The organism is Pseudomonas sp. B414 (assembly GCF_055408445.1).
The window spans coordinates 1-57,061 of record NZ_JBUZTQ010000014.1; the positions used below are offsets into that span (position 1 = coordinate 1).

The 57,061-nt window shown below is 57.7% G+C and carries 53 protein-coding genes (1 of these 53 cut by a window edge); 27 read left to right on the forward strand and 26 right to left on the reverse strand.

Features of this window, described 5'->3' with window-relative positions:
- Nucleotides 1-214 precede the first annotated feature (214 nt).
- Together ACZRMH_RS13595 and ACZRMH_RS13600 are read right to left on the reverse strand one after the other, a co-directional pair.
- Complete coding sequence (locus ACZRMH_RS13595; protein WP_464013816.1) at nt 215-1,435, reverse strand: CaiB/BaiF CoA transferase family protein; 1,221 nt, start codon at nt 1,433-1,435, stop codon at nt 215-217.
- A gap of 14 nt (nt 1,436-1,449) precedes the next feature.
- A complete protein-coding gene (locus tag ACZRMH_RS13600; protein WP_016782959.1) occupies nt 1,450-2,631 on the reverse strand; it encodes an acyl-CoA dehydrogenase in 1,182 nt (393 codons plus the stop codon).
- 158 nt (nt 2,632-2,789) lie between these two features.
- Here ACZRMH_RS13600 and ACZRMH_RS13605 point away from each other — a divergent pair, with 158 nt between their 5' ends.
- The 10 genes from ACZRMH_RS13605 to ACZRMH_RS13650 all read left to right on the forward strand — a co-directional run bounded on the left by ACZRMH_RS13605 (nt 2,790) and on the right by ACZRMH_RS13650 (nt 12,678).
- Nucleotides 2,790-3,686, forward strand: coding sequence for a LysR family transcriptional regulator (locus ACZRMH_RS13605; protein ID WP_464013817.1), 897 nt, complete (start codon nt 2,790-2,792; stop codon nt 3,684-3,686).
- A 436-nt stretch (nt 3,687-4,122) separates the two neighbouring features.
- On the forward strand, nt 4,123-5,244 hold the full coding sequence (locus tag ACZRMH_RS13610) for a Re/Si-specific NAD(P)(+) transhydrogenase subunit alpha (RefSeq protein ID WP_464013818.1): 1,122 nt from the start codon (nt 4,123-4,125) through the stop codon (nt 5,242-5,244).
- A gap of 11 nt (nt 5,245-5,255) precedes the next feature.
- Nucleotides 5,256-5,579 (forward strand): NAD(P) transhydrogenase subunit alpha part 2, encoded by a 324-nt coding sequence (locus ACZRMH_RS13615; protein ID WP_261740265.1) that lies wholly within the window; start codon nt 5,256-5,258, stop codon nt 5,577-5,579.
- Complete coding sequence (locus tag ACZRMH_RS13620; RefSeq protein WP_464013819.1) at nt 5,576-7,012, forward strand: NAD(P)(+) transhydrogenase (Re/Si-specific) subunit beta; 1,437 nt, start codon at nt 5,576-5,578, stop codon at nt 7,010-7,012. The genes ACZRMH_RS13615 and ACZRMH_RS13620 overlap by 4 nt, the downstream gene beginning before the upstream one ends.
- Before the next feature lie 181 nt (nt 7,013-7,193).
- A complete protein-coding gene (locus ACZRMH_RS13625) occupies nt 7,194-8,684 on the forward strand; it encodes an acetyl-CoA hydrolase/transferase family protein (RefSeq protein WP_464013820.1) in 1,491 nt (496 codons plus the stop codon).
- A gap of 318 nt (nt 8,685-9,002) precedes the next feature.
- Nucleotides 9,003-9,218 carry a DUF1127 domain-containing protein gene (locus tag ACZRMH_RS13630; RefSeq protein WP_095031303.1) on the forward strand — a complete coding sequence of 72 codons (216 nt, stop codon included), beginning with the start codon at nt 9,003-9,005 and terminating at the stop codon, nt 9,216-9,218.
- A 300-nt stretch (nt 9,219-9,518) separates the two neighbouring features.
- Nucleotides 9,519-9,836, forward strand: coding sequence for a DUF2388 domain-containing protein (locus ACZRMH_RS13635; RefSeq protein ID WP_464013821.1), 318 nt, complete (start codon nt 9,519-9,521; stop codon nt 9,834-9,836).
- A gap of 243 nt (nt 9,837-10,079) precedes the next feature.
- Nucleotides 10,080-10,373, forward strand: coding sequence for a DUF2388 domain-containing protein (locus tag ACZRMH_RS13640; protein ID WP_464013822.1), 294 nt, complete (start codon nt 10,080-10,082; stop codon nt 10,371-10,373).
- Between the two features lie 26 nt (nt 10,374-10,399).
- On the forward strand, nt 10,400-10,720 hold the full coding sequence (locus ACZRMH_RS13645) for a DUF2388 domain-containing protein (protein WP_019826982.1): 321 nt from the start codon (nt 10,400-10,402) through the stop codon (nt 10,718-10,720).
- Nucleotides 10,717-12,678, forward strand: a complete 1,962-nt coding sequence (locus tag ACZRMH_RS13650) for a DUF7844 domain-containing protein (RefSeq protein ID WP_464013823.1) — start codon at nt 10,717-10,719, stop codon at nt 12,676-12,678. Before ACZRMH_RS13645 ends, ACZRMH_RS13650 begins: the two co-directional genes overlap by 4 nt.
- A 117-nt stretch (nt 12,679-12,795) precedes the next feature.
- Here ACZRMH_RS13650 and ACZRMH_RS13655 read toward each other — a convergent pair whose 3' ends face one another.
- The 7 genes from ACZRMH_RS13655 to ACZRMH_RS13685 all read right to left on the reverse strand — a co-directional run bounded on the left by ACZRMH_RS13655 (nt 12,796) and on the right by ACZRMH_RS13685 (nt 22,159).
- Complete coding sequence (locus ACZRMH_RS13655; RefSeq protein WP_464013824.1) at nt 12,796-13,686, reverse strand: response regulator; 891 nt, start codon at nt 13,684-13,686, stop codon at nt 12,796-12,798.
- A gap of 77 nt (nt 13,687-13,763) precedes the next feature.
- The gene (phoU, locus tag ACZRMH_RS13660) at nt 13,764-14,525 is read right to left on the reverse strand and encodes a phosphate signaling complex protein PhoU (RefSeq protein ID WP_464013825.1); all 762 of its coding nucleotides are present in this window, start codon (nt 14,523-14,525) and stop codon (nt 13,764-13,766) included.
- Nucleotides 14,526-14,610: 85 nt separating this feature from the next.
- Nucleotides 14,611-15,444: a phosphate ABC transporter ATP-binding protein PstB gene (gene pstB / locus ACZRMH_RS13665; RefSeq protein ID WP_464013826.1), complete on the reverse strand. Its 834-nt coding sequence runs from the start codon at nt 15,442-15,444 to the stop codon at nt 14,611-14,613.
- 119 nt (nt 15,445-15,563) lie between these two features.
- On the reverse strand, nt 15,564-17,234 hold the full coding sequence (gene pstA / locus ACZRMH_RS13670) for a phosphate ABC transporter permease PstA (protein WP_464013827.1): 1,671 nt from the start codon (nt 17,232-17,234) through the stop codon (nt 15,564-15,566).
- A 15-nt stretch (nt 17,235-17,249) separates the two neighbouring features.
- Nucleotides 17,250-19,535 carry an ABC transporter permease subunit gene (locus ACZRMH_RS13675; RefSeq protein WP_464013828.1) on the reverse strand — a complete coding sequence of 762 codons (2,286 nt, stop codon included), beginning with the start codon at nt 19,533-19,535 and terminating at the stop codon, nt 17,250-17,252.
- 162 nt (nt 19,536-19,697) lie between these two features.
- Complete coding sequence (locus ACZRMH_RS13680; RefSeq protein ID WP_464013829.1) at nt 19,698-20,702, reverse strand: phosphate ABC transporter substrate-binding protein PstS; 1,005 nt, start codon at nt 20,700-20,702, stop codon at nt 19,698-19,700.
- Between the two features lie 167 nt (nt 20,703-20,869).
- Nucleotides 20,870-22,159 (reverse strand): MFS transporter, encoded by a 1,290-nt coding sequence (locus ACZRMH_RS13685; RefSeq protein ID WP_464013830.1) that lies wholly within the window; start codon nt 22,157-22,159, stop codon nt 20,870-20,872.
- Nucleotides 22,160-22,533: 374 nt separating this feature from the next.
- On the opposite strand from ACZRMH_RS13685, the gene ACZRMH_RS13690 reads away from it, so the two are divergent.
- Both ACZRMH_RS13690 and ACZRMH_RS13695 read left to right on the forward strand, forming a co-directional pair.
- On the forward strand, nt 22,534-22,935 hold the full coding sequence (locus ACZRMH_RS13690; RefSeq protein WP_003438129.1) for an acyl-CoA thioesterase: 402 nt from the start codon (nt 22,534-22,536) through the stop codon (nt 22,933-22,935).
- 22 nt (nt 22,936-22,957) lie between these two features.
- Nucleotides 22,958-23,857, forward strand: coding sequence for a D-hexose-6-phosphate mutarotase (locus tag ACZRMH_RS13695; RefSeq protein WP_464013831.1), 900 nt, complete (start codon nt 22,958-22,960; stop codon nt 23,855-23,857).
- Between the two features lie 96 nt (nt 23,858-23,953).
- On the opposite strand, the gene ACZRMH_RS13700 is transcribed toward ACZRMH_RS13695, so the two are convergent.
- The 4 genes from ACZRMH_RS13700 to purE form a co-directional block, all read right to left on the reverse strand.
- The gene (locus tag ACZRMH_RS13700) at nt 23,954-24,490 is read right to left on the reverse strand and encodes a DUF3299 domain-containing protein (protein WP_464013832.1); all 537 of its coding nucleotides are present in this window, start codon (nt 24,488-24,490) and stop codon (nt 23,954-23,956) included.
- Between the two features lie 80 nt (nt 24,491-24,570).
- Nucleotides 24,571-24,819, reverse strand: a complete 249-nt coding sequence (locus tag ACZRMH_RS13705; protein ID WP_047279090.1) for a GlsB/YeaQ/YmgE family stress response membrane protein — start codon at nt 24,817-24,819, stop codon at nt 24,571-24,573.
- A gap of 105 nt (nt 24,820-24,924) precedes the next feature.
- Nucleotides 24,925-26,010, reverse strand: a complete 1,086-nt coding sequence (locus tag ACZRMH_RS13710) for a 5-(carboxyamino)imidazole ribonucleotide synthase (RefSeq protein ID WP_464013833.1) — start codon at nt 26,008-26,010, stop codon at nt 24,925-24,927.
- An 11-nt stretch (nt 26,011-26,021) separates the two neighbouring features.
- Nucleotides 26,022-26,513, reverse strand: a complete 492-nt coding sequence (gene purE / locus ACZRMH_RS13715; RefSeq protein WP_016782937.1) for a 5-(carboxyamino)imidazole ribonucleotide mutase — start codon at nt 26,511-26,513, stop codon at nt 26,022-26,024.
- Nucleotides 26,514-26,891: 378 nt separating this feature from the next.
- On the opposite strand from purE, the gene ACZRMH_RS13720 reads away from it, so the two are divergent.
- Nucleotides 26,892-27,461, forward strand: coding sequence for a M12 family metallo-peptidase (locus ACZRMH_RS13720; protein ID WP_464013834.1), 570 nt, complete (start codon nt 26,892-26,894; stop codon nt 27,459-27,461).
- 21 nt (nt 27,462-27,482) lie between these two features.
- On the opposite strand, the gene ACZRMH_RS13725 is transcribed toward ACZRMH_RS13720, so the two are convergent.
- Nucleotides 27,483-28,388, reverse strand: a complete 906-nt coding sequence (locus tag ACZRMH_RS13725) for a LysR substrate-binding domain-containing protein (protein WP_464013835.1) — start codon at nt 28,386-28,388, stop codon at nt 27,483-27,485.
- Nucleotides 28,389-28,568: 180 nt separating this feature from the next.
- Between ACZRMH_RS13725 and aspA the strand changes: the two genes are divergently transcribed.
- From aspA to ACZRMH_RS13750, 5 genes are all read left to right on the forward strand, one after another.
- Nucleotides 28,569-29,993 carry an aspartate ammonia-lyase gene (gene aspA / locus ACZRMH_RS13730; protein WP_016782935.1) on the forward strand — a complete coding sequence of 475 codons (1,425 nt, stop codon included), beginning with the start codon at nt 28,569-28,571 and terminating at the stop codon, nt 29,991-29,993.
- Nucleotides 29,994-30,404: 411 nt separating this feature from the next.
- Entirely contained in the window at nt 30,405-31,826 is a 1,422-nt protein-coding gene (locus tag ACZRMH_RS13735; RefSeq protein WP_464013836.1) for an alanine/glycine:cation symporter family protein, read from the forward strand.
- Between the two features lie 56 nt (nt 31,827-31,882).
- Nucleotides 31,883-32,887, forward strand: a complete 1,005-nt coding sequence (locus tag ACZRMH_RS13740) for an asparaginase (RefSeq protein WP_464013837.1) — start codon at nt 31,883-31,885, stop codon at nt 32,885-32,887.
- Nucleotides 32,888-32,938: 51 nt separating this feature from the next.
- Nucleotides 32,939-33,931 (forward strand): AraC family transcriptional regulator, encoded by a 993-nt coding sequence (locus tag ACZRMH_RS13745; protein ID WP_464013838.1) that lies wholly within the window; start codon nt 32,939-32,941, stop codon nt 33,929-33,931.
- A gap of 140 nt (nt 33,932-34,071) precedes the next feature.
- A complete protein-coding gene (locus tag ACZRMH_RS13750) occupies nt 34,072-35,109 on the forward strand; it encodes a histone deacetylase family protein (RefSeq protein WP_464013839.1) in 1,038 nt (345 codons plus the stop codon).
- A 58-nt stretch (nt 35,110-35,167) separates the two neighbouring features.
- Here the strand turns inward: ACZRMH_RS13750 and pdxR are convergent, their stop codons facing one another.
- On the reverse strand, nt 35,168-36,715 hold the full coding sequence (gene pdxR, locus ACZRMH_RS13755; protein WP_464013840.1) for a MocR-like pyridoxine biosynthesis transcription factor PdxR: 1,548 nt from the start codon (nt 36,713-36,715) through the stop codon (nt 35,168-35,170).
- Between the two features lie 89 nt (nt 36,716-36,804).
- Between pdxR and ACZRMH_RS13760 the strand changes: the two genes are divergently transcribed.
- The 3 genes from ACZRMH_RS13760 to ACZRMH_RS13770 are packed head-to-tail and all read left to right on the forward strand — an operon-like array spanning nt 36,805 to nt 38,585.
- Entirely contained in the window at nt 36,805-37,434 is a 630-nt protein-coding gene (locus ACZRMH_RS13760) for an FMN-binding negative transcriptional regulator (protein ID WP_464013841.1), read from the forward strand.
- A gap of 6 nt (nt 37,435-37,440) precedes the next feature.
- A complete protein-coding gene (locus ACZRMH_RS13765; protein ID WP_464013842.1) occupies nt 37,441-37,890 on the forward strand; it encodes an N-acetyltransferase family protein in 450 nt (149 codons plus the stop codon).
- Nucleotides 37,891-37,904: 14 nt separating this feature from the next.
- The gene (locus ACZRMH_RS13770) at nt 37,905-38,585 is read left to right on the forward strand and encodes a GNAT family N-acetyltransferase (protein ID WP_464013843.1); all 681 of its coding nucleotides are present in this window, start codon (nt 37,905-37,907) and stop codon (nt 38,583-38,585) included.
- Between the two features lie 55 nt (nt 38,586-38,640).
- Here ACZRMH_RS13770 and ACZRMH_RS13775 read toward each other — a convergent pair whose 3' ends face one another.
- The 4 genes from ACZRMH_RS13775 to ACZRMH_RS13790 all read right to left on the reverse strand — a co-directional run bounded on the left by ACZRMH_RS13775 (nt 38,641) and on the right by ACZRMH_RS13790 (nt 43,698).
- On the reverse strand, nt 38,641-38,916 hold the full coding sequence (locus tag ACZRMH_RS13775; RefSeq protein WP_464013844.1) for a helix-turn-helix domain-containing protein: 276 nt from the start codon (nt 38,914-38,916) through the stop codon (nt 38,641-38,643).
- Entirely contained in the window at nt 38,913-40,238 is a 1,326-nt protein-coding gene (locus ACZRMH_RS13780; RefSeq protein ID WP_464013845.1) for a HipA domain-containing protein, read from the reverse strand. The genes ACZRMH_RS13775 and ACZRMH_RS13780 overlap by 4 nt, the downstream gene beginning before the upstream one ends.
- 224 nt (nt 40,239-40,462) lie before the next feature.
- A complete protein-coding gene (oadA, locus tag ACZRMH_RS13785) occupies nt 40,463-42,271 on the reverse strand; it encodes a sodium-extruding oxaloacetate decarboxylase subunit alpha (protein ID WP_464013846.1) in 1,809 nt (602 codons plus the stop codon).
- A gap of 11 nt (nt 42,272-42,282) precedes the next feature.
- A complete protein-coding gene (locus tag ACZRMH_RS13790; RefSeq protein ID WP_122783536.1) occupies nt 42,283-43,698 on the reverse strand; it encodes an acetyl-CoA carboxylase biotin carboxylase subunit in 1,416 nt (471 codons plus the stop codon).
- 190 nt (nt 43,699-43,888) lie between these two features.
- Between ACZRMH_RS13790 and ACZRMH_RS13795 the strand changes: the two genes are divergently transcribed.
- Nucleotides 43,889-44,851 (forward strand): LysR family transcriptional regulator, encoded by a 963-nt coding sequence (locus tag ACZRMH_RS13795; protein ID WP_464013847.1) that lies wholly within the window; start codon nt 43,889-43,891, stop codon nt 44,849-44,851.
- Here ACZRMH_RS13795 and ACZRMH_RS13800 read toward each other — a convergent pair.
- Nucleotides 44,793-45,005, reverse strand: coding sequence for a PA3496 family putative envelope integrity protein (locus ACZRMH_RS13800; protein ID WP_464013848.1), 213 nt, complete (start codon nt 45,003-45,005; stop codon nt 44,793-44,795). The two genes, ACZRMH_RS13795 and ACZRMH_RS13800, sit on opposite strands and share 59 nt — an antisense overlap.
- Nucleotides 45,006-45,215: 210 nt before the next feature.
- Entirely contained in the window at nt 45,216-46,082 is an 867-nt protein-coding gene (gene hexR / locus ACZRMH_RS13805; RefSeq protein ID WP_153377631.1) for a transcriptional regulator HexR, read from the reverse strand.
- A 506-nt stretch (nt 46,083-46,588) separates the two neighbouring features.
- Here hexR and uvrD point away from each other — a divergent pair.
- The 3 genes from uvrD (at nt 46,589) to ACZRMH_RS13820 (ending at nt 50,433) form a co-directional block, all read left to right on the forward strand.
- Nucleotides 46,589-48,772, forward strand: coding sequence for a DNA helicase II (gene uvrD, locus ACZRMH_RS13810; protein WP_464013849.1), 2,184 nt, complete (start codon nt 46,589-46,591; stop codon nt 48,770-48,772).
- A 274-nt stretch (nt 48,773-49,046) separates the two neighbouring features.
- Nucleotides 49,047-49,892 carry a Tim44 domain-containing protein gene (locus tag ACZRMH_RS13815; protein ID WP_094999548.1) on the forward strand — a complete coding sequence of 282 codons (846 nt, stop codon included), beginning with the start codon at nt 49,047-49,049 and terminating at the stop codon, nt 49,890-49,892.
- A 133-nt stretch (nt 49,893-50,025) separates the two neighbouring features.
- Nucleotides 50,026-50,433 (forward strand): SMI1/KNR4 family protein, encoded by a 408-nt coding sequence (locus tag ACZRMH_RS13820; protein ID WP_016782918.1) that lies wholly within the window; start codon nt 50,026-50,028, stop codon nt 50,431-50,433.
- Nucleotides 50,434-50,506: 73 nt separating this feature from the next.
- Here ACZRMH_RS13820 and ACZRMH_RS13825 read toward each other — a convergent pair whose 3' ends face one another.
- Nucleotides 50,507-52,267 carry a cation:proton antiporter gene (locus ACZRMH_RS13825; RefSeq protein WP_464013850.1) on the reverse strand — a complete coding sequence of 587 codons (1,761 nt, stop codon included), beginning with the start codon at nt 52,265-52,267 and terminating at the stop codon, nt 50,507-50,509.
- 287 nt (nt 52,268-52,554) lie between these two features.
- Between ACZRMH_RS13825 and ACZRMH_RS13830 the strand changes: the two genes are divergently transcribed.
- On the forward strand, nt 52,555-53,040 hold the full coding sequence (locus ACZRMH_RS13830; RefSeq protein WP_019826917.1) for an acyl-CoA thioesterase: 486 nt from the start codon (nt 52,555-52,557) through the stop codon (nt 53,038-53,040).
- Nucleotides 53,041-53,163: 123 nt separating this feature from the next.
- Here the strand turns inward: ACZRMH_RS13830 and pdxY are convergent, their stop codons facing one another.
- Nucleotides 53,164-54,036 carry a pyridoxal kinase PdxY gene (gene pdxY, locus ACZRMH_RS13835; RefSeq protein WP_464013851.1) on the reverse strand — a complete coding sequence of 291 codons (873 nt, stop codon included), beginning with the start codon at nt 54,034-54,036 and terminating at the stop codon, nt 53,164-53,166.
- A gap of 113 nt (nt 54,037-54,149) precedes the next feature.
- On the opposite strand from pdxY, the gene ACZRMH_RS13840 reads away from it, so the two are divergent.
- Nucleotides 54,150-54,551: a DUF3301 domain-containing protein gene (locus ACZRMH_RS13840; RefSeq protein WP_464013852.1), complete on the forward strand. Its 402-nt coding sequence runs from the start codon at nt 54,150-54,152 to the stop codon at nt 54,549-54,551.
- 194 nt (nt 54,552-54,745) lie between these two features.
- On the opposite strand, the gene ACZRMH_RS13845 is transcribed toward ACZRMH_RS13840, so the two are convergent.
- The 3 genes in view from ACZRMH_RS13845 to zigA are tightly spaced (at most 40 nt apart) and all read right to left on the reverse strand, a layout consistent with a single transcriptional unit that may run on beyond the window.
- A complete protein-coding gene (locus ACZRMH_RS13845; protein WP_464013853.1) occupies nt 54,746-55,720 on the reverse strand; it encodes a CobW family GTP-binding protein in 975 nt (324 codons plus the stop codon).
- Between the two features lie 40 nt (nt 55,721-55,760).
- Nucleotides 55,761-56,414 carry a DUF1826 domain-containing protein gene (locus tag ACZRMH_RS13850; RefSeq protein ID WP_464013854.1) on the reverse strand — a complete coding sequence of 218 codons (654 nt, stop codon included), beginning with the start codon at nt 56,412-56,414 and terminating at the stop codon, nt 55,761-55,763.
- Nucleotides 56,411-57,061, reverse strand: the 3' portion of a protein-coding gene (gene zigA, locus ACZRMH_RS13855) for a zinc metallochaperone GTPase ZigA (protein ID WP_464013855.1). It continues 558 nt past the right edge of the window; the window shows 651 of its 1,209 coding nt (coding positions 559-1,209); its start codon lies beyond the right edge, outside the window; it ends in the stop codon at nt 56,411-56,413. Before zigA ends, ACZRMH_RS13850 begins: the two co-directional genes overlap by 4 nt.

Here is a 57,061-nt window from a genome sequence, read left to right on the forward strand (position 1 = left end):
TCATTTCCTGCTTCGATGACTTGAAGCTGACACTGCCGAAAACCAATCCAACTCATTGAAACTCAAGGAGTTTTCCGTTTCGACTGCGCCGGAAGTGGGCGAATTATAGGCCAATGAAAACCTGAGTCAAGGGTTAATTGAGCCACTCTATCAGTTAACGTAAATTCTCCCCATATACAGCTATATAGAGGGGGCTGACGCCCCCTCTATATAGCTACAGCACGCCCGATCGCCGTAGAGCCTCCACTGCATCCGCTTTCAACCCCAACACCTGCTCCAACACCTGCTGAGTATGCTCACCCAGCAAAGGCGGGGCGTTACGGTACTCCACTGGTGTTTCTGATAAGCGGATAGGACTGGCCACCTGCGGCACCAGCCCCGCCAACGCATGGGGCAGCTGCATCGCCAACCCACGCGCCTTGACCTGAGGATCAGCAAACACCTGCGCCAGATCATTGATCGGTCCACAGGGAACACCAACAGCTTCCAACTGCGCCACCCACTCAGCAGTAGTCTTGAATACCGTCACCTGCCTGATAAGGGGTACCAGCACCCCGCGATTAGCAACACGCAGCTTATTGGTAGCAAAGCGCGGATCCTCCACCCACTCAGAGCGACCTGCCACCTCAGCAAATTTGCGGAACTGGCTGTCATTCCCCACAGTCAGGATGAAGTCACCATCTGCCGTCGGGAAATCCTGATAAGGCACGATATTCGGATGAGCATTGCCCAGGCGTTGCGGAGCCACACCCGTAGTCAGATAGTTCATCGCCTGATTCGCCAGGCATGCGACCTGCACATCCAACAGCGCCATGTCGATATGCTGACCACCGCCGGCTTGCTCGCGATGAGCAAGGGCCGCAAGGATTGCGACCGTTGAGTAAAGCCCGGTCAGGATATCAGTCAGCGCAACCCCCACCTTTACCGGCCCCGCCCCCTCATCACCTTCAGGCCGCCCGGTCAGACTCATCAGCCCACCCAGCCCCTGAACCATAAAGTCATAACCCGCCCGCTTGGCATAGGGACCGGTCTGACCGAACCCGGTAATCGAGCAGTAGATCAATTCCGGATTCAATGCCTTGAGCGACGCATAGTCCAGCCCGTAGGCCTGCAGGCCGCCAACCTTGAAGTTCTCTATCAGGATGTCGGACTTTGCCGCCAGCTCACGAACCAGCTGCTGTCCTTCCGGCTTGGTGAAATCGATAGTTACCGATTGCTTGTTGCGGTTGGCAGACAGGTAGTAAGCAGCCTCCCCAGTGCTCTCCCCATAGGCATCCTTAAGAAAGGGCGGCCCCCAGGCACGGGTGTCATCACCATTGCCCGGGCGCTCAACCTTGATCACCTCGGCACCCAGGTCTGCCAGAATTTGCCCCGCCCACGGCCCCGCCAGCACACGAGACAGATCCAACACCCGCAAATGCGATAAAGCACCCATGAGCCGAGCTCCTGTTAATAGAACGCCTGAAGACCGGTCTGCGCACGCCCAAGGATCAAGGCATGTACGTCATGGGTGCCTTCATAGGTGTTAACAACTTCCAGGTTGACCAGGTGACGCGCCACACCGAACTCGTCCGAAATACCGTTACCACCCAGCATGTCACGAGCCATACGGGCGATATCCAGCGACTTGCCACACGAATTGCGCTTCATGATCGAGGTGATTTCAACAGCTGCGGTGCCTTCGTCCTTCATCCGCCCCAGACGCAGGCACCCCTGCAGGGCCAGCGTAATCTCGGTCTGCATATCAGCCAGCTTTTTCTGGATCAACTGGGTCGCCGCCAAAGGCCGACCAAACTGATGACGGTCCAGGGTGTACTGACGCGCGGTGTGCCAGCAGAACTCAGCCGCACCCAGCGCACCCCAGGAGATACCGTAGCGTGCCGAGTTGAGGCAGGTAAAAGGACCTTTGAGGCCGCGTACATCCGGGAAGATGTTCTCTTGCGGCACAAATACGTTATCCATGACGATTTCGCCCGTGATGGACGCACGCAAGCCGACCTTGCCGTGAATCGCAGGGGTAGTCAGCCCCTTCCAGCCTTTTTCCAGAACAAAGCCACGAATATCACCTTCATCATCCTTGGCCCACACCACAAACACATCCGCGATAGGGCTGTTGGTAATCCACATCTTGCTACCTGTCAGGCTGTAGCCGCCATCCACCGAACGAGCACGGGTAATCATCGCGCCCGGGTCGGAACCGTGGTTAGGCTCAGTCAGACCAAAACAGCCGATCCACTCGCCAGATGCCAGCTTGGGCAGGTACTTCTGCTTCTGCGCCTCGGTACCAAATTCATTGATCGGCACCATCACCAAAGACGACTGCACGCTCATCATCGAGCGATAGCCTGAGTCCACCCGCTCCACTTCACGAGCGATCAGGCCGTAGCTGACGTAGTTAAGGCCGCTGCCGCCGTACTGCTCAGGAATCATCGCACCCAGCAAGCCGGTTTCGCCCATCTCGCGAAAAATCGCAGGGTCAGTCTTCTCATTGCGGAAAGCTTCAAGCACACGCGGCGCCAACTTGTCCTGGGCAAATTGCTCAGCACTGTCGCGCACCATGCGCTCTTCTTCAGTGAGCTGCTGATCCAGCAACAGTGGATCAATCCAGTTGAAGCTTGCTTTACCCGCCATGAGAGAACCCTCGCGTAATAGATCAAATATCGTGAGCCGATCCTAGGCCCCTTCTATATAGAAGGACAAACGAGGATTCAGCACCATCTTGTGATAATTTCTCACTTCGTAAACCGCAAGAAAGCCATTTCTGACTGTATTTAGTGAGGAAGCCGTACATGCGTCGCAAGATCCCCAGCACAACAGCCCTGATCAGCTTCGAGGCAGCTGCGCGCCATGAAAGCTTTACCAAGGCCGCACAGGAGCTATCCCTTACTCAAGGGGCAATTTGCCGACAGATCGCTGGCCTTGAAGAGTTCCTGAGCGTCGAACTCTTCCGGCGCTCCAAACGCGGGGTAAAGCTGACCGAAGCCGGCCTTTCCTATAGTCGACGCATCGCAACCCAGCTGGATGCCGTAGAGCGGGATACGTTGTCGGTGATGGGCCAACAAGGTGCCAATGTGATTGAGTTAGCCGTAGTGCCCACCTTCGGCACCCAATGGCTATTGCCCCGCCTCAAGGACTTCCAGCAACAACACCCGGACGTTACGGTCAACCTGACCAACCGCACACGCCCCTTTCTGTTTGCCGATACCGACTTTGATGCCGCCATCTACTTCGGCGATGCCGACTGGTCCGGCACATCTTCCTACCGCCTGATGGGTGAAAACCCGGTCCCTGTGTGCAGCCCCATGCTATTAGGTGCACAGCAGAGCCTCAGCCCCCAGGCACTCGCAGAACTCCCCCTGCTGCAACAGACCACTCGCCCCTACGCCTGGCGCCAATGGTTTAACGCCCAGGACATGAACGTGCCCCGGGACATGACCGGCCCACGCTACGAACTGTTCTCGATGCTGGCCCAGGCCGCCATGCATGAAATGGGGGTCGCCCTGATCCCACCCTTCCTGATTCAGCGCGAACTGGCCGAAAAGCGCCTGGTGATTGCCAATCACCGCACCCTGCACAGCACCAAGGCTTACTACCTAATGATCCCCGAGCGCAAAATCGAATCCGCCTCACTGCAGGCCTTTCGAGATTGGCTGATCAAGCAGGCCGAGGGCTACAGCCTGATTTAAAGCGTCGCATCGTCCAGACAAACTATGTAGCGCATACTAAAATAGCACTACATATATAAGTTAATGTCGCTTTTTAGCACTCTGTACTTTGGTCTAGCTGGACAAAGCTGAACGCCAGTAACCACGAGGCCTACAGGGTATTTCTCAAAGTTATGCAGCGATAACCAAAAGAAATGTGAAAAAAACTCAAAAAACAGGTAAATCTCCTGCAAGCCACGTATTTAAAGGCATGCAGGCGATCGTTGCGACATTCGGTCACTGCATGACTTGTAGTTTAGATCTCGTCATCCTCCATAAGTCCTTGAAGGGCAAAAAAATTGCCAGCAGAATGCCCCGCCCCACCCATACTTTGGTGGGATCGTGCTGATCGGCCGCCCCAGTCGCACCATCCGTAGTGCGCTGGCTTTCTTATAAAAGATCACGCAGGAGATATGACGTGCACATTGGTGTTCCTCTCGAGACCCATACGGGTGAAACGCGGGTTGCTGCAACCCCGGAAACCATCAAGAAGCTGATCGGCCAAGGCCATAAAGTGACTGTTCAAAGCGGCGCTGGCGTTAATGCCAGTGTTATCGACAGTGCTTATGAAGCCGCCGGCGCAACTATTGGCAACGCTACAGATGCTTTCGGCGCAGAGCTGATTCTCAAGGTTGTCGCCCCTAGCGACAGCGAACTGGCCCTGATAAAAACCGGCACCGTGCTGATTGGCATGCTTAACCCGTTCAGCAATGAAACCATTGCCAAACTGGCCGAGCGTGGGATCACCGCCTTCTCTCTCGAAGCTGCTCCACGAACCTCTCGTGCGCAAAGTCTTGATGTGCTGTCATCCCAGGCCAACATTGCCGGTTATAAAGCTGTACTTGTTGCTGCTCACCACTATCCGCGCTTTATGCCGATGCTGATGACCGCCGCCGGTACCGTTAAAGCCGCTCGCGTGCTGATTCTGGGCGCAGGTGTTGCTGGCTTGCAGGCCATTGCCACTGCCAAGCGCCTGGGCGCAGTCATCGAAGCCTCCGATGTGCGACCTGCCGTTAAAGAGCAGATCGAATCCCTGGGTGCCAAGTTTGTCGACGTGCCTTATGAAACCGACGAAGAACGCGAATGCGCCGTTGGCGTAGGTGGTTATGCCCGCCCGATGCCTGCCAGTTGGATGCAGCGCCAGGCCCTGGCTGTTCACGAACGCGCCAAGCTGGCGGATATCGTGATCACCACAGCCCTGATCCCGGGCCGCAAGGCGCCTGTTCTGCTCAGTGCTGAAACCGTGGCCCAGATGAAGCCGGGCTCGGTGGTCATCGACCTGGCAGCAGCCCAGGGCGGCAACTGCCCGCTGACTGTTGCCGATCAGGTCGTTGTTGAGCATGGCGTGACCATCGTTGGCCACACCAACCTGCCTGCCATGGTTGCCGCTGACGCCTCGGCGCTTTACGCCCGCAACCTGCTGGACTTCCTCAAGCTGGTCTTCACCCCCGAAGGGCAGTTCCAGATCAACCTTGAAGACGACATCGTCGCCGCATGCCTGATGTGCCGCGACGGTCAAGTCGTGCGCAAAAACGGCTGAGGATAAAAATAATGGAAGAGCTCATCTCCCCCGGTATCTACAACCTGATCATCTTCGCGCTGGCCATTTATGTGGGCTATCACGTGGTCTGGAACGTTACCCCGGCGCTGCACACCCCGCTGATGGCGGTTACCAACGCCATCTCGGCGATCGTGATTGTCGGCGCCATGCTCGCTGCCGCGCTGACTGTTACCCCGCTGGGTAAAACCATGGGCACCCTGGCGGTCGCGCTGGCTGCCGTAAACGTATTCGGTGGATTTTTGGTCACCCGGCGCATGCTGGAAATGTTCAAGAAGAAAGCACCTAAAGCCAAAGAAGAGGTGCGCAAGCCATGAGCATGAACCTGGTTACTGTTCTGTATCTGGTTGCATCGATCTGCTTTATTCAGGCCCTCAAAGGCTTGTCACACCCTACCACTTCACGTCGCGGCAACCTGTTCGGCATGCTGGGTATGGGACTGGCGATCATTACTACGGTCGGCCTGATCTACAAGCTGGGTGCCGAGATTGCCACCGCCGGTATCGGCTACGTGATTGTCGGCCTGCTGGTGGGTGGCACTGCCGGCTCGATCATGGCCAAGCGCGTCGAAATGACCAAAATGCCTGAGCTGGTTGCCTTCATGCACAGCATGATCGGTCTGGCTGCGGTGTTTATCGCTATCGCTGCCGTGGTTGAGCCGCAGTCGCTGGGTATCGTCAAGCACCTGGGCGACGCCATTCCTGCGGGTAACCGTCTGGAACTGTTCCTGGGCGCAGCCATTGGTGCCATCACCTTCTCCGGTTCGGTGATTGCCTTCGGCAAGCTCTCGGGCAAATACAAGTTCCGCCTGTTTCAAGGCGCACCGGTACAGTTCAGCGGCCAACACAAGCTGAATCTGGTACTGGGCCTGGCCACGCTGGCTCTGGGCATCACCTTTATGCTGACCGGCAACCTCAACGCCTTCGCGCTGATGCTGGCTCTGGCGTTCGTGCTGGGCGTGCTGATCATCATCCCGATTGGCGGCGCCGACATGCCGGTCGTGGTGTCGATGCTTAATAGCTACTCGGGTTGGGCTGCAGCCGGTATCGGTTTCTCACTGAACAACTCGATGCTGATCATTGCCGGTTCGCTGGTAGGTTCCTCGGGCGCGATCCTGTCGTACATCATGTGCAAGGCAATGAACCGTTCGTTCTTCAACGTGATCCTCGGCGGCTTTGGCGGTGCAGTTGACGCCGGCGGCCCGGCAGGTGCGCAAGAGGCTCGCCCGGTGAAATCCGGCTCGGCTGACGACGCAACCTTCCTGCTGACCAACGCCGATACCGTGATCATTGTTCCGGGTTACGGCCTGGCAGTGGCACGGGCACAGCATGCACTTAAAGAGCTGACTGAAAAGCTGACTCATCGTGGCGTGACCGTGAAGTATGCGATCCACCCGGTTGCTGGCCGCATGCCAGGCCATATGAACGTCCTGCTGGCCGAGGCGGAAGTGCCTTACGACCAGGTGTTCGAGATGGAAGACATCAACTCCGAGTTCGGCCAGGCCGACGTGGTGCTCGTACTGGGCGCCAACGACGTGGTCAACCCGGCGGCCAAGAACGATCCAAAATCGCCGATTGCCGGCATGCCGATCCTCGAAGCCTATAAAGCCAAGACCGTCATCGTTAACAAGCGCTCAATGGCCAGTGGCTATGCAGGCCTGGATAACGAATTGTTTTACCTTGATAAAACCATGATGGTCTTCGGCGACGCCAAGAAAGTTATTGAAGATATGGTTAAAGCTGTCGAGTAACATCCCGCTCCACAGCAATAACGAGAACCCCGGCGCTGTATTGGCCGGGGTTTTTCTTTTTCCAAGGAACCCGACCAAAGGCTCTACATCGGCCGCTGGCATTCGACCATGGTAGCGGGACGAAAGGCTCTGAAAATGAATAGACTGCGCCTCTTGCTTCCGTTGCCCGAGATAACAATCCATGTACCGTGAACGTATTCGCCTGAACTCCCTGCACGATAAGGTCATGAGCGCCGAAGAAGCCGCCGCCCTTATCCAAGACGGCATGACCGTCGGCATGAGCGGTTTTACCCGTGCCGGTGAAGCCAAAGCCGTGCCCCAGGCCCTGGCCGAACGGGCTAAAAAGTCGCCACTGAAAATCACCCTGATGACCGGCGCGAGCCTGGGCAACGATCTGGACAAGCAATTGACCGAGGCCGGGGTACTGGCTCGTCGCATGCCCTTCCAGGTAGACAGCACCCTGCGCAAGGCGATCAACGCCGGCGAAGTGATGTTTATCGACCAGCACTTGTCCGAAACCGTTGAGCAGTTGCGTAACAACCAGCTCAAGCTGCCGGACATCGCAGTGATCGAAGCCGTCGCCATTACCGAGCAAGGTCATATTGTTCCGACGACTTCCGTGGGCAACTCCGCCAGCTTCGCGATTTTCGCCAAGCAAGTGATCGTTGAGATCAACCTGGCGCACAACCCGAACCTGGAAGGTCTGCACGACATCTATATCCCGACCTACCGCCCGACACGTACACCTATCCCGCTGGTAAAAGTCGACGATCGTATCGGCAGCACTGCAATCCCGATTCCGGCGGAAAAAATCGTCGCTATCGTGATCACCAACAAACCGGATTCACCGTCTACCGTGTCCGAGCCTGACAGCGAAACCGACGGCATCGCCTTCCACCTGATCAACTTCCTCAAAGCCGAAGTTGAAGCGGGCCGCATGACCAACAAGCTGGGCCCGCTGCAAGCCGGTATCGGCAACATCGCCAACGCGGTGATGTGCGGCCTGATCGACTCGCCGTTCGAAGACCTGACCATGTACTCCGAAGTACTGCAGGATTCGACTTTCGATCTGATCGACGCCGGCAAGATGAGCTTTGCCTCGGGCAGCTCCATCACCCTGTCGGAACGTCGCAACGCGGACGTGTTCGGCAACCTGGAGCGTTACAAGGACAAGCTGGTGCTGCGCCCGCAAGAGATCTCCAACCATCCTGAAGTGGTTCGTCGCCTGGGCATCATCGGTATCAACACCGCCCTGGAGTTCGATATCTACGGCAACGTCAATTCCACTCACGTCTGCGGCACGCGGATGATGAACGGCATTGGCGGTTCGGGCGACTTCGCCCGCAACGCACACTTGGCGATCTTCGTGACCAAGTCGATTGCCAAGGCAGGCGCAATATCCAGCGTGGTGCCAATGGTCAGCCACGTCGACCACACCGAGCATGACGTTGACATCCTCGTGACCGAGCAAGGCCTGGCCGATCTGCGTGGCCTGGCGCCACGTGAGCGGGCACGGGTGATTATCGACAACTGTGTTCATCCGGACTTCCGCGAAGCCCTGAATGACTACTTCACCAAGGCCTGCGCCATTGGCGGCCACACGCCACATATCCTGCGTGAGGCCCTGAGCTGGCATATCAACCTGGAAGAAACCGGGAAAATGCTGCCGTAACCCGCGCGCTAGACAGCCGCTGACATAAACACTGTTTTGTCAGCGGCTTTTTTATGGCTTAAATTTCAAAAACTGTACTGCTGTACTGGTCATTTCTTACCCTCCACACTTACTTTTCCTACATATTTGGGCAATTTCGCACCATTAAAGTGCACACAGGTACAGTTGCACTCATTTTAAGCAGTACAGCACCTATAAACAGTTAACTGGCCCATCGCAATACAAGTGAACTGTATCTAGAGACACTCGACAAAGAGGAGGATCATTGGCATCAGTTAAACCACTAGCCAATGCCGCCACAAGCGGAAGGATGTCACCATGGAACGTACACTCAGTTCCGAACTGTTCAGCGAAAGCAACACTGTAAACTCCCAGGCTTCCATGCCTTTGCGCGTACTTGCCAACCTGATGTTGTGGCAGCGCCGCATCTCCAGCCGCCATCAACTGGCTCGCCTGGACTCGCGTCTTCTGGCTGATGCCGGGATTAGCGAAGCACAGCGTTACGAAGAGCTGAGCAAGCCGTTCTGGCGCTAATTAGCGCTCGCTGGCCCTGACCACCGGTCCACTGCCAGCAACCTGAATTGAAAAAACAGAACCCGTCGCGGATTACCGCTGACGGGTTTTGTCGTTTATGGGCCACTGTTTTAGCCAATTACAATGCAACAAGTACAGTTTTAAATATTATAATAACTACAGGTACAGTTTGGTAAAGGCTTGGTCCAGAGCACCTGGGGCATCCCTAATAGCAAAACTTCCTTTGCCCGATGCGGCCCTGCGCCTACCATTCGGCCCATAACCGTCTATTTTCATATGTTCATGCTCAGGAGTATTACCATGTCCACACTTCGCCTACTTAGCGCGGCGGCTTTGCTGGTCGCTGCTGCAAGCGCCAACGCCACAAGCTTTATCGCCACTACCGACGGCCTTGTGGGCACTCTCAAGGCCACTTCCGACCTGACGTCCGACGCCACGGGTTCATTCCGCGACAACAAGATTGTGCGTGCCGCGCGTGACGACGCTGCCAGCTTCGTGGCCAGCGAAGGTGCCATCCGCGGGGTGAAACTGGAAAGCGCCTTCAAGGCCATCCGCCAGCAAGCGCCGCAGTTGCAGGCTACTGATGCGCAATTGGCTCAGGCCATCCTGACGATCTAAGTATCTGAGCAGCAGGTTGAAACGGATTTTGTGGGAGCAGGCTTGCTCACGATGCAGGCGACGCGGTCGTTCAGTTAAACCGCGTTGACACCATCGCGAGTAAAACCGCTCCCACAAAAAACCATACCTTTGCCTCTGGATGCCGTTCTTCTGCATGAAGAAATATTTCAGGACCGCCCCCGCGCTGGCCCTGCCCCGGCCATTACGCTAGCCTTGAGCCTCATTCAAACAGCCTCGAGACCCATGCGTTTTTCCTTATTAGCTCTTCTTGCACTCTGCTGGACTCAATCAGCCTACGCCTTCGACATGACCACCCAGAATGTGGTGCTCAGCGGTTACGTCACCAGTAAAGTGACGTCCGCGCCTTTTGATCACAAACTGATACGTGCCGCCCAGGATGATGCCGCCGTCTTTGTTGCCAGTGATGGCCAAATAAGAGGCGCACAGATGGAGTCTGCCCTGCGCTATCTGCGCCAGAACCCGCCAAAATTGAATGTCAGCGACCTTGAACTGGCACAGATAATTCTCGTCCAATAAATACCTGCTTTATCCGGAGAAACTTCATGCGTAGCCCTTTAATCGTCGCCACCCTTGGCCTGTTGCTGCTGGCCGATGTGGCTCAGGCACAAACCGTCGTGCAGACCAGTAACATCATCGTGCGGGCGTTTGGCCGTACCATCGACTTTACGTCCGACACCACTACCTCCATCCGCGACTCCAAAGTGGTGCGCGAAGCCCACGACGATGCCGCCACCTTCGTAGCCAGCCAGGGCGATATTCGCGGCGTGCAACTGGAAGCAGCATTCAGCACCTTGCGTGATCGCGTGCCTGAAGCCCGCAACGCCAGTGATCAGGATCTAGCCGAAGCCATCCTCGCACTGTGAGGCCGTTAACGCGCTGGCTCGCCGCCTGTGGCTTGCTGCTGATTGCCAGCAGCGCCCAGGCTGCGCTGCATCTGCAACTCAAGACAGAGGGCCTGAGCCCGGCCGAACAACAGGCCAGCCAGGCCCTGCTCGATGAAGCCATGCAGAACCTGCCACCGCGTTTTATCGAGCAACTGGACCGCCAGATCCTGGTGGGCTGGACCGATAAGATGCCTGACAATGCCTACGGCCAGGCATCGCTGACCTCCGAGCTGGACCTGAACCGCAACCTGCTGGCCAGGCTGACCGATGGCTCAGCCGCGACCGAGCAAACCAACCGCCCCCACGGCACCGTGCGCCGTGAAATGCTAGCCACCGTGTTGCACGAGCTGACCCATATCTACGATCGCGCCCGCCTCTGGCCTGCGCCCGAGCGCACGTTGATCCGCCGCTGTGCCCGGCAAAGCAGCAACGCTGGCCTGATTGGCCTGCCCGATCAGTGCCGCGGGCAGACCGAACGGCGTTTCACCCTCAGCGATGATCCGCGCCTGCTCGACCTGGCAGGCTGGCAGCAATACGTGGGCCGTCGCGGCGAACGCGAGCAGGATAACCACCAGATCGCGCGTAGCCCGGACTTGTACGAAGTCAGCAGCCCCAAGGAGTTTGTCGCGGTCAATATGGAGTACTTCCTCCTCGACCCGGCCTACGCCTGCCGCCGCCCGGCGCTGTATCGCTATTACCAGCAACACTTCGGCTGGACGCCTGCGGCCAGGGACGAATGCCCCAAGGGCTTTGCCTTCCTCAATGCCGGCAATGATTTCGCCAAGACACCGCTGGGCACTGTCGACCCGGAACGGGTGTACGCGGTCGACTACCTGCTGGCCGAGGCCAATCAGGAGTGGGCCAGCCGCTGGGGGCACAGCATGCTGCGCCTGGTGATTTGTGCTCCCGGTCGCCCACGGGGACCTGACTGCCGACTCGACCTGCAAGAACACCTGGTGTTGTCCTACAGGGCGTTCGTCAATGACGTACAGCTCTCAAGCTGGGATGGCCTGACGGGGGCCTACCCGTCGCGCCTGTTTGTCTTGCCGCTGGCCCAAGTGATCGACGAATACACCAAGACCGAACTGCGCAGCCTGGCTTCCGTGCCGCTCAAACTGAGCCGCCCTGAAATCGAGGAGGTGGTCGAGCACGCCGCCGAAATGCACTGGAGCTATGACGGCAATTACTACTTCATCTCCAACAACTGCGCGGTTGAAACCTTGAAACTGCTGCGCAGCGGCAGCGACAATGCCCAACTCAAGGGCCTGGACAGCATCGTACCCAACGGCCTGCTTGAAGTGCTCAAGACACGCGGGCTGGCGGACACCAGCGTGCTGGACGATCCAAAAGAAGCGCTGCGCCTGGGTTATCGCTTTGACTCCTACCGCGATCGCTACCAGGCGATGTTCGATGTGCTCAAAACGCGCCTGGCGATCAAACAAACCACTGTTGAAGACTGGTTGGCCCTCAATGCTGACGAACGCCGTCCGTGGTTTGGGCAAGCGGATCTGCGCGCCAGCGCGGCCATGCTATTGCTGGAGCAAGCCAGCTTCCGCCGACAACTGCTGCTGGCCCAGGATGAGGTCAAACAAAAGTACCTGGGTGCTCGCGGGCTCAAGGATGGCGGCATGGACAAAGCCAACAAAACCTTGCAAGAGATTCTCGCCAGCAGTGGCTTCCTCAGCCGTCCGGCAGAATTACTCGGCAGCAGCGGCTATGGCCTGCCCCAGACCAAGGAATGGGAAATGCTCGAGTCCGAAAGCAGCCAGCGCCAGCAGCAGCTATTGCGCCTGACCACTGACCTGGACAAGGAAGTGCGCAGCCTGCTGGAACCTGCCCGTGCTGCTGAAATTGCCGCCACCGAAGAGAACGTCAAACTGATCGGTGAGCATTTGCGGGCGCTGCATAAGGCATCGGGCGGGTTGCAGTTGCCCTGATCGGCATATGACCTGTGGCAGCGGGCTTGCTCGCGATGCAAGCAACACGGTTTTACTATACGACCGCGTCGATGCTATCGCGAGCAAGCCCGCTCCCACAAAAGGGATATGTCGTAATCACGCACCCGGCACAAAATGCTTCTGCGCCGTGCCGTGGGCGATCAGCCGCGAGAGGTAGTTCATTTTGTCGGCATCCTGGTCGACAAAGCGGAAGGTCAGTTGCAACCAGGCGCTATCGGGTTTTGGCTCAAAGGCCACGATGGCATGCAGATAACCATTCAAGCGCGCCACCTCGGCGCTCTCGCCCTGCTCCAGGTCGAGTACGGCGCTGTCCAGCACCTGAGGCAGCACTTCGCCGCGACGCACCACCAGCAGCGCCTCCTTGAGGCTCAGAGCCTTGATCACGCACGCCTGGGTGCCGCTGGGCAAGCGCAGTTGCCCTTGGCCACGGCTTGTCAGCGACGGGGCTGCTGCCGGTGCCGGGGCAGGACGTGGTGCCGGGGATGCAGGCACAACAGGCGCCGCAGTCACGACTTGCGCCTTGCCGCCGGTCAACGCATTGAGCGAATCATTGCCGAACGCCGAGTTCATCCGGGTCGGAGCACTGGCCATCACTGAATCAAGCAGCCCGGCCTTGGTAAACGCCTTCTTCACCTTGGACAGCAGTTGTTCATTGGTGAAAGGCTTACTGACGAAGTCCGAAACCCCGGCCTGAATGGCCTGGATCACGTTCTCTTTGTCGCCACGGCTGGTGACCATGATAAAGGGCAGGGTTTTCAGCCGGTCCTGCTCGCGGCACCAGGTCAGCAGCTCAAGGCCGGACATCTCCGGCATTTCCCAGTCGCACAGGACCAGATCAAACGCTTCGCGGGTCAGCAGGGCCTGGGCTTTGCGGCCGTTGACTGCGTCTTCGATCCTGATGCCCGGAAAATAGTTACGCAGGCAGTTTTTAACCAGATCACGAATAAACGACGCGTCATCCACCACCAGCACACTCACCTTGCTCATCGACTGCTCCTTGGATATGAACCTCCGAAAAGCAAAACGCCCGGCAATGAGCCGGGCGCTTTTTAGATCGGGCTGTCTTATTTATCGTCAGGCTGCGGCGCAACATTAGCGTTATCACCACCGGTACCCTGAACTTCTTCACGCATGCGCTTGAGGCCCATATGGCGCACGTCGGTACCACGCACCAGATAGATCACCAGTTCCGAGATATTGCGCGCGTGGTCGCCGATACGTTCCAGCGAACGCAGCACCCAGATGATGCTCAACACACGTGAGATCGAACGCGGGTCTTCCATCATGTAGGTGGCCAGTTCACGCAGCGCGGTCTTGTATTCGCGGTCGATAATTTTATCGTACTGCGCCACCGACAATGCCAGATCGGCGTCAAAGCGGGCAAAGGCGTCCAGTGCATCACGCACCATGTTGCGCACCTGATCGCCAATATGGCGAACTTCAACATAACCGCGCGGTGCCTCACCTTCTTCGCACAGCTGAATGGCCCGGCGGGCGATCTTGGTCGCTTCGTCACCGATGCGCTCCAGGTCGATCACCGACTTGGAGATACTGATGATCAAACGCAAGTCAGACGCCGCAGGCTGACGACGGGCCAGAATGCGCAGGCATTCCTCGTCGATGTTGCGCTCCATCTGATTGATCTGTTCATCGATCTCGCGCACCTGTTGCGCCAGGCCCGAGTCGGCCTCGATCAATGCGGTTACCGCGTCGTTAACCTGTTTCTCGACCAGACCGCCCATCGCCAGCAGGTGGCTGCGCACGTCTTCGAGTTCCGCATTGAACTGCGCGGAAATATGATGGGTGAGGCCATCCTTTGAAATCATGGTTCTGCTCCGCAAAAGCTGTGAGCTGCGCGCTGTAAGCGGCCAGCCAAATTGTCGTTACGCCAAACGGTCACTGCCGCTCAAACTAGCCATAGCGCCCGGTGATGTAGTCTTCGGTCTGCTTCTTGGCCGGGTTGGTGAACAGCGTGTCGGTGTCACCGTACTCAACCATTTTGCCCATGTACATGAACGCCGTGTAGTCCGAAACCCGGGCTGCCTGCTGCATGTTGTGGGTCACGATGACGATGGTGAACTTGGACTTGAGCTCGTAGATCAGCTCTTCGACTTTCAACGTCGAGATCGGGTCGAGTGCCGAGCACGGCTCATCGAGCAGCAACACTTCAGGCTCTACCGCGATGGTACGGGCAATCACCAGACGCTGCTGCTGACCACCGGACAGGCCCAGCGCCGACTCGTGCAGGCGGTCTTTGACCTCATCCCACAATGCCGCGCCCTTGAGTGCCCACTCGACGGCTTCGTCGAGCACGCGCTTTTTGTTGATGCCCTGGATCCGCAGGCCATAAACCACGTTTTCGTAAATGGTCTTGGGAAACGGGTTGGGCTTCTGGAACACCATGCCGACGCGGCGACGCAGCTCGGCCACATCCTCGCCCTTGCGGTAGATGTTGTTGCCGTACAGGTTGATCTCGCCTTCGACGCGGCAACCGTCCACTAGATCGTTCATGCGGTTGAAGGTACGCAGCAGCGTGGACTTGCCACAGCCCGACGGGCCGATAAACGCCGTGACCCGTTGCTTCGGGATATTCAGGCTGACGTCGTACAGCGCCTGTTTTTCACCGTAGTAAAGGTTCAGTCCCGGGACTTCAATGGCAACTTCTTCGTTGTCCAGGTTCAAGCTCTGTTTGCTGCGACCCAAGGCGGACATGTTGATGCCGTGGGTTGAGGATTCATGCTGCATGGGGTACTCCATACGCTATTTAGTCTGTGTGAGCGGGTGCTCGCTGCGGTTTATCTGAAAGACCGCATTGTCTGCATCGCGAGCAAGCCCGCTCCCACATTCAAGATTCAGTTGGTTTATCAGCTTTCCAGCGCCTTGTACTTCTCGCGCAGGTGGTTACGAATCCACACTGCCGACAGGTTCAGGGTCGCGATGACCAGCACCAGCAGCAGTGCCGTGGCGTATACCAGCGGTCGTGCCGCTTCGACGTTCGGGCTCTGGAAACCCACGTCATAAATATGGAAGCCCAGGTGCATGATCTTCTGGTCAAGGTGCAGGTACGGGTAGTTGCCGTCCAGCGGCAGCGACGGCGCCAGCTTGACCACGCCCACTAGCATCAGCGGCGCCACTTCACCGGCCGCACGGGCCACGGCGAGGATCATGCCGGTCATCATGGCCGGGCTGGCCATCGGCAGTACGATCTTCCACAAGGTTTCGGATTTGGTTGCACCCAGCGCCAGCGAGCCTTCGCGAACGGTACGCGGGATCCGCGCCAGCCCTTCTTCGGTGGCCACGATCACCACCGGCACAGCCAGCAATGCCAGAGTCAGCGAGGCCCACATCAGGCCCGGCGTACCAAAGGTCGGTGCCGGCAAGGCTTCGGCGAAGAACAGGCGGTCAACCGAACCACCCAGCACATACACAAAGAAGCCCAGGCCAAACACACCATAAACAATGGCCGGTACACCCGCCAGGTTGTTCACCGCGATACGGATCACCCGGGTCAGGGTGTTCTGCTTGGCATATTCACGCAGGTACACCGCAGCCAGTACGCCGAACGGGGTTACGATCACGGCCATGATCAGGGTCATCATCACGGTGCCGAAAATCGCCGGGAAGATCCCGCCCTCGGTGTTCGCTTCACGTGGGTCCTGGCTCAGGAACTCCCAGATGTTGCTGAAATACATGGCCAGTTTTTGCCAGCTGTTCATGGCGTTCGGCTGGTAGGCCTTGACCACTTTGCCGATGCTGATTTCAAGTTCTTTGCCATTGGCATCGCGGGCCGTGAGGCTGTCACGGTTGAACTGTGCATGCAGCTCGCCCAGGCGATCTTCAATGGCCTTGTAACGGGCATTGAGTTCGGCGCGTTCGGACTCCATGTCAGCCTGCGCCTGCGGGGTCAGCTTGCCTTCCAGCTCCAGCTTGCGGCCATGCAGACGGATGCGCTCCAGCCCGTGGTTGATCGCACCGATGTCTTTTTTCTCAAGCTGGCTCAGTTGCGAAGCCAGATCGTTTACACGTTTGACCCTGGCTTGCAACTCTGGCCAGGCAGCAGCACCCTCTGCCACTACCTTGCCGTTTTCTTTCACGTTAACCAGGTAGCCGTAAAAATTGCCCCACTCACGACGCTCGATGGCCATCAACTCTGGCGGCGTGCTCTGGTTGGTCAGCCACTCACCCACCACCCAGGTAAAGTCGTTGCCGTTCAAGTCACGGTTGCCGACCTTGATCAGCTCGCGAGTCATAAACTCCGGGCCTTGCTCCGGTACTGGCAGGCCCGCACTTTTCAGGCGCTCGCGGGGCACCTCTTCCTTTTGCACCACTTCGCCGATCACCAGGTGATTGGCGCTGCCTGGCACGTTGTACTCGGCGTGGATCAGATCGGCAGGCCAGAAGTGACCCAGGCCGCGCACCGCAATCACCGACAACAGGCCGATGGTCATGATGACGGCGATGGACACCGCACCACCGCTGATCCAGACGCCTGGAGCGCCGCTCTTGAACCAACCTTTGAGGGAATTCTGTTTCACAGACTTCTACCTTCCTTAAAGCGACGAATATTTCTTGCGCAGACGCTGACGGATCAGCTCGGCAAGAGTGTTCATGATGAAGGTGAACAGCAGCAGCACCAGCGCCGAGAGGAACAGCACGCGGTAATGGCTACCGCCCACTTCCGACTCTGGCATTTCCACCGCCACGTTCGCCGCCAGGGTGCGCAGGCCTTCGAACAGGTTCATTTCCATGACCGGGGTGTTACCGGTGGCCATCAACACAATCATCGTCTCGCCGACCGCGCGGCCCATGCCGATCATCAGTGCCGAGAAGATCCCCGGGCTGGCCGTCAGGATGACCACGCGGGTCATGGTCTGCCACGGCGTGGCACCCAGCGCCAGCGAGCCCAGGGTAAGGCCGCGAGGCACACTGAACACGGCATCTTCAGCAATCGAGTAGATGTTGGGGATAACCGCAAAACCCATCGCCAGGCCGACTACCAGTGCGTTGCGCTGATCGTAGGTGATGCCCAGGTCGTGGGAGATCCACATACGCATGTCGCCGCCAAAGAACCAGGCTTCCATATACGGGCTCATGTACAACGACAACCAGCCCACAAACAGCAGCACCGGGATCAGGATCAGGCTTTCCCAGCCATCCGGTACGCGCAGGCGGATCGACTCGGGCAAGCGGCTCCAGGTGAAACCGGCGACCAGAATGCCGACTGGCATCAGGATCAGCAGGCTGAAAATCCCCGGCAAATGCCCTTCCACATACGGTGCCAGGAACAGACCGGCAAAGAAGCCCAGAATCACCGTTGGCATCGCTTCCATCAGCTCGATCACCGGCTTGACCTTGCGGCGCAGGCTCGGGGCCATGAAGTAAGCGGTGTAGATCGCAGCAGCAACGGCCAGCGGTGCAGCCAGCAACATGGCGTAGAAAGCCGCCTTCAACGTACCGAAGGTCAATGGCGCAAGGCTCATCTTCGGTTCGAAGTCAGTGTTGGCGGCGGTCGATTGCCAAACGTATTTAGGCTCGTCGTAGTTCTCGTACCAGACCTTGCTCCACAGCGCGCTCCAGGACACTTCCGGGTGCGGGTTCTTCAAGGTCAGTGGCAGCAGCTTGCCGCCCTCTTCGACGATGATGCGGTTGGCTCGCGGCGACAGCGCCATGATGCCTGGGCCTTCAGCAATTTTTTCGACCAGCAGGGTGCGGTGCGCAGTGCTGTGGAACACGCCGATTTCACCGGCAGCGTCCAGGGCCAGGAAGCCCTTGCGACGTTGCTCAGCAGTGATCTCGACAATCGGCGAAGTGCCCATCTGGAAGCTGCGGATATGCTTGAAGCGCTGCTCGCCATCCGGGTCGCGGGCCATAAACCACTGGCTCAGACCACCTTTGGAGTTACCAAAAATCAGCGAGATACCGCCCACCAACTGTGTACTTGCAGTGATTTCGGTGGTTGCGTCATCCGCCAGCTTGTAGCGACCGTTGAGGCTCTTGTCGCGCAGGCTGAATACATCGACCAGAGCCCGATCGTTCACCACATACAGCCACTGCTGCCGCGGATCGATATACAGCGCTTTGACCTGCTTGGTCATCTGCGGCAGGTCGATACGGGTCTCTGTGGTGGTGACCTCTTCGGTCATCATGTTTTCTTCGCGGGCCAGCGACAGCACGTTCAGTTGCGCCCCCGTGGAGCCTGCCAGCACCAACGTCGTATCGTTCACGCTCAGGTTGACGTGATCCAGTGCGCCGCCTTGCGGGTCGAGCACTATCGGCGTTTCACCGTAGGGGTACTCAATCGCCGGGGTGATGGTTTTTTTGTTGTCCGGGTAGCTGACCCGATAGGTATGGCGGAACACCAGCGCCTGGCCGTTGGACAGGCCCAATACCACTACCGGATTACCTGGCTGGTCTTCACCCAGGGAAGTCACCTGCGTGCCGGCTGGCAGCGGCAAGTTGACCCGAGACAGCTCTTCGCCATTCTTCGCATTGAAGAACAACACCATGCCCTTGTCGGAAACCCGCATGCCGACCTGATTTTGCTCCTCGACGGAGATCATCAGCGGCTTGCCGGCGTCCTGCATCCACACCGGCGTAATCGCCTGTTTGGCGGTCAGGTCGGCGCCCTGGAACAGTGGGTAAACCACATAGCCCAGAAAGAAGAAAATCAGGGTGATGGCGCCGAGCACGGCAAGACCGCCGATAAATACATACCAGCGGGTCAGGTGGTCTTTAAGCGCGCGGATGCGGCGCTTGCGCTGCAGTTCAGGCGTATTGAAATCAATGCGCTTGGGAGCGGAAGTCGTAGTCATTGGGGAATTGGCCAGATCATTCATGCGCACACCCTAGCGGTCCTGTATGACAGAAAGATGACAAAGCAGTGACGCAAAAAATCCGCCGCCCGACGGAGCTGGCAGCGGAATGGAAAACTGTGGTGAATCTGTAACAACTTAAACTTGTAGTCGCTGCCGCAGGCTGCGGCAGCGACTACAAAGTCATTACTTCTTGGCGACGTCGGCAGCGCCTTCTTTCAAGCCCAGATCAGCCAATGCTTTGGCTGCAACCTTGGCTGGCAGCGGGATATAGCCATCCTTCACGACCACTTCCTGACCCTGCTTGGACAGAACCAGCTTGATGAACTCGGCTTCCAGCGGGTTCAACGGCTTGTTCGGCGCCTTGTTCACGTACACGTAGAGGAAACGCGACAGCGGGTATTTGCCGTTCAGTGCGTTTTCTTCGCTGTCTTCGATAAACTCGGTGCTGCCTTTTTTAGCCAAAGGCACGGTCTTCACGCTGGCGGTTTTGTAACCGATGCCCGAGTAACCGATACCGTTGAGCGAGCTGCTGATCGACTGAACGACCGAAGCAGAACCCGGCTGTTCGTTTACGTTAGGCTTGAAGTCACCTTTGCACAGGGCTTCTTCCTTGAAGTAACCGTATGTGCCGGATACCGAGTTACGCCCGAACAGCTGCACCGGCTTGTTCGCCAGGTCGCCGGTCACGCCCAGATCACCCCAGGTCTTGATGTCGGACTTGCCGCCACACAGACGCGTGGAGGAGAAGACTGCGTCTACCTGCTCCATGGTCATGTGCTTGATCGGGTTGTCCTTGTGCACGAACACGGCCAGGGCATCCACGGCCACCGGGATAGCAGTTGGCTTGTAGCCGTACTTCTGCTCGAAGGCAGCCAGTTCGTTGTCTTTCATCTTGCGGCTCATCGGGCCCAGGTTAGCGGTGCCTTCAGTAATCGCAGGCGGCGCGGTCGAAGAACCGGCAGCTTGAATCTGGATATTTACGTTTGGATATTCTTTCTTGTAAGCCTCGGCCCACAATGTCATCAAATTCGCCAGAGTGTCAGAACCAACGCTGGACAGGTTCCCCGACACACCAGTTGTCTTCACATAGGGCTGAATAGCCGGGTCAACACCAGCGGCAACCGCATTGGCAGTTGCAACGCCTGCGGCAACAAAAGTCAGGGCCGCCATAACACGCTTCAGTTTCATGCCTTACTCCTAACAAACGGGGTTAGATGAATCGGGGGCCAGTATCTGCAGGCCATGTGACTACTCTATGAACCGATTGTGACAATTAGATGAAAGGCCATCATTCGTTACAAATGATGGCCTTTCAGGAGAGGCTTGATGAGGTGTTGCGACGGATCAGGCTTCGATCAGCGACCCTTCTTCCACAGGTAAGCGCCGACCAGTAAACCCATGGTGCAAATAATTGCTACGTAATAGGCCGGGCCCATCGGGCTTTCCTTGAGCAACAAGGTCACGGCCATTGGCGTCAGGCCACCGAAGATGGCGTAAGCCAGGTTGTAGGAGAACGACAGGCCGCTGAAACGCACTACAGCCGGGAAGGCTTTAACCATCACATAAGGCACAGCGCCGATGGTGCCTACAAACAAACCGCTTAAGGAATACAGCGGGAACAACCAGTCCGGGTGTTGCAGCAGGCTGTGGTAGAAGGTCCACGATGTCACCAGCAAGCCGGCGCAACCAAACACGAACACCTTGCCCGCACCAAAGCGGTCAGCCAGCGCACCCGAGGCGATGCAACCCAGGCTCAAGAAGACGATGGCCAGGCTGTTGGCCTGCAACGAGGTGGTCGCAGAAAAGCCATAGATGGTTTGCAGAACAGTGGGAGTCATCAGAATGACTACGATGATCCCGGCAGACAGCAACCAGGTCAGCAGCATCGAGATCGCAATCGCCCCGCGATGCTCACGCAATACGGTCTTGAGCGGCACTTCAGCGGCCAATGCCTTGCGCAGTTGCAGCTCGGCGAACACCGGGGTTTCGTGCAACCAGCGACGCAGGTACACCGAGAACAGACCGAATACACCGCCCATCAGGAACGGAATCCGCCATGCGAAGTCAGACACCTCGGCCGGTGTGTAGATGGTATTGATAGCCGTGGCCATCAGCGAGCCCAGCAAAATACCCGCTGTCAGCCCGCAGGTCAGGGTGCCGCAGGCATAGCCCACGTGGCGGGGCGGAACGTGTTCGGCCACAAACACCCAGGCCCCTGGCACTTCTCCGCCAATGGCGGCGCCCTGGATCACGCGCATCAGCAGCAGCAGGATCGGTGCCCACATGCCAATCTGCGCATAGGTTGGCAACAGGCCCATGATCAAGGTCGGCACGGCCATCATAAAGATGCTCAGGGTGAACATCTTTTTGCGCCCCAGCAGGTCGCCAAAGTGCGCCATGACAATGCCGCCCAGAGGACGCGCCAGGTAACCGGCGGCAAAAATACCGAAGGTCTGCATCAGGCGTAGCCATTCCGGCATGTCAGCCGGGAAAAACAGCTTGCCGACCACCGTGGCAAAAAACACGAAAATAATGAAGTCATAAAACTCCAGCGCACCACCCAGGGCAGACAGCGACAAGGTTTTATAGTCATTACGGGTTAACGGCCGCGAAGGCGGCGCAGCACTGGAAGACTCTGTGATCATGGGGTATTGCTTCTCTTATTAGGCTCGGCAAAAAGCTGCAACTTCGCCGGCAGGGGCTGGGCAGGTTTTGAAAGATAACAAATTGTTTGCAAAAGCACAGAGCTAGACGCGCAGCGCACTCAAAAAGCAGAATCAGGAGGTCGTCGGCCGGGTCATCGCCCGATATACTCACGAACGTAAGAAACACTTGGTAACTTCTGAGGTTGCTGCGCGAAAACGCCCGCTGGAGGCTACAGCCGATTTCGCAGAGTTTCTCCTTGGCGCGGCTTATGAAGAACGTGACGAACGTAGTATGTTCGGGCTGAATCGTTTTTCTAAAGACGCTTTTTCACCCGCAGTACTTATGAAGAATCACGGGTCAGAGGCCCTTCGCAATGCTAGAGCTCGAACAAGAAGATCCAATCCCGCAAGGCGACCTGGCCTTGCAAATCACCGCACTGCCACGCGAAACCAATGGTTTCGGCGATATTTTTGGTGGCTGGCTGGTTTCCCAAATGGACCTGGCTGGCACGGCTATGGCCAGCAAGGTAGCCGGTGGCCGTGTCGCCACTGTCGCGATTGATCGCATGGCGTTTCTGGTTCCTGTGGCCGTTGGCGCCCAATTGTCGTTCTACACCCAGGCACTGGAAATCGGCCGCAGCTCGATCCAGATGATGGTAGAAGTGTGGAGTGACGATCCGTTGTCCAGCGAGTGGCGCAAAGTGACCGAAGCGGTCTTTGTATTTGTTGCCATTGATGGCAGCGGCCGTACCCGCTCCGTTCCGCCACGCCGTTAAACCTTCTTATAGAGAGCCTGCCATGCACCATATAGAGTCAGTCACCCTGGATGAACTGGAGTGCTGGCACTTCCAGCATGGTCAGGCCCAACTGCTGGTCGCCAAACAGGGCGCGCAGGTTCTGAGCTATCAGGTCGGTGATGAACCGCCAATTATCTGGCTTAACGATAAAGCCCAGTACAAGCATGGCCAGGGCATCCGCACGGGTGTGCCTGTGTGCTGGCCATGGTTCGGCAATTTTGCACTTAACCCGCAAAGCGTGCAGGCCATGCGCCACAGTGACGAGCCTGCGACGGCCCACGGCCTGGTGCGTACCCGCGAATGGGAAGTGCTGGAGATCGATGACGCGGGCGAAGCGCTGCATATCGAACTGGGCCTGCCCCACACCGAGGGTGGCCTGCCGGGCTGGCCACACGATGTGGCGCTGACGCTGAGCATCCGCCTCGACAGCCAGTTGCATATCAGCCTCACCAGCCATAACCGCAGTGACATTCCGGTCTGCATCAGCCAGGCGCTGCACAGCTACTTTGCGGTCAGCGACGTGCGCAAGGTTCAGGTCAAAGGGGTCGACGGCCTGACCTACATTGACACCCTTAAGGATTGGGAACGTGTTCAACAGGCGGGCGATCTGACCTTTAGCGGCGAAACCGACCGTATCTACCTCGACACCCCGTCGCAACTGAGCATCGTCGACCCCGACTGGTCGCGCACCCTTGAGTTGAACTCCCATGGCTCGCGTTCAGCGGTGATCTGGAACCCGTGGATCGACAGGGCCGCCAGTTTCAGCGACATGGCCGCAGACGGCTGGCAACGCATGTTGTGCATCGAAACCGCCAACGTGATGGATGACGTGATCACCCTGGAGCCGGGGGCCAGTCATACACTGGGTGTGAGTATTGCGAGCAAGCGTCTCAAGGCCTGACACACACAATCTGTGGGAGCGAGCCTGCTCGCGAAAACCTTATAGGACTTTCGCGAGCAGGCTCGCTCCCACCAGACTCCCTCCTGCGATCAATCTCTACAAATCTTCCTCAACCACCACCCGCACCTTGCTCGCATCCAGCGCATAGGCCGCGTCAGCCAGGTCATTGCTGACCTTCTCGACCTTCAACGTACCCATCACCCACAGCGGCGTATAAATATCGTCCAGCTTCAGGCCTTTTGGATAGCGCACCAGCACCAGTTGATTGGGCGGCGGAGGCGGCACATGGATACAGGCGCCCGGGTACGGCACCAGGAAAAACAGCGTGCTGCGCCCCTTGGCATCGGTTTCCAACGGCACCGGGTAACCGCCCAAACGGATATTCTTGCCATTCATGCCCGCCACAGTTTTGCTCGAGTACATCACGGCCGGCAGGCCCTTGCTCTGCTTCAAGCCGCCCTTGGCCGTAAACGTACCGTTGGCCTCGGGCGAGTCATGATCAATTTCGGGCATTTGCTCGAGGGCTATCTGATCCGACTTCGGCATCAGTTCAAGCCAGTCGGTTTCGGGCAGTTCTGCCGCGTGTGCCAGGCCTGCGCCCAGCAAAAGGAATGTGAGAAGAAGACGGCGCATGCAAGGCTCGATAGATGAGAAATAAACGCGCACATCTTAGCCCTCTCTGCGGCTGGCGCAGAGAGAACCAAAGCGTTTGATCAGGACTTTTTCGACACGAGGCCGTAGATCACCAGCAAGATTACGGCGCCAACCACAGCACCGATAAAGCCGGCACCCTCGCCCGCCTTGTAGATACCGAGCGCTTGGCCACCATAAGTCGCGGCCAGCGAGCCGCCGATACCCAGCAGGATGGTCATGATCCAGCCCATGCTGTCGTCACCCGGTTTCAGGAAACGAGCCAGCAGGCCAACGATCAAGCCGATAAAAATGGTTCCGATAATGCCCATGAACGCTTCCTCTTGATTGATGGCGTTATACCAAAGCCTAGTCAGCACTTTGGCATCACGCCATCAGAGGGTAGCGGCAACCCAATGGTTCCCGCCAAAAGCGATTTACGCTTCGTCGATCAACGCTTCAACCTTGAGGATTTGCGCTTGCAGGGTCGCCATGTCGGCGCAGCGCAGGTTGGCGTGGCCGACTTTACGGCCGATCTTGAAAGCCTTGCCATAGTGGTGCAAATGGCAGTCGGCAATCGCAATCACCTTTTCAACCGGCGGTACGCTGCCGATAAAGTTGAGCATGGCGCTTTCGCCCACTTTGGCGGTCGATCCCAGCGGCAAGCCAGCGATGGCCCGCAAGTGGTTTTCGAACTGGCTGCACTCAGCGCCTTCGGTGGTCCAGTGCCCGGAGTTATGCACACGCGGGGCGATTTCGTTGGCCTTGAGGCCGCCGTCGACTTCAAAGAACTCGAACGCCATCACGCCAACGTAATCCAGCTGCTTGAGCACACGGCTGGAGTAGTCTTCAGCCAGGGCCTGCAGCGGGTGGTGGGTGCTGGCTACCGACAACTTGAGGATGCCGCTGTCGTGGGTGTTGTGTACCAGCGGGTAGAACTGCGTTTCGCCATCACGACCGCGCACGGCAATCAGCGACACTTCGCCAGTGAACGGGACAAAACCTTCCAGCAGGCAGGACACGCTGCCCAATTCGGCAAACGTGCCCACTACATCTTCAGGAGTGCGCAGGACTTTCTGGCCCTTGCCGTCATAACCCAGGGTACGGGTCTTGAGCACGGCAGGCAGGCCGATGGTGGCCACTGCTGCGTCCAGATCCGCCTGGGACTGAATGTCGGCAAAGGCCGGGGTCGGAATACCCAGGTCCTTGAACATGCTCTTTTCGAACCAGCGATCACGGGCAATGCGCAAGGCTTCGGCACTCGGATACACCGGGACGAATTGCGACAGGAAAGCCACGGTTTCAGCCGGAACGCTTTCGAACTCGAAGGTCACCAGATCAACTTCGTCAGCCAGCTGACGCAGATGGTCCGGGTCGCTGTAGTCCGCACGCAGGTGCTCGCCCAATGCGGCGGCGCAGGCATCGGGTGCCGGATCAAGGAAAGCGAAGTTCATCCCCAGCGGAGTACCCGCCAGGGCCAGCATGCGGCCCAACTGGCCGCCACCGATTACACCGATTTTCATCGTCAGAAACCTCAGGCTACGCGCGGGTCTGGATTGTCCAGCACGCTGTCTGTCTGTTCAGCACGGAATGCTTTCAAAACGGTATGGAACTGCGGGTGCTTGGCGCCCAGGATGCTCGCCGACAACAGGGCCGCGTTGATCGCGCCTGCTTTGCCGATGGCCAGGGTTGCAACCGGGATGCCCGCAGGCATTTGCACGATCGACAACAGTGAGTCGACGCCCGACAACATGGCCGATTGCACCGGTACACCCAGTACTGGCAAATGGGTTTTAGCCGCACACATGCCTGGCAGGTGGGCTGCGCCACCGGCACCGGCGATGATGACCTCGATTCCGCGGCCTTCGGCCTCTTCGGCATACTGGAACAGCAGATCCGGAGTGCGGTGGGCAGAAACCACTTTCACTTCGTAGGGAATGCCGAGTTTTTCCAGCATATCGGCGGTGTGGCTGAGGGTGGACCAATCGGACTTGGAGCCCATGATCACGCCTACCAGTGCACTCATCGTCGCGCCTCTTCTCTTGGGCGCCCGCAGGCGCGTCAAAAAACAACAAGCCACGTGGAGGATCCGACGTGGCTTGTTATAGGAATTAAGGCCGGTCAAGCCAGCCGAAGGCCGCGCAGTATACCGCAAAGATGTACCTTGAAAGCACCTTTGGCGACCATCTGTCTGCAGCCTCATTTTTTGCGTAAACGCCCGGTTTTACTGACCTTGAGGTCAAGCCAGACACACCCTGAAAAAGCGTGCTGCAAAGCATTCCGGGGGTGACAGGAAATCACACACTTTAGCCTCGCAGCTTCAATGCGAAATCATCGATTAGACACTTAACTTTCAAATGAGCAAGCGCTCGTACTTAACGACCCATACATACAGGAAGTAACTATGCGTCCAATCAACCTCCACACCTTCATCCACGACAGTGTCAGCGCGGCAACGCTGCAGAAACTCAAAGCGGTGCACTTCGATCATTTCACCCAGGAGCTGGCCACAATCAGTGAGCGAGCAGTCAGAGTACATATTCACAAGCACATCCCTGGAGTCACTGACTTCGACTACACAGGCACCGATGTCGCCGCGACCGTCAATGAGTGGAATCGTTTAGCCAGCCAATACGCCTACGACGTGAGAATCACCTCCTATCAGACAGACCGATACCTGCTGATTATTGAAGGCTTCATCCACGACCGCGTCGCGGGGATTGCCCAATGGGGAGGCAAGACAGGTAATTCGCTGATTGCCTCCACTATTGATAGCACCACCATCGCCCATGAAGTAGGACACACCTTTACCGCCAGGCACTCGGGCATCATGCAATCACCCAACCCGGTCAATCGTGGCCAAGTGTGCTCAAGCTACATGGCAACTGGCGAAGATGAAGGGCCATGCAGCCTTTACCGGTACAGCACGATCAACCGCGAGCGCATCCAGAACTTTCTCGACAAGCAGGACTAGCAGGCGCTTGCCGCGCGAGGCTTATTCTGGCTGAGTGCCACTTTCCAGCTTGCGCCACAGCAGCCGCACGTTGGCTTTACGCACCAGGGCGCAGCGGTACAGGCGAATCTCCAGCGGCACATGCCACTGTGGCCCGCCACAGATCACCAACTCACCGCGTTCCAGCTCAGCCCTGGCGCTCAAACGTGGCACCCAGGCGATGCCCAGCCCTTCAAGCGCCATGCTTTTAAGGCTATCGGCCATCGCGGTTTCATAAATAGTGGTGAAACGCAGACTGCGCTGGCGCAGCAGCAAATTCACCGAGCGGCCCAAAAACGCGCCAGCGCTGTAGGCCAGAAGCGGCACACTGGCATCGCCTTCCAGATCAAACAACGGCTTGCCGTCGGCATCGGCGGCGCACACCGGGAGCATTTCGGTATTGCCCAGGTGCAAGGACGGGAAAATTTCCGGATCCATCTGCAAGGCCGCGTCAGGATCGTAAAAAGCCAGCATCAAATCGCAGCCACCTTCACGCAAAGCGTGCACGGCGTCTCCGACGTTAGTCGCAACAAGACGTGTCGCGATGTTCAACCCCTCGTTGCGCAATTGAGCGATCCAGCGCGGGAAAAAACCCAGTGCCAGAGAGTGCGCGGCAGCCACTTGCATGACCTCGCCCTGGCCGCCTTCGAGGTGATGAAGGTGACGCAGCACCTCGCCCAGTTGCTCGACCACGGTACGTGCCGTGACCAGAAACAGCTGACCGGCCGCAGTCAACTCCACCGGGGTGCGGGAACGATTCACCAAGGTCAGCCCCAGCGCCGCTTCAAGGCTGCGAATACGTCGGCTGAAGGCCGGTTGCGTGACAAAACGGCGCTCCGCAGCCTGGGAAAAACTGCGAGTAGCAGCCAGGGCACTGAAGTCCTCTAACCATTTACTTTCGAGATTCATCGAGTCCTCCCGGACGCGCACCAAATTGGGTCACACGCTCGACGCGCTTGTCGCGTCACGTCGCTATTATGCCGTTTATGCATAGGATAGTGTTTAAAGGCATTGGCCCAAAATAGTCTGCAGGCCTAGGATTCGCAGCGTTCCGGCCCAGACCGGGTTCATATCGAGATGATTTCTATCATGTCCTCCGCTGCATCTTTCCGTACCGAAAAAGACCTGCTTGGCGTACTCGAAGTACCAGCTCAAGCGTATTACGGCATCCAGACTCTGCGAGCGGTGAACAACTTCCGTCTCTCGGGCGTTCCGATCTCGCACTACCCGAAGCTGGTTGTGGGCCTGGCCATGGTCAAACAGGCCGCTGCTGACGCCAACCGCGAGTTGGGTCATCTGAGCGACGCCAAGCACGCTGCCATCAGCGAAGCCTGTGCACGTCTGATCCGCGGCGATTTCCACGAAGAGTTCGTGGTGGACATGATTCAAGGCGGCGCTGGCACTTCAACCAACATGAATGCCAACGAAGTCATCGCCAACATCGCGCTGGAGGCCATGGGCCATCAGAAGGGCGAATACCAGTACCTACACCCGAACAACGACGTCAACATGGCGCAGTCGACCAACGACGCCTACCCGACGGCCATCCGTCTGGGCCTGTTGTTGGGTCACGACGCGCTGCTGGCCAGCCTCGACAGCCTGATCCAGTCGTTCGCGGCCAAAGGTGTCGAGTTCAGCCACGTCCTGAAAATGGGCCGTACCCAGCTGCAAGACGCCGTACCTATGACCCTGGGTCAAGAATTCCGCGCCTTCGCCACCACCTTGAGCGAAGACCTGGCCCGCCTGAAAACACTGGCGCCAGAGCTGCTGACTGAAGTGAACCTGGGCGGCACCGCCATCGGTACCGGCATCAACGCTGACCCGCGCTACCAGATGCTGGCCGTAAACCGCCTGGCAACCATCAGCGGTCACCCGCTGGTACCGGCAGCCGACCTGATTGAAGCCACGTCCGACATGGGTGCCTTCGTTCTGTTCTCCGGCATGCTCAAGCGTACTGCGGTCAAACTGTCGAAGATTTGCAACGACTTGCGCCTGCTGTCCAGCGGCCCACGCACCGGCATCAATGAAATCAACCTGCCAGCGCGTCAGCCGGGCAGCTCGATCATGCCAGGCAAGGTCAACCCGGTTATCCCGGAAGCCGTTAACCAGGTTGCATTCCAGATCATCGGTAACGATCTGGCCCTGACCATCGCTGCCGAAGGCGGCCAGCTGCAACTGAACGTGATGGAGCCGCTGATCGCATTCAAGATCTTCGACTCGATCCGTCTGCTGCAACGCGCCATGGACATGCTGCGCGAACATTGCATCACCGGCATCACTGCCAACGAAGCGCGCTGCCGCGAACTGGTCGAGCACTCGATTGGCCTGGTGACTGCACTGAACCCGTACATCGGCTATGAAAACGCCACCCGTATTGCCCGTATCGCCCTTGAAAGCGGCCGCGGCGTACTGGAACTGGTGCGCGAAGAAGGCTTGCTCGACGACGCCATGCTCGACGACATCCTGCGCCCGGAAAACATGATTGCTCCGCGTCTGGTGCCTTTGAAGGCCTGATGCTGTAACACGCTTTACGCTCACCAGGTCGAGGGACTAGACACCTCTCACCTTTTGAGGGCTTGCAGATACGTCTGCAGGCCCTTTTTTTTGCCCGCTATTCGATGCCTGTGGGAGATCCTGTGGAAGCCAAATCGGGCATAGTTCGAGGTCATATCGGACAACTCACACATGAAAATTCAGTCACTTATGCAGACGCTTCCTGCGCTCATAGGTATAGTGCCGCCCCTCTTCCTGTGCCCGGCCCCAGCACCAGCGGCCATCGACTGCACGGAAACAGCATCGTAAACCAAGCAGCAACATGGCCAGGGTCGCCTTGATCGCCTACGTTTATGCCTTGCTCCAGCAGGTGTAACGCGATATTTCGATCCGCCCGTGTTGCCATCAGATAAAAACAGCGAGGAATAATCCATGCTTGAAGTCATCAATGACTTCCTCTCAGGGAAAGTGCTAATCGTGCTCATGGTCGGGCTCGGTGGCTACTTCACGATCCGCTCGCGTTTCGTTCAGTTTCGTTACTTCCTGCACATGTTCGCGGTATTCAAGGACAGCCTGCGCAGTAGCGCCGGTCAACTCAGTTCGTTTCAGGCATTGATGCTCAGCCTGGCTGGCCGCGTAGGCGCGGGCAACATTGCCGGTGTCGGCATCGCCGTGACCCTGGGCGGCCCCGGTGCCGTGTTCTGGATGTGGGTGACCGCACTGGTCGGCATGTCCAGCAGCCTGATCGAATGCTCCCTGGGCCAGCTGTACAAGCGTCGCGACGCTGAAGGCCAACTGCGCGGTGGCCCCTCCTTCTATATGAAGCACGGGCTGGGCAAAGTGTGGATGGGCAAGTTGATGGCGGTCCTGCTGCTGATCACCTTCGGCTTTGCCTTTATGGGCCTGCAAGCCCACGCCGTGACCCACTCGCTGCAAGATGCCTTCGGCTTTGATGTCAACTACACCGGCGTGGCCATTGCCGTGCTGCTGGGCTTGGTGTTTATCGGTGGCATCAAGCGTATCGCTTCGGTAGCCGACCTGCTGGTACCGGTCAAAACCCTGGCTTACATCGCGGTCACCCTGTATGTGATCGTGCTGCAATTCGACCACGTGCCAGCCATGCTGGGCCACATCGTCAAAAGCGCCTTCGGCATGGACCCGGTGTTTGGCGGTCTGATCGGCAGCGCGATTGTGATGGGTGTAAAGCGTGGCGTATTCGCCAACGAAGCCGGGCTGGGCAGCGCCCCGAACGTAGCCGCCGTGGCCGATGTTGAACACCCGATCGCCCAAGGTGTGGTCCAGGCGTTCAGTGTATTCCTCGACACCTTCGTGATCTGCACCTGTACCGCGCTGCTGATTTTGCTATCGGGCTTCTACACTCCGGGCTTTGAAGGTGACGGCATTGCCCTGACCCAGAACTCGCTGGCAGCTGTAGTGGGCGAATGGGGCCGCATTTTTATCAGCGTGGCACTGGCGCTGTTCGTGTTCACCTCGATGCTCTACAACTACTACCTGGGCGAAAACAATCTGCGCTTTCTGGTCGGTGAAAGCCGCAAGGCGCTGATGGGCTATCGCGCCCTGGTACTGGTGCTGATTGTTTGGGGGTCGATTGAAAACCTGCAAACCGTCTTCGCCTTCGCTGACATCACCATGACCATGCTGGCATTCGTGAACCTGATCGCCCTGGCGATGCTGTTCAAGATCTGCATGCGCGTGCTCAAGGACTACGATGACCAGCGCCGTGCGGGGATCAAGACACCGGTGTTCGATTCCAGTAAATTCCCGGATCTGGATCTCGATCTGAAGGCCTGGCCGCCGCTACCGGCCGCCAAGGTCGAAGAAACAAAACGCTGATACTTGACGCGGCGGTTCTCCAGAACCGCCGCGTTTTTGCTTATGGGGACTCAACAATGACCGCAGCCACTCATCACACCGCCCAACACGTCATGGTGCTCTACACCGGCGGCACCATCGGCATGCAGGCCAGCGCCAGCGGCCTGGCGCCAGCCTCGGGCTTTGAAGCGCGCATGAGCGAGCACCTCGCCAGCCAACCGCAGTTGAAAGTGCCACAGTGGTCCTTTCGCGAGATGAGCCCACTGATCGACAGCGCCAATATGACGCCTGCCTACTGGCTGCGTCTGCGTGCGGCGATCATCGAAGCCGTCGAACAGGATGGCTGCGACTCAGTGTTGCTCCTGCACGGCACTGACACCCTGGCCTACAGCGCTGCAGCAATGTGCTTTCAACTGCTGGGCTTGCCGGCCCCGGTGCTGTTTACCGGCTCCATGCTGCCGGCCGGCGTGCCCGACAGCGATGCCTGGGAGAATGTCAGCGGCGCTTTGCTAGCCCTGGGTCAAGGTCAACCGCACGGTGTTCAGCTGTACTTCCATGGCAAACTGATGGCACCGACGCGCTGCGCCAAAGTGCGCAGCTTTGGTCGCAACCCGTTCGTAGCGCTAACGCGCAACGGCGGCGTGGCCAAGGCCACTTCACTGCCTAGTGAACTGGCCTACAGCCACCCCAAACACCAAGCCAGCGTCGGTGTGTTGCCGTTGGTACCGGGAATGGGTGCCCCACAGCTCGATGCCCTGCTCAACAGCGGGATCGAAGCCCTGGTACTCGAATGCTTTGGCAGCGGCACCGGCCCCAGCGACAACCCGGACTTTCTTGCCAGCCTGCAACGGGCGCAGGAAAACGGCATTGTGGTCGTGGCCATTACCCAATGCCATGAAGGCGGCGTGGAACTGGATGTGTACGAAGCAGGCAGCCGCTTGCGTGGGGTTGGCGTACTGTCGGGTGGCGGCATGACCCGTGAGGCCGTATTCGGCAAGCTGCATGCCTTGCTCGGTGCGGACTTGCCACTGGCTGAAGTCCGCCGCCTGATCGAACTGGACGTGTGCGGGGAACTGGCTTAACGCTCGGCACATAACTTGCTCACTTCCTGAACCTTCACACAGGAAGTGAGCATGCTCCATTCTCATCTGACAACGCTCAACGCGGTTTCGCTGGTGCTCAGCACCTTCAACGCCGAAGGCTTGCCCAGCGAAGCGCTGCTGGCCGGCAGCGGCATCCGGGCGGCGGACTTGAGCCGCGCAGACACACGCATCACCACCAATCAGGAAATGCGCGTGTGCGCCAACGCGGTTGCCCTGCGCCGCGAGATCGGCCTGGAGCTGGGGCGACGCATGCATGTGTCGTCCTACGGCATGCTCGGTTACGCCTTGCTCACCAGTGCCACCTTAGGTGACGCATTGCGCCTGGCCTTGCGCTACCCGGCGCTGCTGGGAACACTTTTTGAGCTGAGCCTTGAAGTCGAGGGCGAGCAAGTCTGGTTCTGCGCCAATGGCTATGCCGAGAGTCCGCACATGGCGGTGTTCAATACCGAGCTGTGCCTGGTCTCGCTCAAGGTGATTTGCGAAGACCTGCTGGGCCAGCCGCTACCGCTATTGGGTGCACGTTTCGGCCATAGCGCACCGGACTACCACGCCAGCTACGGGCAAAGCTTTGACTGCCCGCGACGGTTCGAGGCTGGTGGCAACGGGTTCGCCTTCGCTACTCGCTGGCTCGACCAGCCTCTGCCCCTGGCCGACGCCGTCACCCATCAGGCGATGGCTGAGCGTTGTCGCAAACAGAACCTGGAATTCACCGGGCGGCAAACCTGGCTGGAGCGCATCCGTCAGTTACTTGCCGCACAACTGCATGCGGCCCCGGGGCTAGAAGGGCTGGCCGAACAAATGAACTGCTCGCCGCGCACCCTGCGCCGGCATTTACACGATGTGGGTTGCAGCTATCAAACGCTGCTCGATGACTTGCGTTTTGAGCGGGCCAAACTACTGCTCAACGAAACCGAATGGCCCATATACAAGATTGCCGAGACCCTGGGTTTCAGTGAAACCGCCAGTTTTCGCCATGCGTTCGTGCGCTGGAGCGGGGTCGCACCCAGTCAGTTCCGCGCCTGATTCAGACGCAATGGGCAGGGGCCAATTACGGTCAGCTATTTTGGCCATATACATCTCCTTTTGGCCGCTCCTGCCGTTCTCTCAAACACCCTACGCCGCAAGACTGTAGCCAACCGCTCACGCCCTGGGAGAACAAGAAAATGCTGACGATCTACTCGGACGATCACCACCTGCATCATGGCCGTTGTGAGTTGATGGACGGGCAACTGATGCCCTGCTTCGAAATGCCGTCACGGGCCGACCACATATTGCAGCGTGTACAAACCCGCGAACTCGGGCCTGTGCGTGCACCGCTGGACTACGGTCGCGGCCCCATTGAGCGGATCCACAGTGCAGCGTATCTAGACTTTTTCCAGGGTGCCTGGAATCGCTGGACAGAACATGGCCGCGACGGTGACTTGCTGCCCTACACCTGGCCAGCCCGCACCCTGCGCGCCGTTGTGCCCACCAGCTTGCACGGCCAGCTCGGTTATTACAGCTTCGACGGTGGTGCGCCCATTACCGCTGGCACCTGGCAAGCAGCCTACAGTGCCGCGCAAGTTGCCCTGACCGCCCAGGCTGAAATCCAGAACGGCGCCCGCAGCGCTTTCGCACTTTGCCGCCCGCCGGGGCATCACGCCGCCAGTGACTTGATGGGTGGTTATTGCTACCTGAACAACGCCGCCATTGCCGCACAAGCGTTCCTCGATCAGGGTCGCAACAAGGTCGCGATTCTCGACGTGGACTACCACCACGGCAATGGCACGCAATCGATTTTCTATGAACGCAACGATGTGCTGTTCACCTCAATCCACGGCCATCCCGAGGCCGAATTTCCGTTCTTTTTGGGCTATGCAGATGAGCTGGGCGAAGGGCCAGGTGAAGGCTTCAACTTCAACTACCCGCTGGCTGCGGGTTCGGCATGGGATCGCTGGAGTGCGGCGCTTGAACTGGCCTGCGCGGAAATCGAAGGCTACGACGCTGACGTCATCGTAGTTTCACTGGGTGTGGACACATTCAAAAACGACCCGATTTCCCAGTTCAAACTCGACAGCCCGGACTACCTGCGCATGGGCGAACGCATTGCACGACTGGGCAAGCCGACGCTGTTTGTGATGGAAGGTGGTTATGCGGTGGAGGAGATCGGCGTGAATGCGGTGAATGTGCTGGAAGGGTTTGAAAGCGCTACCTCAGTGTAAAGCTACCCCTTTAGTCCCCTCTCCCTCCGGGAGAGGGTGAGGGGCTTTTGACTTTGCATCACCGCCAAACCTTGCCCAGCCGCCCCAACGCCGCCTTGATATCCGCCTCCGGCACCGCCGCAAATCCCAACACCAATCCCGCGCGGTTATCCACAGATTCACTCGAATCCTGCAGCCAATAACTGCTCAGCCCGTTGATTTCCACGTCCACTGCCCTGGCCTGCGCCAGCAGTGCCTGTTCACGGGCCAAACTCGCCACCGGCACCGCCACATGCAACCCCGCCGCAATACCCGGCATGGCCCCAACCTCCGCCAGCGCCTGTGGCCAGTTGGCCAACAACACATCGCGACGGCTCAGGGCCGCTCGACGCATCCGGCGGATATGCCGCTGAAAATGCCCCGCCGCCATAAATTCGGCCATCACCGCTTGGGTACTGACCTCCGAATGACGCATATCCAGCGAACGACGCCGGGCAAACGGCTCGGTCAGCCCCTTGGGCAAAACCAGATAGCCCAGACGCAACGCCGGGAAAGCCACCTTGCCAAAAGTACCGACATAGATCACCCGCCCGCTTCGATCCAATGCCGCCAGCGGAGCCAGCGGCGCGCCGCTGTAACGGTATTCACCATCGTAGTCGTCCTCGACAATCCAGCCCTGCGTGCGCTCAGCCCAGGCCAGCAACTCCAGGCGCCGGGCCAGGCTCAGGGTGACGCCGCTTGGGTACTGGTGGGAGGGCGTGACATAGGCCAGTCGACAGTTGCTCAAGTGCGCCAGTGCCGAGCAATCCATACCGTCCTGGTCCACCGCCACGCCCTGCACATGCGCCCCGGCAATCGCAAATGCATAGGCAGCTGCGCGGTAGCCAGGGTTTTCCACAGCCACCCCCTCACCCGGCTCCACCAGCAGCTGTGCACAAAGGCTAATTCCCTGCTGTGCACCACTGGTGATCAAAATTTGCTCAGCTGTGCACGATAAACCCCGTGAAGTACGCAAATAAGCCGCAATTAATCCACGCAGACGCTCATCCCCGGCCGGGTCGCCGTAACACAGTTGCTGCAGGTCCGGCTTACGCCAAAAAGCCGCCTGCAGCTTGCTCCATACCTCGAAAGGGAATAAGTCAAACGCCGGAACCCCCACTCGAAATGCTCGGGGAACACCACTTGGCGGCAGGTCTAATGCATGCGTTGCAACCCTGCTCAGGGCTGTACTGTGGATAACTTTACTGGATGTAATTACAGGTAATTCACCCTGTTTTGTGGATAACCCTGGGGATAAGCCTGTTGAAAACCCTGTGGATAAGTTGGTGGACAACTTTTTCAGCGGCAAGGCTTTTTCGGGCAGTTTTGCGACGTAAGTGCCATCCCCAACTCTCCCCTCAATAAAACCTTCGGCATACAACTGGTCATAGGCCCGCACCACGCTATTGCGGGAAATTGCCAAGGCAGCCGCCATGTCACGGCTGGCGGGCAAGCGCGAGCCGCCACTCAAGCGACCATCCAGCACTCGCTGGCGCAATGCCTGATACAGCTGGCGGCTCAGGCCCTTTTTGGGATCAAGCTCGATCCCGGCGGGGTTAAAGGCGATGGAGAGTGCTGAATCCGGCATGGATTGGACCTATGAAAATGACCATTAATGGCTCTTACAACCAACCAATAGCCTGCCTAGGATGAAGCCATTCGCCAAGGATAATTTCCATGTACGTACCCCGCGCCTTCGCCGTAGACGACGTTCAAATCCTGCACCAACAGATGCAGGCCTCGCCCCTGCCCGTACTGGTTACTCACGCCAGCCACGGCTTGCTCGCCAGCCATGTGCCTTTACTGTTGAACCCGGACGAAGGCCAATACGGCACGTTGTACGGGCACCTGGCTCGGGCCAACCCACATTGGCAGGACCTGGCAGAAGGAAGCGAGGCACTGGTGATCTTCGCGGGCGAACAGGCCTATATCAGCCCGTCCTTCTACCCCAGCAAGACCGAACACGGCAAAGCCGTGCCCACCTGGAACTATCTGGCCGTACATGCTTATGGCAGCGCAGAAGTCTTCGATGATGCCGAGCGCTTGCTGGCGCTGGTCAGCCGCCTGAGCAGCAAGCACGAAGCCGATCGCCCCCAGCCCTGGGCGGTCAGCGATGCGCCGCAGGACTATATCGACAGCATGCTCAAGGCGATTGTGGGGTTTCGCCTGCCCATTACCCGCCTGGACGGCAAACGCAAACTCAGCCAGAACCGCGACGCCGCCGACCAGGCGGGCGTACGCCAGGGGCTTCTGGCCAACAGCAACTCGCAAGACCACGCACTCGCTCATTTAATGGTTAAGGAATAGCTAGAAATGACCCAGATCCAGATCAAACCCGCGACCGCCGCCGATCGCGAACAGTGGCTACCGCTTTGGCAAGCCTACTTGCGCTTCTATAAAACCGAGCTGTCGGACGACATCACCCAATCTACCTGGACGCGCTTTCTCGACCCGGTAGAACCCACCACCCTGGCACTGGCCTGGCAAGGTGATCAAGCCGTGGGCATGGTGCAGTGCGTTTATCACCGCACCAACTGGAGCATCAAGAACGCCTGCTACCTTCAAGATCTGTTTGTCAGCCCCGATGTACGAGGCAAGGGCGTTGGTCGCCAGTTGATCGAGCACGTATACGCCGCTGCCAGCGACAGGGACTGTGCCAAAGTCCATTGGCTGACTCAGGAAACCAACGCCACGGCGATCCAGTTGTATGAGCGCATTGCCGAGCGCCCCGGCTTTATCCAGTTTCGCAAAACCTTGTCATAAATAAGGAACGCGCAATGCCCGACTCTCTAGAACACTGGCTGGCGGCCAAAACACCGGATACCCGCACGCTTGAAGGGCGCTTCATTCGTCTGGAAAAGCTCGACCCGACACGTCATGGCGATGAACTATGGCTAGCCTTACAAGGGCCGGACAGCGACCCCAAGCTTTGGGACTACTTGCCCTACGGCCCCTTCAACGAGCGCCCGAAGTTTGATGCCTGGCTGCAAAACCATGCCGCCAGCCGCGATCCTCATTTTTATACCGTCATCGACAAGGCGAACGGTGAGGCACAAGGCTTGATCAGCTTGATGTGCATCGTGCCGGAGCACGGTCGTATCGAGATCGGCCACGTCACCTTCGGCGCCCCGATGCAGCGTTCGCCGAAAAGTACCGAGGCGGTCTACCTGCTGGCCAAGGAGGCCTTCGCTCTGGGCAACCGACGTCTGGAGTGGAAGTGTAACAACGACAACGCTCGCTCAAAGCGTACCGCAGTACGATTGGGGTACACATACGAAGGTATCTTTCGCCAGCATATGGTGGTCAAAGGCAAGAATCGCGATACCACGTGGTACAGTATTATCAGTACGGAATGGCCAACTGTAGCGGCAGGCTTCGAAAAATGGCTGGCACTGGATAACCAACCAAAAAGCGGCCAAATAAAGACTCTGGAAGAATGCAGGGCATTAGCTGTATAAAAAATGATCAATACGCCCGACAAGGACTGTCGGGCGTTTTTGTCTCAGGAGGGGGTTAAAATTTTCGCGGCAAGCGAACCACACCCATTTGCAGACCAAAGGGCTTGAACACTGCATTCAGGGATTTAAGGGTGGGGTTGCCTTCGCCATGCTCGATCTGGATCAGGGTACGAACCGAGATTTTGCACATGCGGGCAAACTGGGTTTGCTGCAATCCGGTCACATCAACCCGAAAACGCTTTACCGCCTCGCCCAGGGTGATTGTGCCCTGAGCCAGATCTGCTTCAATGCCTTCGATTTTTAGTTGGCGCGCATCAATGCTCAGGGTCATTTCAAGCCCCATTCACGCAAACGCTGATCAAGATTTTTAAGCGCAATTTGTGGATGATTCATTGTCAGTTCCGGTAACCCTTCAGCTCGCAGTAAATCAGGCAGAGCGCGCAACAGTTCAGCATCAGCACGCAGGCGCTCAAACGCCATGCCCGGCTCAATAATCGCGCTTAGCGACTCACAGGCACCGCGCCAATCTATTTGCCCTGCTCGCTCCACATCCCGCGACCACTTGGTGGTGCGGGTAATCCCTTCGTGATCCATCACCATGGGCGCCAAATCGTAGATCGGCGCCAGACGAAACGAATCAACCCCGCGAATAATTGCGGTATTACGCCCATGGTTATCGCTGTTGCCGAGGATTTTGTTCAACAGGTCACGACGCAAATATTCCGCCACCAGATCCGCGATCTGATCCTGCTGCCCAGCCTGCCTCCAAAGCGTCGCCAGCCGCTCAAGCACTTCGACATGGGTCATGTCACTGCCAGGCTCAGTAACTTGAGTAAGGGAGTACATGGACTCCACTGCCATCCTGCCGACACCTTGCGCCGTCACCTGGCGATCAAAGCGCTGCATCCATAGGCTCGGCTTTCGCCCTTCCTCCAGCGCCAGCCCTTGGAGCGGAACAGTTTCGATACCCAATGTTTGCAGGGCCTTGTAGTACACAAATTCGCTACGCAGGATTTCGCAGTCCAACTCCAGCGCCTGGTTGCGGGCAAATTTGATAAACCAGTGCTGCTTGACGTCAGCGTCCGCCAGAGTGGCATCGGGGTACAAAAGCCCGCCTGCGCCCTCAGCCATCAGTAACTTGGGCGCCTCACCACCTGCTCCCGTAGCGCCGCCAATCGCTGCTCCCTGCTCGTGGGCGTACTCAAGGAAGCTGTTGTCACGATCAATCACGTCCTGACGGGAGAAGCCAAGGGCTGTGCGGCTATCAAGCCGTTCAAACGACTCCTTTATCCGCAGATGACCTATCGGCGCAGGGGTGCTGCGGCCGAGCAAAAACAAGTCAATATTCAGGTCATCAGGCTTTTCCCGCCCTATTTGCTTGATCAGTATTTTCTTCGCCGCCCCGGCCGGGGCAATGTCGTGCAAGAACGCCGGTGCTTTTTTCAGGATTTTCGTATCCCACTCAAGCGGCACACAAGCACTCACAGAGCAGCGAAAAGGGCTTTCGATGGCCTCCAGGTTTTGCATCAGGTAATCCTGCTTGTACCCAAAGCGGCAGGGTCCATCCAGGCCTTTATCCGGCTCGGGAAAAACCAGCGTCATCGCGTCCCGCCATTGGCCTGTACTGTAGAGCTGAAGGGTTAGCTGAAACATGCTCATACCTGCATTTTAATGCATATTAAAGATCGGAAAATGACCAATGGATGCAATATAGTGCAGTTGATTATATTTTTCCTGCTTTCAGGATGCATTATAATGCAGACATAAGTACTTTATCGTCGCTTCATCTGCATTAATTTGCAGATAGAGCACTCCAGACAAAAAAAAGGGGAGCACATGCTCCCCCGAGGTTTAAAGCGTTTACATCAAAGGCGCTATCAGGCTTCGATTTCGATCAGAATTTCGCCCGGGTTAACGCGGTCGCCCTTGATGACGTGAATGGTGACAATTTTGCCTGCGATGGCGGCCTGTACTTCGGTTTCCATCTTCATCGCTTCGGTAATCAGCACCGACTGGCCCGCCTTGACGACGTCGCCAACGGCGACCAGCACATCAACGATATTGCCCGGCATGGCCGTGCTGACATGGCCCGGCTCACTCGCCTGCTTGCGCTTGCTTGAGGTGCCGCCAACGAATTCGTTGAGTGGTTCGAACACCACTTCTTCCGGCATGCCGTCGATGGACAGGTAGAAGTGACGTTTGCCTTCAGCCTTGACGCCCACACCGGTGATGTCCACGCGGTAGCTTTCACCGTGTACGTCGATCACGAATTCAGTCGGTACGCCTTCACCGCTGGCCTTGGTGACGCCACCTGCCTCTGGAATCGGCAGCAATACTTCCGGGGTCAAGGTGCCTGCAGCACGCTCTTCGAGGAATTTGCGACCGATATCCGGAAACATAGCGAAGGTCAGTACGTCTTCTTCCGACTGGGCCAGGGCACCGATCTCTGCGCGCAGCTTGACCATTTCCGGCTTGAGCAGGTCAGCAGGGCGCACGTCAATCAGTTCTTCGTTGCCGATGGCCTGACGACGCAGCTGCTCGTTGACCACGCCCGGCGCCTTGCCATAGCCGCCTTGCAGGTAAAGCTTCACTTCGTTGGTGATGGTTTTGTAACGCTCGCCGGCCAGCACGTTGAAGAACGCCTGGGTGCCGACAATTTGCGAAGTCGGGGTCACCAGCGGCGGGTAGCCGAGGTCTTCACGCACGCGCGGGATTTCGGCCAGCACTTCGCTCATGCGGTTCAGGGCGCCCTGCTCTTTGAGCTGGTTGGCGAGGTTGGAAATCATCCCGCCCGGCACCTGATTGACTTGAACGCGGGTATCGACCGCGGTGAATTCGCTTTCGAACTGGTGGTACTTCTTACGCACTGCGTAGAAGTACATGCCAATTTCTTGCAGCAGCGACAGATCCAGACCGGTGTCGTATTCACTGCCTTTAAGGGCGGCAACCATCGACTCGGTGCCTGGGTGGCTGGTGCCCCATGCGAAGCTGGAGATCGCGGTGTCGATATGATCAGCACCGTTCTCGATCGCTTTGAGCTGGCACATAGCGGCCAGACCGGCGGTGTCGTGGGAGTGAATAAAGATCGGCAGGGTGATTTCTGCCTTCAGCGCCTTGACCAGTTCGCCAGTGGCGTAAGGAGTCAGCAGGCCCGCCATGTCCTTGATGGCTACCGAGTCGCAACCCATGGCCTCCATTTGCTTGGCCTGAGCCACAAACGCCTCGGTAGTGTGCACCGGGCTGGTGGTATAGGCGATGGTGCCCTGGGCATGTTTGCCGGCAGCCTTGACCGCCTCGATGGCAACACGCAGGTTACGCACGTCGTTCATGGCGTCGAAAATACGGAATACGTCGATGCCGTTAACCGCCGCCTTGGCGACGAAGGCCTTGACCACGTCATCGCTGTAATGGCGGTAGCCCAGCAGGTTCTGGCCACGCAGCAGCATTTGCAGGCGGGTGTTAGGCAAAGCGGCACGCAGTTGGCGCAGACGCTCCCATGGGTCTTCCTTCAGGAAGCGTACGCAGGCGTCAAAGGTGGCGCCGCCCCAGACTTCCAGCGACCAGTAGCCGACCTTGTCGAGCTTGTCGCAGATCGGCAGCATGTCTTCAGTGCGCATGCGGGTGGCCAGCAGCGACTGGTGAGCGTCACGCAGGATGGTATCGGTTACGAAGATCTTCTTGCTCATTATTCTTTTCCTCACAGGCCTGCGTGGGCGGCGATGGCGGCAGCGATGGCCAGGGCCAGCTCTTCGGGTTTGCGCTTGATCGAGTAGTTGGTCAGTTCAGGGTGGCTTTCTACGAAGCTGGTGTTGAACTGGCCGCTACGGAATTCCGGGTTACGCAGGATTTCCTGGTAATACGCGGCGGTGGTTTTGACCCCTTGCAGACGCATGTCGTCGAGGGCGCGCAAACCACGGTCCATCGCTTCTTCCCAGGTCAGGGCCCACACCACCAGTTTCAGACACATGGAGTCGTAATACGGCGGGATGGTATAGCCGGTGTAGATCGCCGTGTCGGTACGCACACCAGGACCGCCGGGCGCGTAGTAACGGGTGATCTTGCCAAAGCTGGGCAGGAAGTTGTTTTTCGGGTCTTCAGCGTTGATCCGGAACTGCAGGGCAAAGCCGCGGTGCTGAATGTCTTCTTGCTTGATCGACAACGGCAGGCCGGAGGCGATGCGGATTTGTTCGCGAACAATATCGATGCCGGTGATTTCTTCGGTGATGGTGTGCTCCACCTGCACCCGGGTGTTCATCTCCATGAAGTACACCTCGCCTTCGGCGAGCAGGAACTCCACGGTACCGGCGTTCTCGTAGCCCACGGCCTTGGCTGCGCGCACTGACAGGTCGCCGATATAGGCGCGCTGTTCCGGGGTCAGCTGAGGGCTTGGGGCGATTTCGATAAGCTTCTGGTTGCGACGCTGAATCGAGCAGTCGCGCTCAAACAGATGCACCACGTTGCCAAAGCTGTCACCGAGGATCTGCGCTTCGATGTGCTTGGGGTTGACGATGCATTTTTCGAGAAACACTTCAGCCGAACCAAAGGCCTTGGTGGCTTCCGAGATGACTCGAGGGAAGGCTTGTTCCAGTTCTTCACGGCTGTTGCAGCGACGAATCCCGCGACCGCCACCACCCGAGGTGGCCTTGAGCATCACCGGGTAACCGATGCGCTCGCCTTCGAGCAAGGCTTCGTGGATATCGGCAACGTTGCCTTCGGTGCCCGGCGTAACCGGTACACCGGCCTTGATCATGCTGCGACGCGCTTCGGTCTTGTCGCCCATGCGGCGAATGACTTCTGCGGCCGGGCCGATGAACTTGATCCCGCGCTCGGCGCAGATATCAGCCAGTTCGGCGTTTTCCGACAAAAAACCATAACCGGGATGCAGTGCATCACAACCGGTTTCAACGGCCAGGTTCACCAGCTTGCGCGGGTTCAAATAACCGGCCAGCGGGTCTTCGCCAATGCTGTGAGCTTCATCGGCACGTTTGACGTGCAACGCATGGCGATCCGCTTCGGAGTAGACCGCCACGGAACGAATACCCATCTCGGCACAGGCACGCACGATGCGGACGGCAATCTCTCCGCGGTTGGCGATCAGGATCTTTTTTATCACTTGGATTTTCCCTAAAGCCTATGGAACAAACGACCTGCTAGACCAGGTCGGCACGTGTCCAAATGTGTCTGAACCGTTGTGTCGTCACACTAGACCCACGCAGCGATAAACAAAAATCAATAATTCTTGGGTCGTGCATAAGTAACAACTTATAGTCAGATCACTTGTCGCTTCGGATAATTTTATAAAAATGCGTAAGTCATTGATGCGTATCACTTTTCGTCAATTACAGGTGTTCAACGAAGTCTGTGATTTACGCTCTTACAGCCGTGCAGCAGAAGAAATGTCGCTGACACAACCCGCCGTAAGTCTACAAATTCGTCAGCTTGAAGAGCTGATTGGCCAGCCTTTGTTCGATTACGTAGGCAAAAAGCTGTACATGACCGAGGCCGCTGAAGCGCTTCAGTTGGCCAGCCGGGATATTTTCGGGCGCCTGGAAAACCTCGATATGCAGCTTTCGGACATGCTCGGGTCATTGCAGGGGCAACTAAAACTGGCCGTCGAATCCAGCGCGAAATATTTCGTCCCGCATCTGTTTGCCGCCTTCAAGCGCCAGCACCCGGAAGTCAATTTGCAGCTAACGGTAGTCAATCGGGCGCAAGCCGTTCGTCGGCTGTCAGATAACCGCGACGATCTGGTGATCATGTCGATGGTGCCCCAGGACATGGGCCTGGAATTTCTGCCATTCCTGAATAACCCGATTGTCGCCGTTGTACCCGCCGATCATCCGCTGTGCATGCAAGGGCCGTTGCGGTTGCAGGATCTGGAGCCTTATACCCTGCTGATGCGCGAGCAGGGTTCGGGCACGCGCATGGCGTGTGAGGAATATTTCAAGGAGAAGCGCGTGCACTTCAATCAGACGCTAGAGGTATCGTCCAACGAGTCACAGCGCGAATGCGCGGTGGCCGGATTGGGCGTGGCGCTGTTAACACGCCACGCCGTCAGCCTGGAGCTGGCGACCGGCCTGCTGCGTGAGCTGCCGGTCGAGGAGTTGCCGCTGTATCGCAGTTGGTGCGTGGTGCAGGCCAAAGCCAAACGCCTGTCACCGGTGGCGCATGCCTTTCTGGGTTTTATCCGCAGTGAGCGCCTGCAGATCAGCGCGCTGGTTGAGCGCTTCGACGGTCACTTGCCGACGCAGCCTGCCAGTAGTTGATCGAACCCAGATCCGGGTAGTCAGAGGTTTCCAGGCGCAACTGGCGCTGGCTCGTATGGTCTTCAATCGCACGGCGGAAGGCCATGCGGCGCTGGTCTTCTTGCTGGCGGCGGGTTTTGACGGCGCTATTGCGTTCTTCGTAAGGCTGAGCCATTTCGAGTCTCCCAAGGCGTGTACGGGAGTTTCACAATGCACGTTGTTTGTGACGACTTGGCGAAGAAGAGATGACAGAGGAATGAAAGCTGGAGGCATCTACATACCCTGTGGGAGCGGGCTTGCTCGCGATTCAGACGCCGCGATATATCTGAGACCACGGCGATCCCATCGCGAGCAAGCCCGCTCCCACAGTGGATTTTGTGCGAACTTAATCTTCGTGGCTTTTCAGCGATTTAGGCGACAGACGCAAACTGCGCAAGCTGCGCTTGACGCTCTTGAGGTGGTTGACCAGGCTCGGGCCGCGGGCCATGGCAACGCCCATCGCCAGCACGTCAATCACCACCAGGTGGGCAATACGCGAGGTCAGCGGTGTATAGATTTCGGTGTCTTCATGCACGTCAATCGCCAGATTGATGGTCGCCAGTTCCGCCAACGGCGTCTGGCTCGGACACAGAGTAATCAAGGTCGCACCGCTTTCACGCACCAGATTGGCGGTAATCAGCAGGTCTTTGGAACGCCCCGACTGGGAGATGCAAATCGCCACATCGGTAGGCTTCAAGGTCACGGCCGACATCGCTTGCATATGCGGGTCGGAGTACGCGGCGGCGGTCAGCAACAAACGGAAAAACTTGTGCTGAGCATCCGCGGCCACGGCACCGGAAGCACCAAAGCCATAAAACTCAACCCGCTGCGCTTGCGACATGGCCGTCACTGCACGCTGCAATGCAACCGGATCGAGCTTCTCGCGCACGTCCATCAAGGTATGCAGCGTAGTGTCGAAAATTTTCAGGCTGTAGTCCGCAACCGAATCGTCTTCGTGAATTGCGAACTGACCAAAACTGGCCCCTGCTGCCAGGCTTTGCGCCAGCTTGAGTTTCAAGTCCTGGAAACCTGAACAGCCAATCGCGCGGCAAAAGCGCACGATGGTGGGTTCGCTGATACCAACGCTATGGGCAAGGTCGGCCATGGAACTGTGCATTACAGCCGCAGGATCAAGCAGCACGTGATCGGCGACCTTGAGTTCCGATTTACGTAACAGGTGGCGTGACTGGGCGATATGTTGCAGCAGGTTCAAAGGGCTGGACTCGGTCTGTAAGCGGCGGGCGCCGGGATGTAGCAATCTTGTAGTTATACTACATGAGCTGCGGCACGCCCAGCGAAACGACCACTGGGCATATACGGCCTTAGTGGGCTGAAGGCTAGCTCAAACCTGGGTTTTGTCTGAAAAGAGCCATTTGTCACTACATCAATACGCTCGTGGCACATTTGCACAGGGATTAAAGGACCTGCAGCTCTATGTCGTGATCACGCCAACTACTGTTGAGGTAGCCGTCAGTATTCTCGATACGGAACTCCATCTGGTCGACGAATTTAAACTCTGAACCATCGGCAAAATTCTTATCAGTAGATGAGCCCAAAAGTCGCCCGTGCATACACAAGCAATACCCGCGACCAGACGCACAGGCACCCTTACATTAGATGAAACACGTCGACAGCATTTACCGCCGTCCTTTTTGACCGCTCGGCCCAAGACCGCCACGCGGCTAGCAATCAAAGGCCAACAGCCCCTAAAATGCCCCGATGCGCGATGATCTCTCTCTCTTGTTAAATTCTCTCAACGATGCCCAACGTCAGGCCGTCACGGCCAGTGTCGGGCGTCAGTTGGTTCTGGCCGGCGCAGGTTCCGGCAAAACCCGTGTGCTGGTGCACCGTATCGCCTGGTTGATCCAGGTCGAAAACGCGTCCCCACACTCAGTCCTGTCGGTGACGTTCACCAACAAGGCCGCTGCCGAGATGCGCCATCGCATCGAGCAGCTGATGGGTATCAACCCGGCCGGCATGTGGGTTGGCACCTTCCACGGCCTGGCTCACCGCCTGCTGCGGGCTCACTGGCAAGAAGCCGGGCTCAGCCAGACCTTCCAGATCCTCGACAGCGATGACCAGCAACGCTTGGTCAAACGCGTGATCCGCGAACTGGGGCTCGATGAACAGCGCTGGCCGGTGCGTCAGGCGCAATGGTTTATCAACGGCCAAAAAGACGAAGGCCTGCGCCCCAAACATATCCAGGCCAGCGGTGACTTGTTCCTGGCCACCATGCGCAATATTTACGAGGCCTATGAGGTCGCGTGCCAGCGCGCCGGAGTGATCGACTTCTCCGAGCTACTGTTGCGTGCCCTGGACCTGTGGCGCGACAACCCGGGCTTGCTGGCGCACTACCAGAAGCGCTTCCGGCACATCCTGGTGGACGAATTCCAGGACACCAACGCCGTTCAATATGCCTGGCTGCGATTGCTCGCCCAGGGCGGCGACAGCCTGATGGTGGTGGGCGATGACGACCAGTCGATCTACGGCTGGCGCGGCGCGAAAATCGAAAACATCTACCAGTACTCAACCGACTTCCCGGACGCCGAGACCATTCGCCTGGAGCAAAACTATCGCTCCACCGCAGGCATCCTCAAAGCCGCCAACGCCCTGATTGCCAACAACACCGGGCGCATGGGCAAAGAACTGTGGACTGACGGCGGCGAAGGCGAAGCCATCAACCTGTACGCCGCATTCAACGAACACGACGAAGCGCGCTACGTGGTCGAGACTATCGAAAGCGCCCTGAAAACCGGTATGGCCCACAGCGATATCGCCATTTTGTACCGCTCCAACGCCCAGTCGCGGGTACTTGAAGAAGCCTTGCTGCGCGAGCGTATCCCGTACCGCATCTATGGTGGCCAACGCTTCTTCGAGCGTGCGGAAATCAAAAATGCCATGGCCTATATGCGCCTGCTCGAAGGTCGCGGCAATGATGCAGCGCTAGAACGGGTGATTAACGTACCGGCCCGTGGCATCGGCGAAAAAACCGTCGAAGCCATTCGCGAACACGCACGCCACAGCGATGTGTCGATGTGGGAAGCGATGCGCCAGCTGATCGCCAATAAGGCCCTGCCCGGTCGTGCTTCGGGGGCGATTGCCGGCTTTATGGAGCTGATCGAAAACCTCGCGGCAAAAGTCATGGACATGCCTCTGCATCTGATGACCCAAACCGTAATCGAGCAAAGCGGCTTGATTGCCTACCATCAGGCGGAAAAAGGCGAAAAAGGCCAGGCCCGGGTAGAAAACCTTGAGGAGCTGGTCAGCGCAGCGCGCAACTTCGAAAATAATGACGAAGACGAAGAGCTGTCGCCTTTAGCCGCCTTCCTCGGCCATGCCTCGCTGGAAGCTGGCGATACCCAGGCCGAAGAGCATGAAGACGGTATTCAGCTGATGACGCTGCACAGCGCCAAAGGCCTGGAATTTCCGTACGTGTTCCTGGTGGGCATGGAAGAAGGCCTGTTCCCGCACAAGATGAGCCTGGAAGAACCCGGCCGCCTTGAAGAGGAACGACGCCTGGCTTATGTGGGCATTACCCGCGCCATGCAAAATCTGGTCATGACCTACGCCGAAACCCGACGTCTGTACGGCAGCGAAACCTACAACAAGGTTTCACGCTTCGTGCGCGAAGTACCTAAAGGCCTGATCCAGGAAGTTCGACTGTCCAACAGTGTCAGTCGCCCTTTCGGCGGCGGTCAAAAGCAGAGCGCCAGCACCCTGTTTGGTGGTTCGGAGATCCCCGAAACCGAATTCAAACTCGGCCAGATGGTCAAGCATGCGGTCTTCGGCGAGGGCGTCATCCTCAACTTCGAAGGCGCTGGCGCACAGGCGCGGGTGCAGGTGAATTTCTCGGAAGGCAGCAAGTGGCTGATGATGGGCTACGCCAAACTTGAAGCGGTCTGACAGCAACCCGACAGCTTTCCGGGGATAGGGTGGGTTAACGACTGATCAACATCTGTGGGAGCGGACTTGCTCGCGATACATACAACTCGGTTCTTCTGACACACCGAGGAGCTGCAATCGCGAGCAAGCCCGCTCCCACAGTTGAATATGTCCTACACCAAAAAAATCCATCCCTTACAGCTAATTAGGCAAAAGCCCGAAACACTTCACCGCTAGCCAGTCACAACTCACCTGTGCAACATGGCGCGCGTGTATCCACAAATGGGAACCCCTTATGAAACGTTTTCTTAGCATCGCCATGGCGTTGTGCATCGGTTTAACGATGAGCATCGACGCGAACGCCAAGCGCTTCGGCGGCGGCAAAAGCGCGGGTGCAGCGCCTAGCCACCAAACGCGTCAGGCTGCTCCAGCCGCTGCCCCTGCGGCGGCCGGTGCTGCAGGCGCCGCCGCAAAAGCCGGCGGTGCTTCGCGCTGGCTCGGCCCTCTGGCCGGCCTCGCAGCCGGTGGTCTGTTGGCGTCCATGTTCATGGGCGGCGGCTTCCAGGGCATGCAATTCTTCGACATCCTGATTATGGCGGTGATCGCCTTCCTGATCTTCCGCTTCATTGCTGCCCGTCGTCGCAAACAAGCTGACATGATGGCCCCTGCTGGCCATGCACCCATGCAACGCGAAGCGTTCGACGCCAAGCCTGCTGCTTCGATCTTCGGTGGTTCGGCTGCCCCTGCGGCCCGTCCGGTAATCAATGCGCCGGCCTGGTTCAATGAGCAGAACTTCCTGGAAGCTGCACGTAACCATTTCCAGTCCCTGCAACAGCACTGGGATGCCAACGAAATGGACAAGATTGCCGAGTTCGTGACCCCGCAGATGCTCGACTTCCTCAAGCGTGAACGCGCTGAGCTGGGCGATGGCTTCCAGTCCACCTACATCGACAACCTGACCGTGCAACTGGACGGCCTGGATGATCGTGCAGACAAAACCATTGCAACCCTGACCTTCAGCGGCGTGTCGAAAAACTCGCGCTTTGACCAGGGCGAAGCCTTCAGCGAAAGCTGGAACATGGAACGTCAGCAAGGCGACAACCAGCCTTGGCTGGTAGCCGGTATCCGCCAGAACGGCTGATCCCGCAAGCGACACATGCGTTAACCAAAGCCCCGGACTTGTCCGGGGCTTTGCATTTCACGATTGCACTTATAACGAGCTACTGTATAAAGCGCGTCATATAAACCGCGCCATAGAGCATGAGGATGAGGTCGTGGAAGAGATCATTGAAGAGCTACGCGAAAAAAACGAGCCTGTACCAGTTCCCCTGGAACTGCCTGAAGAAGACCAGTTGGTGGAAATCGAAGAACAACTGTTCATTGATATCCCGTTTGTCTTCAGAGAGTTTCTGCTGACCGTCAGTGACGTGGTGTATGGCAGCCTGGAGCCGGTCACCGTGACCGATCCACAATCGCACACCTACCTGCCGGAAGTAGCGGCCAACGCCTGGGATGCCGGTGTTGATCGTAGCTTGATCCCTATTTGCCAGGACGGCGACGACTACTACTGCGTAGAAGAAGACGGCACCGTGGTGCTGTGGTCCGGCGAAGAAGAACTCGTCACCGAAGAAACGTGGGAATCGGTCTGGCACTGGGCGCGCGACGTCTGGCTGGAAAGCTGATACCCCCAGGGTCTGTTGACGTTTCATTGTGACTCACAACGAAACGCCAACAGACCCTTTGGTCAGCGGGTTGTCAGTGCCCCCCTTCCTTGTGGTTATCCAGCGTCTCCAGCAGTGCAACCTGCATGCGCGTATGAATACGGATAAACCAGCGCCACAACAACGCCGCCACCCCCGCTGCCACCACTGCAATCACCATCAGCAATTCATTGGTGGGCAAGATGCTCGCCGAGAGTGCCGACAGCAGCAGAAAAATCACCAGCAGCGACAGAATCGGAATCACTTCCGAAATCACCCGACGCACCCGCTGCGTATGGCGCCCTGCCATTTCCGGTTTGACCCCCATCTCGGCCAGCAGCATCGACAACGCTTTGAGCTTGCGATACGCAGCGATCAAAAACGGCAACGACAGTAACAAGGCCGCGCCCCAGATCATCCCTTTTTGCCAACTCGGTTCCAGGATCCAGCCTTGTAAATAACGACCGATGCGCGGTGCGAAATAACCTCCGGCAAAGAAAATTGCGATAACCAGGGCCAGATTGACGCCAACCTGCAGCAAGATCTTGCGGATCATGGCCGCCAACAACGCCCCTTCGCCCTGTGGCTGAATACTGCGCAGCCATTCACCATATAACCCCAGCACCCGCGACAAACGATCAGGCACCACCTTCGCCAGCTTGAGCGAGAGCGGGTCTGCGGCGCGGATCAGGTAAGGCGTCATCAGGGTGGTCAATACCGAGACGGCCACGGCTACGGGGTACAGGAAGCTGCTGGTGACCTGCAATGTCATACCCAGCGCCGCGATAATGAAAGAAAACTCACCGATCTGAGACAGCCCCATCCCGACCCGCAGCGAGGTGCGTCCGTCATTGCCAGCGATAAACGCCCCCAACCCACAGGACAGCATCTTGCCCAGCACCACGGCGATGGTGATCACCACGATGGGCAGCGCATATTCGAGCAGGATGGCCGGATCGAGCATCAGCCCGATGGCGACAAAGAAAATCGCACTGAACAAATCACGCACCGGTTCGATCAGGCGCTCGATTTTCAACAACTGACGCGACTCGGCCATGATTGCACCGATCAAAAACGCCCCAAGCACCATGCTGTATTCCAACTTGACCACCAGCAGGCAGAAGCCAAAACACAGGCCCAGCACGGTAATCAGCAGCATCTCGTTGCTTTCGAATTTGGCCACATACGCCAATACGCGGGGCACCAGCAAAATACCGATCACCAGCGCCACAATCATGAACAGCGACAATTTACCGACCGTCGAAAAAACCTCTTCAGGGCTGACACTGCCGCTGACCGCAATACTCGACAGCAGCGCAATAATCCCGATACCCAAAATATCTTCAACGATCAGCACGCCAAAAATCAGCTGGGCGAAGCGCTCGTTCTTCATTTTCAGGTCATTGAGCGCCTTGACGATGATGGTGGTCGAGGAAATGGCCAGGATCGCGCCCAGAAACAGCGAATCCATGGTGTTCCAGTCGAACCATCGGCCAATTTCGTAGCCGATCCAGATCATCAGCGTAATTTCCATAAACGCTGCGATAAAGGCCGTGGCCCCGACCTTGAACAACTTGCGCAGGCTGAACTCCAGGCCCAGGCAGAACATTAAAAAAATCACCCCAAGCTCGGCCAGGGTCTTGATCGTTTCTTCGTCGTGGATCAAGCCAAACGGCGGGGTATGCGGGCCAATAATAAAACCGGCAACGATATAACCCAGCACCACCGGCTGCTTGAACCGGTGGAAAAGAATCGTCACCACACCCGCGACCAGCATGATGACTGCCAGATCCTGAATAAAACTGATGGCATGCATGGCGTGGCACTCCTTGTTTAATACTCACCAGGCAACAAGACGACAGACACAGATTGTCAGGCTGTGCGTATCGACTGTTTTATATGTAGGAATTACCCGACTAACGGGCTTTTGCAGGTTAACACCGCGACTTCTGGCAGAAAGGCGGTGCAATATATGGAAACAGATGGATATCAGCGTGACGGCAGTCAAAACGGCAACGTCCCGTTATTAACTGTTTCAAAAATCGACAAGTATCCGCAGAGATACCCACTTCACTGCTGCAACACAACCACGAGCCTGCTGCTATGGAACCCGGAAACGCCCAACTGTCGATGACGGTCCTGATGACCCCGGACATGGCCAATTTTTCTGGCAATGTTCACGGCGGAACCCTGCTCAAATACCTCGATGAAGTCGCTTACGCCTGCGCCAGCCGCTATGCGGGCCGTTATGTCGTCACCTTGTCGGTGGACCAGGTGATTTTTCGCGAGCCGATTCATGTCGGTGAGCTGGTGACCTTCCTTGCGTCGGTCAACTACACCGGCAATACCTCGATGGAAGTCGGGATCAAGGTGGTGACCGAAAATATTCGCGAACGCTCGGTACGCCACACCAATAGCTGCTTCTTCACCATGGTAGCGGTGGACGACGACCGTAAACCGGCTGCTGTGCCGCCTTTGCAGCCGCTGAACAGCGAAGACAAGCGCCGCTTTATCCAAGGCAAGCAACGCCGCCAGATCCGCCAGGAGCTGGAGCAGCGTTATCGCGAACTGAAAGACGAAACGGTGTAACGACTGGGCACAGCTGACCAGTGGGAGCGGGCTTGCTCGCGATGCTTACAACTCGGTTCATCTGATCCACCGAGGTGATGCAATCGCGAGCAAGCCCGCTCCCACAATGTAAATCCAGGAGATTTACAAACTGATCGGCACTGCTTCAAACCGCACACGCGGGTGAGCGATACGGTCCTGAGCACGGACCAGCTGCAATTCGTAGCTGGTGCAGGCCTGGGTTTCCAGCAGCACCTCATGCACCGCCGCCGCGGTGAATTCAAACGCAGCCACCAGGCTGTCGCCCAGCAACACTCGCGCTAAAAACAAACCTGAAGTCAAATCCCCCACGCCCACAGGCTGACGCGGGAAGGCCAGCAGCGGGCGGCGCAAGTGCCAGTTGCCCTCAGCCGTTACCAGCAGCATCTCGAAACTTTCTGCCGGTTTGCCGGGATACGACAAATGCTTCACCAGCACCGCTTTCGGGCCGCGAGCCAGCAGGCTGCGGGCCATCGCCAGGCAATCAAACAACGATTGCGGGTGACGGCCGCAAAAACTGTCCAGCTCAAGTTGATTGGGGCACAGGAAGTCAGCCATCGCTGCAGCCTCTTCCAGCAGAAAATCACTGACCTCCTGCGGCACGATGCAACCCTTCTCCGGGTGCCCCATCACTGGGTCACACAGATACAGCGCATTCGGATTGACCGCCTTGATACGCGCCACACCGCTCAAAATGGCCCGCCCCTGAGCCGCACTGCCCAGGTAACCGGACAGGACCGCATCACAGTTGCCCAGCTCACCGATGGCGGCGATCCCGTCGACCAGCGAAGGAATTTGCTCGGGAGCCAGCACTTCGCCCGTCCACTGACCATACTGAGTGTGGTTGGAGAACTGCACCGTATTCAGAGGCCATACATTCACCCCGACGCGCTGCATGGGGAAAACCGCTGCGCTGTTGCCAGCATGGCCGAAAACCACGTGGGATTGGATGGCGAGTAGATGAGGTGTACGTTTCATGCCGGATTCCAGACTACGGGTGGATTCAAGCCACGCAGTATGCGACGAAACGCGGCCTGTACGACAGGTTGAAGACGCAGTTAAGCTGAGCACAATCTGTTGGAGCACATGTAATGCTGACCCTAGGAAATATGTTTGTGCTGATGCTGCTGGCCACTGGCGCTGCCTGGCTTTGGCACAACCACGGTTTACGCGAGCGGGCGCTGGAGCGGGTCAAACAGCACTGCAAGAATCTCGATATCGAGTTGCTCGATGAAAACGTTGCGCTCAAGAAAATCGGCTTGATTGCCGATGCCAACGGCAACAAGCGCCTGGCCCGTGTGTATAACTTCGAATTCACGGTGACGGGCGATCAGCGCCATACCGGGACCATCACCCAGTTCGGTGCCCATAGCGCCAAAATCGAACTGCCGCCCTACCCCTTCCAGACTGAAGCCGAGCCAAACGAGATTCCCACCGCTCAGGTGATTGAACTCAGCCAGTGGCGCCAGGAACACAGCAAGACCCGCCACTGAGCCACTCTAGCGCCTCACTTACACCGCACCTGTGGATAACTTTCCTGCAAAACAGGCTAAAACCCTTGAGATAGACACTTCTCAGGGTTTTTAGCCGGAAAAAATAAAGCACACAATTAATATTGTAGGACAATTTTACCAGCACAGATCCTGGCTAAACTCCCTGTTTTCCTGGCTTGCCACACCCGCCCCCTCTAAAAACCACCCTTCAGCAGACAGCTATCCAGCCCCGAACGGAGCAGTTCCAGGTCTTGAGGCTGGTCAAAGATCAATTCCAGGCGTGAATCCTTGCGCCACTCACTCGATTTCCACGGCGCAACCGAGTTATCCACAGAATTACTCGAAAACCAGCCCTGCGAACCACGAATAACCAGCTTCGCACGTCGCCAATTGAGGCTTTCCAGCCACTGTTGCAGCAACCCCAAATCGAATTGCCGGGAGGCATGCCAGCGCCAGCCCACACTCCAGCCTTCGGCCTGGGATTGCGTCATCACAACAGGAGTGCCTGGGTCGGAAAACACACTTCCTATATGATTAAAATCCTTATAAATCAATGAGTTATCCACAGCATGAGCGGTATTCATATAGGCTGCAGGCAGCGTATTTAAAGGGATTTGGCCATGCTCTACCCATAAAACAGGGCACTTTGGCAGGCTGCATGCAATCTGCTCACGTTGCTCATTTGGCACACTATTAGATTTATTCATGACCAGTAAACCGGCGCTTTTCAGGGCCTCTTGCTGGGTTTTCGGCAAGGGTTTGCCCTGCGCCATCGCTTGCGCATCAAGCACCATGACACACGGCTGCAACGCCAGAACACCCAGCCAGGGTGCTTCACCGAGCTGCTTTATAATTTGTGCGGGATGACCCAGGCCAGAGGGCTCGATAAATAAACGGTCGGGCCTGGACTTGCGTAGCAGACGGCTCAAACCAATCTGAAAAGGCGCGCCATTGACGCAGCACACGCAACCGCCAGCCACTTCGGCGATAGCAATTGCATCGTCACCCTGACTCATCAGGGCCGCATCCAGGCCTATCTGACCAAACTCATTAACCAGCACAGCCCAACGCTCGTGAGCAGGTTTTTGCGCCATCAGGTGCTGGATCAGACTGGTTTTGCCAGCGCCCAGTGGCCCGGCAATGACATGGGTGGGAATGTTCTGCAACATGATCGCCAGCTTCTGTATGAATCAAAGCAAGCAATATGCCTCAGGCCAGCCAATCGAGGGTCAAAATCAACCGGCGCTCGCCCGGCGCCAGTGCAGGTGAGCGATGGATCAAACCCGCCCCTTCATTGCCCTGCCACTTCTCACCTTTGAGCAAGGCCACCTCACCGGCATTTATTTGCTGAATCAATGCAGTCCGGGTTGGTTCGGCCTGTGGTTGCCCCAATTGACGGCGCTCCATCACACCTTCCTCCAGCCACTGGCTGCCAATCCCCGCATAAGTGGTAATAAGTCGTACGGGGACGTGATCCACATGAAAGCGTGGGCACATGGCCTTATCCAGGGCCCTGAGACGCAGCCCAATGCGTTTTGCGCCCAACAGGCACGCATAGGCACTCACCAGCCAGGAAACATCCGCAATAAAGCCTGCATAGCCTTCCAGATCATGGAAGCGCGATGCCAAGCCACGAAGGTTGGGTTGAGCCTTTTCATTGGCCATCTCAATCACAATGGCGTCAGCCAAAGGCTCGTCCAGCGAGAGCAGCAACGCTGCGAAATCGATGATATGCACAGGCAACTGACGCTGCCAGATGGCCAGATTGACGTCTTCATCCAGAATACGGGTCATGACCTCTGGTGATTCCCCGAGTACTTGCTGGGTCAGAGGTTCAGCGGTGTAAGCCAGCGCATTGGTCATGCCGCCACCTCTTCATACCAGTCGCCAAAAGGGTCGTTCAGCAGTTTCCAGCTCGCTTCGCCCTGGGCCATTTCTGCATCGGTGAGCAAACAGGCATCGAGTTCATCCGTGAGCAGGGAAAAATCGATGTGCTGGCCGATAAACACCAACTCCTGGCGGCAATCGGCGGTATCTGGCAGCCACTTTTGCAGAATCTCAGCCTTGGCTTGCGGCTCCTGCGGCCATTGGTCGCGGGGTACAAAACGCCACCAGCGCCCGGCAAACCCATAGCGCATCAACCCGCCCGCCTGAGACCAACTGCCCGCCTCCTGATATTTGCTGGCCAGCCAGAAAAAACCTTTGGAGCGCAGCAACTTGCCGTTAGTCCAGGGGCGCTCGATAAAATTAAAAAAACGTTCCGGGTGAAAAGGCCGACGTGCGCGATACGCACTCGAAGCAATGCCATATTCTTCGGTTTCGGGCACATGCTCGCCGCGCAATTCTTGCAACCAGCCTGGTGCCTGCGCTGCCCGCTCAAAATCAAAGCGTCCGGTATCAAGAATTTTATTAAGCGGGACTTCGCCCATGACCATGGGGATTATTTCGGCCTGCGCGTTCAGGCGCTGCAAAATGGCGATCAATTCCTCTCGATCCGCACGGCTGATCAA

Excerpts from the sequence above, each read along its gene's own strand:
- ACZRMH_RS13595 (WP_464013816.1), bottom strand. The coding sequence starts at position 1,435 with ATGGGTGCTTTATCGCATTTGCGGGTGTTGGATCTGTCTCGTGTGCTG.
- ACZRMH_RS13600 (WP_016782959.1), bottom strand. The coding sequence starts at position 2,631 with ATGGCGGGTAAAGCAAGCTTCAACTGGATTGATCCACTGTTGCTGGAT.
- ACZRMH_RS13605 (WP_464013817.1), top strand. The coding sequence starts at position 2,790 with ATGCGTCGCAAGATCCCCAGCACAACAGCCCTGATCAGCTTCGAGGCA.
- ACZRMH_RS13615 (WP_261740265.1), top strand. The coding sequence starts at position 5,256 with ATGGAAGAGCTCATCTCCCCCGGTATCTACAACCTGATCATCTTCGCG.
- ACZRMH_RS13620 (WP_464013819.1), top strand. The coding sequence starts at position 5,576 with ATGAGCATGAACCTGGTTACTGTTCTGTATCTGGTTGCATCGATCTGC.
- ACZRMH_RS13625 (WP_464013820.1), top strand. The coding sequence starts at position 7,194 with ATGTACCGTGAACGTATTCGCCTGAACTCCCTGCACGATAAGGTCATG.
- ACZRMH_RS13630 (WP_095031303.1), top strand. The coding sequence starts at position 9,003 with ATGGAACGTACACTCAGTTCCGAACTGTTCAGCGAAAGCAACACTGTA.
- ACZRMH_RS13635 (WP_464013821.1), top strand. The coding sequence starts at position 9,519 with ATGTCCACACTTCGCCTACTTAGCGCGGCGGCTTTGCTGGTCGCTGCT.
- ACZRMH_RS13640 (WP_464013822.1), top strand. The coding sequence starts at position 10,080 with ATGCGTTTTTCCTTATTAGCTCTTCTTGCACTCTGCTGGACTCAATCA.
- ACZRMH_RS13645 (WP_019826982.1), top strand. The coding sequence starts at position 10,400 with ATGCGTAGCCCTTTAATCGTCGCCACCCTTGGCCTGTTGCTGCTGGCC.
- ACZRMH_RS13655 (WP_464013824.1), bottom strand. The coding sequence starts at position 13,686 with ATGAGCAAGGTGAGTGTGCTGGTGGTGGATGACGCGTCGTTTATTCGT.
- phoU (WP_464013825.1), bottom strand. The coding sequence starts at position 14,525 with ATGATTTCAAAGGATGGCCTCACCCATCATATTTCCGCGCAGTTCAAT.
- pstB (WP_464013826.1), bottom strand. The coding sequence starts at position 15,444 with ATGCAGCATGAATCCTCAACCCACGGCATCAACATGTCCGCCTTGGGT.
- ACZRMH_RS13675 (WP_464013828.1), bottom strand. The coding sequence starts at position 19,535 with ATGAATGATCTGGCCAATTCCCCAATGACTACGACTTCCGCTCCCAAG.
- ACZRMH_RS13680 (WP_464013829.1), bottom strand. The coding sequence starts at position 20,702 with ATGAAACTGAAGCGTGTTATGGCGGCCCTGACTTTTGTTGCCGCAGGC.
- ACZRMH_RS13685 (WP_464013830.1), bottom strand. The coding sequence starts at position 22,159 with ATGATCACAGAGTCTTCCAGTGCTGCGCCGCCTTCGCGGCCGTTAACC.
- ACZRMH_RS13690 (WP_003438129.1), top strand. The coding sequence starts at position 22,534 with ATGCTAGAGCTCGAACAAGAAGATCCAATCCCGCAAGGCGACCTGGCC.
- ACZRMH_RS13695 (WP_464013831.1), top strand. The coding sequence starts at position 22,958 with ATGCACCATATAGAGTCAGTCACCCTGGATGAACTGGAGTGCTGGCAC.
- ACZRMH_RS13700 (WP_464013832.1), bottom strand. The coding sequence starts at position 24,490 with ATGCGCCGTCTTCTTCTCACATTCCTTTTGCTGGGCGCAGGCCTGGCA.
- ACZRMH_RS13705 (WP_047279090.1), bottom strand. The coding sequence starts at position 24,819 with ATGGGCATTATCGGAACCATTTTTATCGGCTTGATCGTTGGCCTGCTG.
- ACZRMH_RS13710 (WP_464013833.1), bottom strand. The coding sequence starts at position 26,010 with ATGAAAATCGGTGTAATCGGTGGCGGCCAGTTGGGCCGCATGCTGGCC.
- purE (WP_016782937.1), bottom strand. The coding sequence starts at position 26,513 with ATGAGTGCACTGGTAGGCGTGATCATGGGCTCCAAGTCCGATTGGTCC.
- ACZRMH_RS13720 (WP_464013834.1), top strand. The coding sequence starts at position 26,892 with ATGCGTCCAATCAACCTCCACACCTTCATCCACGACAGTGTCAGCGCG.
- ACZRMH_RS13725 (WP_464013835.1), bottom strand. The coding sequence starts at position 28,388 with ATGAATCTCGAAAGTAAATGGTTAGAGGACTTCAGTGCCCTGGCTGCT.
- aspA (WP_016782935.1), top strand. The coding sequence starts at position 28,569 with ATGTCCTCCGCTGCATCTTTCCGTACCGAAAAAGACCTGCTTGGCGTA.
- ACZRMH_RS13735 (WP_464013836.1), top strand. The coding sequence starts at position 30,405 with ATGCTTGAAGTCATCAATGACTTCCTCTCAGGGAAAGTGCTAATCGTG.
- ACZRMH_RS13740 (WP_464013837.1), top strand. The coding sequence starts at position 31,883 with ATGACCGCAGCCACTCATCACACCGCCCAACACGTCATGGTGCTCTAC.
- ACZRMH_RS13745 (WP_464013838.1), top strand. The coding sequence starts at position 32,939 with ATGCTCCATTCTCATCTGACAACGCTCAACGCGGTTTCGCTGGTGCTC.
- ACZRMH_RS13750 (WP_464013839.1), top strand. The coding sequence starts at position 34,072 with ATGCTGACGATCTACTCGGACGATCACCACCTGCATCATGGCCGTTGT.
- pdxR (WP_464013840.1), bottom strand. The coding sequence starts at position 36,715 with ATGCCGGATTCAGCACTCTCCATCGCCTTTAACCCCGCCGGGATCGAG.
- ACZRMH_RS13760 (WP_464013841.1), top strand. The coding sequence starts at position 36,805 with ATGTACGTACCCCGCGCCTTCGCCGTAGACGACGTTCAAATCCTGCAC.
- ACZRMH_RS13765 (WP_464013842.1), top strand. The coding sequence starts at position 37,441 with ATGACCCAGATCCAGATCAAACCCGCGACCGCCGCCGATCGCGAACAG.
- ACZRMH_RS13770 (WP_464013843.1), top strand. The coding sequence starts at position 37,905 with ATGCCCGACTCTCTAGAACACTGGCTGGCGGCCAAAACACCGGATACC.
- ACZRMH_RS13775 (WP_464013844.1), bottom strand. The coding sequence starts at position 38,916 with ATGACCCTGAGCATTGATGCGCGCCAACTAAAAATCGAAGGCATTGAA.
- ACZRMH_RS13780 (WP_464013845.1), bottom strand. The coding sequence starts at position 40,238 with ATGTTTCAGCTAACCCTTCAGCTCTACAGTACAGGCCAATGGCGGGAC.
- oadA (WP_464013846.1), bottom strand. The coding sequence starts at position 42,271 with ATGAGCAAGAAGATCTTCGTAACCGATACCATCCTGCGTGACGCTCAC.
- ACZRMH_RS13795 (WP_464013847.1), top strand. The coding sequence starts at position 43,889 with ATGCGTAAGTCATTGATGCGTATCACTTTTCGTCAATTACAGGTGTTC.
- ACZRMH_RS13800 (WP_464013848.1), bottom strand. The coding sequence starts at position 45,005 with ATGGCTCAGCCTTACGAAGAACGCAATAGCGCCGTCAAAACCCGCCGC.
- uvrD (WP_464013849.1), top strand. The coding sequence starts at position 46,589 with ATGCGCGATGATCTCTCTCTCTTGTTAAATTCTCTCAACGATGCCCAA.
- ACZRMH_RS13815 (WP_094999548.1), top strand. The coding sequence starts at position 49,047 with ATGAAACGTTTTCTTAGCATCGCCATGGCGTTGTGCATCGGTTTAACG.
- ACZRMH_RS13825 (WP_464013850.1), bottom strand. The coding sequence starts at position 52,267 with ATGCATGCCATCAGTTTTATTCAGGATCTGGCAGTCATCATGCTGGTC.
- ACZRMH_RS13830 (WP_019826917.1), top strand. The coding sequence starts at position 52,555 with ATGGAACCCGGAAACGCCCAACTGTCGATGACGGTCCTGATGACCCCG.
- pdxY (WP_464013851.1), bottom strand. The coding sequence starts at position 54,036 with ATGAAACGTACACCTCATCTACTCGCCATCCAATCCCACGTGGTTTTC.
- ACZRMH_RS13840 (WP_464013852.1), top strand. The coding sequence starts at position 54,150 with ATGCTGACCCTAGGAAATATGTTTGTGCTGATGCTGCTGGCCACTGGC.
- ACZRMH_RS13845 (WP_464013853.1), bottom strand. The coding sequence starts at position 55,720 with ATGTTGCAGAACATTCCCACCCATGTCATTGCCGGGCCACTGGGCGCT.
- ACZRMH_RS13850 (WP_464013854.1), bottom strand. The coding sequence starts at position 56,414 with ATGACCAATGCGCTGGCTTACACCGCTGAACCTCTGACCCAGCAAGTA.